General features: G+C 67.4%; 41 protein-coding genes, 2 tRNA genes, 3 rRNA genes, 1 pseudogene and 1 riboswitch (1 of these 48 running past the window's edge). Of the genes and pseudogenes, 23 read left to right on the forward strand and 24 right to left on the reverse strand.

The window, feature by feature from the left end:
* Nucleotides 1-163 precede the first annotated feature (163 nt).
* The 5 genes from rrf to ACFOM9_RS07985 form a co-directional block, all read right to left on the reverse strand.
* A 5S ribosomal RNA gene (rrf, locus tag ACFOM9_RS07965) occupies nt 164-277 on the reverse strand.
* A 178-nt stretch (nt 278-455) separates the two neighbouring features.
* A 23S ribosomal RNA gene (locus tag ACFOM9_RS07970) occupies nt 456-3,336 on the reverse strand.
* 208 nt (nt 3,337-3,544) lie between these two features.
* Nucleotides 3,545-3,621 (reverse strand) — tRNA-Ile (locus tag ACFOM9_RS07975).
* A 17-nt stretch (nt 3,622-3,638) separates the two neighbouring features.
* Nucleotides 3,639-3,714: transfer RNA gene (locus tag ACFOM9_RS07980), tRNA-Ala, on the reverse strand.
* Nucleotides 3,715-3,815: 101 nt separating this feature from the next.
* Nucleotides 3,816-5,360: ribosomal RNA gene (locus tag ACFOM9_RS07985) — 16S ribosomal RNA — on the reverse strand.
* Together the 16S, 23S and 5S rRNA genes with 2 tRNA genes alongside form the textbook arrangement of a ribosomal RNA operon.
* A 593-nt stretch (nt 5,361-5,953) precedes the next feature.
* On the opposite strand from ACFOM9_RS07985, the gene ACFOM9_RS07990 reads away from it, so the two are divergent.
* Both ACFOM9_RS07990 and ACFOM9_RS07995 read left to right on the forward strand, forming a co-directional pair.
* Complete coding sequence (locus ACFOM9_RS07990; RefSeq protein ID WP_386708679.1) at nt 5,954-6,412, forward strand: DUF192 domain-containing protein; 459 nt, start codon at nt 5,954-5,956, stop codon at nt 6,410-6,412.
* Nucleotides 6,413-6,461: 49 nt separating this feature from the next.
* Nucleotides 6,462-7,304, forward strand: coding sequence for a SirB1 family protein (locus ACFOM9_RS07995; protein WP_386708682.1), 843 nt, complete (start codon nt 6,462-6,464; stop codon nt 7,302-7,304).
* Nucleotides 7,305-7,325: 21 nt separating this feature from the next.
* On the opposite strand, the gene ACFOM9_RS08000 is transcribed toward ACFOM9_RS07995, so the two are convergent.
* Nucleotides 7,326-7,556, reverse strand: coding sequence for a rubredoxin (locus ACFOM9_RS08000; RefSeq protein ID WP_386708685.1), 231 nt, complete (start codon nt 7,554-7,556; stop codon nt 7,326-7,328).
* A gap of 35 nt (nt 7,557-7,591) precedes the next feature.
* Here ACFOM9_RS08000 and thiE point away from each other — a divergent pair.
* The 5 genes and pseudogenes from thiE to ACFOM9_RS08025 form a co-directional block, all read left to right on the forward strand.
* A pseudogene (gene thiE / locus ACFOM9_RS08005) lies at nt 7,592-8,236 on the forward strand (thiamine phosphate synthase); the annotation flags it as partial.
* A gap of 203 nt (nt 8,237-8,439) precedes the next feature.
* The gene (gene hemL / locus ACFOM9_RS08010; RefSeq protein WP_386708688.1) at nt 8,440-9,729 is read left to right on the forward strand and encodes a glutamate-1-semialdehyde 2,1-aminomutase; all 1,290 of its coding nucleotides are present in this window, start codon (nt 8,440-8,442) and stop codon (nt 9,727-9,729) included.
* 89 nt (nt 9,730-9,818) lie between these two features.
* Nucleotides 9,819-10,670: an ion transporter gene (locus ACFOM9_RS08015; RefSeq protein ID WP_386710939.1), complete on the forward strand. Its 852-nt coding sequence runs from the start codon at nt 9,819-9,821 to the stop codon at nt 10,668-10,670.
* Nucleotides 10,670-11,287: an HAD family hydrolase gene (locus ACFOM9_RS08020; RefSeq protein WP_386708691.1), complete on the forward strand. Its 618-nt coding sequence runs from the start codon at nt 10,670-10,672 to the stop codon at nt 11,285-11,287. Before ACFOM9_RS08015 ends, ACFOM9_RS08020 begins: the two co-directional genes overlap by 1 nt.
* Nucleotides 11,288-11,291: 4 nt before the next feature.
* Nucleotides 11,292-12,416 carry a trans-sulfuration enzyme family protein gene (locus tag ACFOM9_RS08025; RefSeq protein WP_386708694.1) on the forward strand — a complete coding sequence of 375 codons (1,125 nt, stop codon included), beginning with the start codon at nt 11,292-11,294 and terminating at the stop codon, nt 12,414-12,416.
* Nucleotides 12,417-12,508: 92 nt separating this feature from the next.
* Here ACFOM9_RS08025 and ACFOM9_RS08030 read toward each other — a convergent pair whose 3' ends face one another.
* Nucleotides 12,509-13,327 (reverse strand): SDR family oxidoreductase, encoded by an 819-nt coding sequence (locus ACFOM9_RS08030; RefSeq protein ID WP_386708697.1) that lies wholly within the window; start codon nt 13,325-13,327, stop codon nt 12,509-12,511.
* Nucleotides 13,328-13,451: 124 nt separating this feature from the next.
* Entirely contained in the window at nt 13,452-14,111 is a 660-nt protein-coding gene (locus tag ACFOM9_RS08035; RefSeq protein ID WP_386708700.1) for a serine/threonine protein kinase, read from the reverse strand.
* 248 nt (nt 14,112-14,359) lie between these two features.
* Here ACFOM9_RS08035 and ACFOM9_RS08040 point away from each other — a divergent pair, with 248 nt between their 5' ends.
* A complete protein-coding gene (locus ACFOM9_RS08040) occupies nt 14,360-16,381 on the forward strand; it encodes a VTT domain-containing protein (protein WP_386708702.1) in 2,022 nt (673 codons plus the stop codon).
* Here ACFOM9_RS08040 and ACFOM9_RS08045 read toward each other — a convergent pair.
* The 3 genes from ACFOM9_RS08045 to ACFOM9_RS08055 form a co-directional block, all read right to left on the reverse strand.
* The gene (locus ACFOM9_RS08045; RefSeq protein WP_386708705.1) at nt 16,357-16,932 is read right to left on the reverse strand and encodes an LON peptidase substrate-binding domain-containing protein; all 576 of its coding nucleotides are present in this window, start codon (nt 16,930-16,932) and stop codon (nt 16,357-16,359) included. The genes ACFOM9_RS08040 and ACFOM9_RS08045 overlap by 25 nt on opposite strands.
* An 84-nt stretch (nt 16,933-17,016) precedes the next feature.
* Nucleotides 17,017-18,522, reverse strand: coding sequence for a UDP-N-acetylmuramate:L-alanyl-gamma-D-glutamyl-meso-diaminopimelate ligase (gene mpl / locus ACFOM9_RS08050; RefSeq protein WP_386710942.1), 1,506 nt, complete (start codon nt 18,520-18,522; stop codon nt 17,017-17,019).
* Between the two features lie 251 nt (nt 18,523-18,773).
* Nucleotides 18,774-19,352: an adenylate kinase gene (locus ACFOM9_RS08055; protein WP_386708708.1), complete on the reverse strand. Its 579-nt coding sequence runs from the start codon at nt 19,350-19,352 to the stop codon at nt 18,774-18,776.
* Nucleotides 19,353-19,470: 118 nt separating this feature from the next.
* Between ACFOM9_RS08055 and ACFOM9_RS08060 the strand changes: the two genes are divergently transcribed.
* Both ACFOM9_RS08060 and ACFOM9_RS08065 read left to right on the forward strand, forming a co-directional pair.
* Entirely contained in the window at nt 19,471-20,727 is a 1,257-nt protein-coding gene (locus ACFOM9_RS08060) for a 6-phosphofructokinase (RefSeq protein WP_386708711.1), read from the forward strand.
* 221 nt (nt 20,728-20,948) lie between these two features.
* On the forward strand, nt 20,949-21,260 hold the full coding sequence (locus ACFOM9_RS08065) for a hypothetical protein (protein ID WP_386708714.1): 312 nt from the start codon (nt 20,949-20,951) through the stop codon (nt 21,258-21,260).
* Between the two features lie 313 nt (nt 21,261-21,573).
* On the opposite strand, the gene ACFOM9_RS08070 is transcribed toward ACFOM9_RS08065, so the two are convergent.
* Nucleotides 21,574-22,074: a hypothetical protein gene (locus tag ACFOM9_RS08070; RefSeq protein WP_386708717.1), complete on the reverse strand. Its 501-nt coding sequence runs from the start codon at nt 22,072-22,074 to the stop codon at nt 21,574-21,576.
* Between the two features lie 382 nt (nt 22,075-22,456).
* Here ACFOM9_RS08070 and ACFOM9_RS08075 point away from each other — a divergent pair, with 382 nt between their 5' ends.
* Both ACFOM9_RS08075 and ACFOM9_RS08080 read left to right on the forward strand, forming a co-directional pair.
* Complete coding sequence (locus tag ACFOM9_RS08075) at nt 22,457-24,505, forward strand: sodium-translocating pyrophosphatase (protein ID WP_386708720.1); 2,049 nt, start codon at nt 22,457-22,459, stop codon at nt 24,503-24,505.
* Nucleotides 24,506-24,684: 179 nt separating this feature from the next.
* Nucleotides 24,685-25,407, forward strand: coding sequence for a DUF3800 domain-containing protein (locus tag ACFOM9_RS08080; RefSeq protein ID WP_386708723.1), 723 nt, complete (start codon nt 24,685-24,687; stop codon nt 25,405-25,407).
* Between the two features lie 136 nt (nt 25,408-25,543).
* Here the strand turns inward: ACFOM9_RS08080 and ACFOM9_RS08085 are convergent, their stop codons facing one another.
* Nucleotides 25,544-27,103, reverse strand: coding sequence for a M91 family zinc metallopeptidase (locus ACFOM9_RS08085; RefSeq protein WP_386708726.1), 1,560 nt, complete (start codon nt 27,101-27,103; stop codon nt 25,544-25,546).
* A gap of 188 nt (nt 27,104-27,291) precedes the next feature.
* Here ACFOM9_RS08085 and ppa point away from each other — a divergent pair, with 188 nt between their 5' ends.
* From ppa to ACFOM9_RS08100, 3 genes are all read left to right on the forward strand, one after another.
* A complete protein-coding gene (gene ppa / locus ACFOM9_RS08090) occupies nt 27,292-27,840 on the forward strand; it encodes an inorganic diphosphatase (RefSeq protein WP_386708729.1) in 549 nt (182 codons plus the stop codon).
* Between the two features lie 204 nt (nt 27,841-28,044).
* Nucleotides 28,045-28,809: an RNase A-like domain-containing protein gene (locus ACFOM9_RS08095; RefSeq protein WP_386708732.1), complete on the forward strand. Its 765-nt coding sequence runs from the start codon at nt 28,045-28,047 to the stop codon at nt 28,807-28,809.
* A gap of 20 nt (nt 28,810-28,829) precedes the next feature.
* Nucleotides 28,830-29,114 (forward strand): contact-dependent growth inhibition system immunity protein, encoded by a 285-nt coding sequence (locus ACFOM9_RS08100; protein WP_386708735.1) that lies wholly within the window; start codon nt 28,830-28,832, stop codon nt 29,112-29,114.
* Between the two features lie 148 nt (nt 29,115-29,262).
* On the opposite strand, the gene ACFOM9_RS08105 is transcribed toward ACFOM9_RS08100, so the two are convergent.
* From ACFOM9_RS08105 to ACFOM9_RS08115, 3 genes are all read right to left on the reverse strand, one after another.
* Entirely contained in the window at nt 29,263-32,067 is a 2,805-nt protein-coding gene (locus ACFOM9_RS08105; protein ID WP_386708738.1) for a TonB-dependent receptor, read from the reverse strand.
* A 47-nt stretch (nt 32,068-32,114) separates the two neighbouring features.
* Nucleotides 32,115-33,050, reverse strand: coding sequence for a helix-turn-helix transcriptional regulator (locus ACFOM9_RS08110; RefSeq protein ID WP_386708741.1), 936 nt, complete (start codon nt 33,048-33,050; stop codon nt 32,115-32,117).
* Nucleotides 33,051-33,769: 719 nt separating this feature from the next.
* Nucleotides 33,770-36,169: a winged helix-turn-helix domain-containing protein gene (locus ACFOM9_RS08115; RefSeq protein WP_386708744.1), complete on the reverse strand. Its 2,400-nt coding sequence runs from the start codon at nt 36,167-36,169 to the stop codon at nt 33,770-33,772.
* 327 nt (nt 36,170-36,496) lie between these two features.
* Between ACFOM9_RS08115 and ACFOM9_RS08120 the strand changes: the two genes are divergently transcribed.
* Nucleotides 36,497-38,074, forward strand: a complete 1,578-nt coding sequence (locus ACFOM9_RS08120; protein ID WP_386708747.1) for a tetratricopeptide repeat-containing sulfotransferase family protein — start codon at nt 36,497-36,499, stop codon at nt 38,072-38,074.
* Between the two features lie 163 nt (nt 38,075-38,237).
* Here ACFOM9_RS08120 and ACFOM9_RS08125 read toward each other — a convergent pair whose 3' ends face one another.
* Entirely contained in the window at nt 38,238-40,892 is a 2,655-nt protein-coding gene (locus tag ACFOM9_RS08125) for a TonB-dependent receptor plug domain-containing protein (protein ID WP_386710944.1), read from the reverse strand.
* Between the two features lie 407 nt (nt 40,893-41,299).
* On the opposite strand from ACFOM9_RS08125, the gene ACFOM9_RS08130 reads away from it, so the two are divergent.
* Both ACFOM9_RS08130 and ACFOM9_RS08135 read left to right on the forward strand, forming a co-directional pair.
* The gene (locus ACFOM9_RS08130) at nt 41,300-42,154 is read left to right on the forward strand and encodes a DNA/RNA non-specific endonuclease (protein ID WP_386708750.1); all 855 of its coding nucleotides are present in this window, start codon (nt 41,300-41,302) and stop codon (nt 42,152-42,154) included.
* Between the two features lie 25 nt (nt 42,155-42,179).
* Nucleotides 42,180-42,551, forward strand: a complete 372-nt coding sequence (locus ACFOM9_RS08135) for a hypothetical protein (RefSeq protein ID WP_386708753.1) — start codon at nt 42,180-42,182, stop codon at nt 42,549-42,551.
* A gap of 262 nt (nt 42,552-42,813) precedes the next feature.
* Here ACFOM9_RS08135 and ACFOM9_RS08140 read toward each other — a convergent pair whose 3' ends face one another.
* From ACFOM9_RS08140 to thiC, 3 genes are all read right to left on the reverse strand, one after another.
* Nucleotides 42,814-43,503: an ion channel gene (locus ACFOM9_RS08140; RefSeq protein ID WP_386708756.1), complete on the reverse strand. Its 690-nt coding sequence runs from the start codon at nt 43,501-43,503 to the stop codon at nt 42,814-42,816.
* A gap of 7 nt (nt 43,504-43,510) precedes the next feature.
* Nucleotides 43,511-44,113 (reverse strand): DUF4136 domain-containing protein, encoded by a 603-nt coding sequence (locus tag ACFOM9_RS08145; protein WP_386708759.1) that lies wholly within the window; start codon nt 44,111-44,113, stop codon nt 43,511-43,513.
* A gap of 128 nt (nt 44,114-44,241) precedes the next feature.
* The gene (thiC, locus tag ACFOM9_RS08150; protein WP_386708762.1) at nt 44,242-46,119 is read right to left on the reverse strand and encodes a phosphomethylpyrimidine synthase ThiC; all 1,878 of its coding nucleotides are present in this window, start codon (nt 46,117-46,119) and stop codon (nt 44,242-44,244) included.
* A 98-nt stretch (nt 46,120-46,217) separates the two neighbouring features.
* Nucleotides 46,218-46,314, reverse strand: a riboswitch (TPP riboswitch).
* A gap of 259 nt (nt 46,315-46,573) precedes the next feature.
* Between thiC and ACFOM9_RS08155 the strand changes: the two genes are divergently transcribed.
* On the forward strand, nt 46,574-47,542 hold the full coding sequence (locus ACFOM9_RS08155) for a homoserine kinase (RefSeq protein ID WP_386708765.1): 969 nt from the start codon (nt 46,574-46,576) through the stop codon (nt 47,540-47,542).
* A gap of 100 nt (nt 47,543-47,642) precedes the next feature.
* On the opposite strand, the gene ACFOM9_RS08160 is transcribed toward ACFOM9_RS08155, so the two are convergent.
* The 3 genes from ACFOM9_RS08160 to ACFOM9_RS08170 form a co-directional block, all read right to left on the reverse strand.
* A complete protein-coding gene (locus ACFOM9_RS08160) occupies nt 47,643-48,698 on the reverse strand; it encodes a 2-oxoacid:ferredoxin oxidoreductase subunit beta (RefSeq protein WP_386708768.1) in 1,056 nt (351 codons plus the stop codon).
* Between the two features lie 97 nt (nt 48,699-48,795).
* On the reverse strand, nt 48,796-50,712 hold the full coding sequence (locus ACFOM9_RS08165) for a 2-oxoacid:acceptor oxidoreductase subunit alpha (protein ID WP_386708771.1): 1,917 nt from the start codon (nt 50,710-50,712) through the stop codon (nt 48,796-48,798).
* Between the two features lie 67 nt (nt 50,713-50,779).
* A complete protein-coding gene (locus ACFOM9_RS08170; protein WP_386708774.1) occupies nt 50,780-52,624 on the reverse strand; it encodes an FAD-dependent oxidoreductase in 1,845 nt (614 codons plus the stop codon).
* A gap of 176 nt (nt 52,625-52,800) precedes the next feature.
* Between ACFOM9_RS08170 and ACFOM9_RS08175 the strand changes: the two genes are divergently transcribed.
* The 3 genes from ACFOM9_RS08175 to ACFOM9_RS08185 all read left to right on the forward strand — a co-directional run bounded on the left by ACFOM9_RS08175 (nt 52,801) and on the right by ACFOM9_RS08185 (nt 55,704).
* Complete coding sequence (locus tag ACFOM9_RS08175) at nt 52,801-53,457, forward strand: TetR/AcrR family transcriptional regulator (protein WP_386708777.1); 657 nt, start codon at nt 52,801-52,803, stop codon at nt 53,455-53,457.
* Between the two features lie 142 nt (nt 53,458-53,599).
* A complete protein-coding gene (locus ACFOM9_RS08180; protein WP_386708780.1) occupies nt 53,600-54,256 on the forward strand; it encodes a protein-L-isoaspartate O-methyltransferase family protein in 657 nt (218 codons plus the stop codon).
* A gap of 56 nt (nt 54,257-54,312) precedes the next feature.
* Nucleotides 54,313-55,704 carry a TolC family outer membrane protein gene (locus ACFOM9_RS08185; protein WP_386708783.1) on the forward strand — a complete coding sequence of 464 codons (1,392 nt, stop codon included), beginning with the start codon at nt 54,313-54,315 and terminating at the stop codon, nt 55,702-55,704.
* 77 nt (nt 55,705-55,781) lie between these two features.
* Here the strand turns inward: ACFOM9_RS08185 and waaA are convergent, their stop codons facing one another.
* The gene (gene waaA, locus ACFOM9_RS08190) at nt 55,782-57,080 is read right to left on the reverse strand and encodes a lipid IV(A) 3-deoxy-D-manno-octulosonic acid transferase (protein ID WP_386708786.1); all 1,299 of its coding nucleotides are present in this window, start codon (nt 57,078-57,080) and stop codon (nt 55,782-55,784) included.
* A 141-nt stretch (nt 57,081-57,221) separates the two neighbouring features.
* Between waaA and lpxL the strand changes: the two genes are divergently transcribed.
* Nucleotides 57,222-57,671, forward strand: the beginning of a protein-coding gene (lpxL, locus tag ACFOM9_RS08195) for an LpxL/LpxP family Kdo(2)-lipid IV(A) lauroyl/palmitoleoyl acyltransferase (protein WP_386708789.1). Its footprint extends 465 nt past the window's final position; the window shows 450 of its 915 coding nt (coding positions 1-450); it begins with the start codon at nt 57,222-57,224; its stop codon lies off the right edge, out of view.

Here is a 57,671-nt window from a genome sequence, read left to right on the forward strand (position 1 = left end):
CTGGCATCCACTACCATCCACCCCGGACTCTAAATCGCCCCGCTACTAAAAGCGGGGGGACGTCGGCTCCTGGCCGAACGTAGCAGCAGAAATAGCTACACCGATTTCAGAAGAACAAAAAAGAAACCCCGCAGCCTTGGGCTACGGGGTTTCGGGGTAAAGACCCTGGCAATGACCTACTCTCGCATGCTAAATACACACTACCATCGGCGCGTGCGCGTTTCACTTCCGAGTTCGGGATGGGATCGGGTGGTTCCACGCAGCTATTGTCACCAGGGAGAGGGTGGAGGGTCGCGAAGCCGATCAATTGGCCTTAGTAATGCGCACACGCTCTCGTTGGTTGCCTCGGAACAAGCCCATGTAGCGGCTTGCCGTTGGCGAATAAGTTGGGACGTAGCGAAACTGTTTGGGTCGAACATCGACGTGTCGTCGAGTCCAAGGCCACTTGAGGTTATATGGTCAAGCCACACGGATCATTAGTACAGGTTAGCTCAACACATTGCTGTGCTTACACACCCTGCCTATCAACCACCTAGTCTTGATGGTTCCTTTAGGGGGCTTGTGCCCCGGGAGATCTCATCTTGAGGCGCGCTTCCCGCTTAGATGCTTTCAGCGGTTATCGCTTCCGAATATAGCTACCCGGCAATGCCACTGGCGTGACAACCGGAACACCAGAGATTCGTCCACTCCGGTCCTCTCGTACTAGGAGCAGCCCCTCTCAAATCTCCAACGCCCATGGCAGATAGGGACCGAACTGTCTCACGACGTTCTGAACCCAGCTCGCGTACCACTTTAAATGGCGAACAGCCATACCCTTGGGACCGACTACAGCCCCAGGATGTGATGAGCCGACATCGAGGTGCCAAACACCGCCGTCGATATGAACTCTTGGGCGGTATCAGCCTGTTATCCCCGGAGTACCTTTTATCCGTTGAGCGATGGCCCTTCCATACAGAACCACCGGATCACTAAGTCCTAGTTTCCTACCTGCTTGATCCGTCGATCTTGCAGTCAAGCACGCTTATGCCTTTGCACACAGTGCGCGATGTCCGACCGCGCTGAGCGTACCTTCGAGCTCCTCCGTTACTCTTTGGGAGGAGACCGCCCCAGTCAAACTACCCACCATACACGGTCCCCGACCCGGATTACGGGCCCAGGTTAGAACGTCAAGCACGACAGGGTGGTATTTCAAGGTTGGCTCCACCCCAGCTAGCGCCAGGGTTTCACAGCCTCCCACCTATCCTACACAGACGAACTCAACGTTCAGTGTAAAGCTATAGTAAAGGTTCACGGGGTCTTTCCGTCTTGCCACGGGAACGCTGCATCTTCACAGCGATTTCAATTTCACTGAGTCTCGGGTGGAGACAGCGCCGCTGTCGTTACGCCATTCGTGCAGGTCGGAACTTACCCGACAAGGAATTTCGCTACCTTAGGACCGTTATAGTTACGGCCGCCGTTTACTGGGGCTTCGATCAAGAGCTTCGCCTTGCGGCTGACCCCATCAATTAACCTTCCAGCACCGGGCAGGCGTCACACCCTATACGTCCACTTTCGTGTTTGCAGAGTGCTGTGTTTTTGATAAACAGTCGCAGCGGCCTGGTCACTGCGGCCCCTCTCAGCTCAGCTACGCATGTAGCCACCAAAAAGGGCGCACCTTCTCCCGAAGTTACGGTGCCATGTTGCCTAGTTCCTTCACCCGAGTTCTCTCAAGCGCCTGAGAATTCTCATCCTACCCACCTGTGTCGGTTTACGGTACGGTCTGCATAAGCTGAAGCTTAGGAGCTTTTCCTGGAAGCGTGGTATCAGTCACTTCGCTCTAATGAGCTCGTCTCGGTGCTCGGAATAAAGGATCCCGGATTTGCCAAAGATCCATCCCTACCTCCTTTCCCCAGGACAACCAACGCCTGGTAGACCTAACCTTCTCCGTCCCTCCATCGCACTTATGCGAGGTGCAGGAATATTAACCTGCTTCCCATCGACTACGCATTTCTGCCTCGCCTTAGGGGCCGACTCACCCTGCGTCGATTAACGTTGCGCAAGGAAACCTTGGGCTTTCGGCGTGCGGGCTTTTCACCCGCATTATCGTTACTCATGTCAGCATTCGCACTTCCGATACCTCCAGCAGACTTCTCAATCCACCTTCAACGGCTTACGGAACGCTCCTCTACCGCGCATCACAAAGTGATGCACCCCAAGCTTCGGTTTACCGCTTAGCCCCGTTAAATCTTCCGCGCAGACCGACTCGACCAGTGAGCTATTACGCTTTCTTTAAAGGATGGCTGCTTCTAAGCCAACCTCCTGGCTGTCTGTGCCTTTCCACATCGTTTTCCACTTAGCGGTAATTTGGGACCTTAGCTGTGGGTCTGGGTTGTTTCCCTTTTCACGACGAACGTTAGCACCCGCCGTGTGTCTCCCGGATAGTACGTGCTGGTATTCGGAGTTTGCCATGGTTTGGTAAGTCGCAATGACCCCCTAGCCATAACAGTGCTCTACCCCCAGCAGTATTCGTCCGAGGCGCTACCTAAATAGCTTTCGAGGAGAACCAGCTATCTCCGGGTTCGATTAGCTTTTCACTCCTAATCACAGCTCATCCCCGTCTTTTGCAACAGACGTGGGTTCGGGCCTCCAGTTGATGTTACTCAACCTTCACCCTGGCCATGACTAGATCACCCGGTTTCGGGTCTACTGCCCGCGACTATGCGCCCTTATCAGACTCGGTTTCCCTTCGCCTCCCCTATACGGTTAAGCTCGCCACGAACAGTAAGTCGCTGACCCATTATACAAAAGGTACGCAGTCACTCCTTGCGGAGCTCCTACTGCTTGTACGCACACGGTTTCAGGGTCTATTTCACTCCCTTCACCAGGGTTCTTTTCGCCTTTCCCTCACGGTACTGGTTCACTATCGGTCGGTCAGGAGTATTTAGCCTTGGAGGATGGTCCCCCCATGTTCAGACAGGGTTTCACGTGCCCCGCCCTACTCACTTTTCATCATTCCGGCCCTTTCGCATACAGGGCTGTCACCTTCTATGGCCAGTCTTTCCAGACTGTTTTGCTAGAACCGGAATAACTTTTGGGCTGCTCCCCGTTCGCTCGTCGCTACTGGGGGAATCTCGGTTGATTTCTTTTCCTCCGGTTACTTAGATATTTCAGTTCACCGGGTTCGCTTCCATGAGCTATGTATTCACTCATGGATACTCCTTGCGGAGTGGGTTTCCCCATTCGGACATTGCCGGATCAAAGCTTGTTGCCAGCTCCCCGACACTTTTCGCAGGCTGCCACGTCCTTCATCGCCTCTGACCGCCAAGGCATCCACCGTGTGCGCTTATTCGCTTGACCATATAACCCCAAGTCGCCTCAGGGTTATCGCTTGCGAATAGATACGACAACTTCAAATGTAGGGCCTCTAGGGCCCCGCCTTAGCCTCTACGACACGTATGGACATTCGTCTCAAACGCTCGCTACGTCCCATTTTTTCAAAGAACAGGATCCCGGCCACAATGCCGGAACCCAATCAGATCTTTGTGTGCGCTATTGACATCCAGGATGGTGGGTCTGGGAGGACTCGAACCACCGGCCTCACCCTTATCAGGGGTGCGCTCTAACCACCTGAGCTACAGACCCAATGCTTCATTGCCAGTTGGTGGAGCCAGTCGGGATCGAACCGACGACCCCCTGCTTGCAAAGCAGGTGCTCTCCCAGCTGAGCTATGGCCCCAAAAGGGGTCGGTCCCCCGGCGATTCGCCGTGGAACTCCTGGATGCAGGTCACTTGTGCGGACGTCTGACAAGCACATGCTGTGCCTTGTCTTACATCTCTAAAGGAGGTGATCCAGCCGCACCTTCCGATACGGCTACCTTGTTACGACTTCACCCCAGTCATCGGCCACACCGTGGCAAGCGCCCTCCCGAAGGTTAAGCTACCTGCTTCTGGTGCAACAAACTCCCATGGTGTGACGGGCGGTGTGTACAAGGCCCGGGAACGTATTCACCGCAGCAATGCTGATCTGCGATTACTAGCGATTCCGACTTCACGGAGTCGAGTTGCAGACTCCGATCCGGACTGAGAGAAGGTTTCTGGGATTGGCTTGCCCTCGCGGGTTCGCAGCCCTCTGTCCTTCCCATTGTAGTACGTGTGTAGCCCTGGCCGTAAGGGCCATGATGACTTGACGTCATCCCCACCTTCCTCCGGTTTGTCACCGGCGGTCTCCTTAGAGTTCCCACCATTACGTGCTGGCAACTAAGGACAAGGGTTGCGCTCGTTGCGGGACTTAACCCAACATCTCACGACACGAGCTGACGACAGCCATGCAGCACCTGTGTTCTGGTTCCCGAAGGCACCCCCCGATCTCTCAGGGGTTCCAGACATGTCAAGGCCAGGTAAGGTTCTTCGCGTTGCATCGAATTAAACCACATACTCCACCGCTTGTGCGGGCCCCCGTCAATTCCTTTGAGTTTCAGTCTTGCGACCGTACTCCCCAGGCGGCGAACTTAACGCGTTAGCTTCGATACTGAGAGCCAGATTGCTCCCAACATCCAGTTCGCATCGTTTAGGGCGTGGACTACCAGGGTATCTAATCCTGTTTGCTCCCCACGCTTTCGTGCCTCAGTGTCAGTGCTGGTCCAGGTAGTCGCCTTCGCCACAGATGTTCCTCCCGATCTCTACGCATTTCACTGCTACACCGGGAATTCCACTACCCTCTACCGCACTCTAGCCTGCCAGTATCCAATGCAATTCCCAGGTTGAGCCCAGGGCTTTCACATCAGACTTAACAAACCACCTACGCACGCTTTACGCCCAGTAATTCCGAGTAACGCTTGCACCCTTCGTATTACCGCGGCTGCTGGCACGAAGTTAGCCGGTGCTTATTCTTTGGGTACCGTCATCCCTACCGGGTATTAGCCGACAGGATTTCTTTCCCAACAAAAGAGCTTTACAACCCGAAGGCCTTCTTCACTCACGCGGTATGGCTGGATCAGGCTTGCGCCCATTGTCCAATATTCCCCACTGCTGCCTCCCGTAGGAGTCTGGACCGTGTCTCAGTTCCAGTGTGGCTGATCATCCTCTCAGACCAGCTACGGATCGTCGCCTTGGTGAGCCTTTACCTCACCAACAAGCTAATCCGACATCGGCTCATCCAATCGCGTAAGGTCTTGCGATCCCCTACTTTCACCCGAAGGTCGTATGCGGTATTAGTCCCGGTTTCCCGAGGTTATCCCCCACGACAGGGTAGATTCCGATGTATTCCTCACCCGTCCGCCACTCGCCACCCAGGGAGCAAGCTCCCCTGTGCTGCCGTTCGACTTGCATGTGTTAGGCCTACCGCCAGCGTTCACTCTGAGCCAGGATCAAACTCTTCACTTAAGTTTTGCGGCTTTCGGTCCCGAAGGACTTTGGCCAATTTCTTGAGTGCAGTCGTCGTCACCGAGCTCCAGAACCACTCGCTTGCAATTGCTTGCATTTGAATTGATTTGGAGACTCTGTTACGAACGCCCTGCAAATGGACAGTCATCCACCTGCCAGACGCCCGCACAAGTCACCTGCGCACACTGTCAAAGATCCTGGAAGCGGCCTCAGCGCCTGCTTCCGTTGTCGCCGCGACTTTCGTCGAGGTGAGCCGCCCATGATAGCGCGGTTTCTGCTTTCGTCAACACCCAATTTCGAGGTTGATTTCAGCGCCCTTTCAGTTTTGGCCCGAAGGCCTTCCCGTCTGGGGAGCCGCACATTCTAGCGCGGTTTCGGAGGACGTCAACACCTTGTGAAGCGTATTTTTCGTCCTCTCCGTCAGGTCCTGCCGGCTTGCGCCGACCGCTCCTTGGCGGGGCGCGCATTGTGCATGGGCCGTGAGGAATTTGGAAGGGGGACGACGACTTTTTTTGCGTTGCCGGCCTTGACGCCCGCTCCCGGCCTGCCCGAAGGTGCCGCAAGACCCTTTGCAAAGACGGCGGACCCGACCGATGCGATCCATCCACGTTCTCGCCCACCTGGCGCTCTGCGCTTCCAGCCTGCTGGCCACTGCCTGCGCGAGCGGCAGCTGGGTCGAACTCGACGGGCACCGCTACGAGGTGGAAATCGCCGACGACGACGCCGAGCGCGCCCGCGGCCTGATGTTCCGCGACGAACTTCCCGCGGATCGCGGGATGCTGTTCATCCACGATGCCCTGGAGCCACAGGCCTACTGGATGAAGAACACCCGGATCCCGCTCGACATCCTGTATTTCGACGATCAGCGCCGGCTGGTATCGCAGCAGCGTGACGTGCCGCCATGCTCCGCGGGCGACCGCTGCCCTCCTTATCCCAGCGATGCGCCGGCACGCTATGTCCTGGAACTCAATGCGGGCAACGCTGCGCGGATGGGCCTTGTGAACGGCGTGGAGCTGCGTTTCGGCCCCGGGATTCACGCTGGCGACGACTGAATGGGCGTTCGCACTTGCGACGTGCATGGGCGCGGCGCAGGCTTGCCGCATGCGTGACCGCATCGCACTTCCCGACTGGAACTCGCTCGCCAGGCTCGACGACGCATCGCTGCCGCTGCTTGGCACCGCGCTGCTGATCGCGCGCGACGAATACCCCGATCTCGATGCCGGCCAGTACGACGCCCTGTTGCAGGGCCACGCGGCCGGCATGCGCGACGAGATCGACGCGATCGGGCATTGGGCGCTGAAGATGCGGGCGATCAACCGACACCTGTTCGAGGAGCTCGGCTACGCCGGCGACCACGATCGCTACTACGACCCGCGCAACAGCTACCTCAACGAGGTGTTCGAGCGCAGGCGCGGCAATCCTCTCTCGCTGGCGCTGGTGCAGATGGAGGTTGCGCGCAGGCTCGGCGTACCGCTCGACGGCGTGTCGTTCCCCGGCCACTTCCTGGTGCGGTTGCCGGTGGACGACGGCGTGCTGGTGATGGATCCGTTCAACCGCGGACGCCCGCTCGATGTCGACGAATTGCGCCAGCGTGCGCGCCCGCACCTGGGCGGCGACGCGCCGGATGATGAAGCGCTGTCGCAGATCCTGAACCCGGCGTCGCACCGCGCCATCCTCATGCGCGTGCTGCGCAACCTGCACGGTGTCTACAGCGAAGGCGGCGACTGGGAGCGCGCCACACGCAGCGCGGATCGATTGCTGAAACTGTCGCCGAACGATGCCGACGCGCTGCGCGATCGCGGCCTGGGCTACCTGCATATGGGCCACAACAGCGGCGCACGCGCCGATCTCGCGCGCTACCTGCAGCTGCATCCGCGCGCCCGCGACGCGATGAAGGTGCGCGCGAAGCTGGTGGAACTCGGCGGCGCCGGACGCGTCAGCTGACCACGCCCGGGTCAGCGGGCTTCAAGCCAGCATCATCTCGAAGTCGTCCTTGGTCACGCCGCAGTCGGGGCATGTCCAGGTATCCGGGACGTCTTCCCAGCGCGTACCGGGGGCGATGCCTTCTTCGGGCAGCCCGACCGCTTCGTCGTAGATGAAGCCGCAAACGACGCACATCCAGGTGCGGTAGGCGACGGCGGTCTCGTTCATCGGATAATGGTGGCCCGGCGGGGCGTTCGGTGCGGAAAGGCGCATTGTCCCACCCCGCGCCCCCGCAGGAAACCGCGACGATGAATTCCCGCTGGCCGCGCCGCGGCGAAGCCGCAGCAGGTCCCGCCCCGCGCGGTCTGTACCTGATCACGCCCGACGACGACGACACCGCGCGTTTGGTGGCGCGGGTTGGCGAAGTCATCGGGCTCGCGACGCTGCTGCAGTACCGCAACAAGTCCGCCGGTCGCGCGCTGCGGCAGGAACAGGCCGGCGCGCTGCTGCAGCTGTGCAGGGAGGCCGGCGTGCCCCTGCTGATCAACGACGACTGGCAGCTGGCCGCACAGATCGGTGCAGACGGCGCGCATCTGGGCGAAGCCGACGGAGCCCTGCGCGAAGCACGGCAGGCCATGGGCGACGACGCCATCCTCGGCGCATCGTGTTACGACGACCTGGGCCTGGCCGAGGCCGCGGCCCGGGATGGTGCGAGCTACCTTGCCTTCGGCGCGTTCTTCGCCTCCCCGACCAAGCCCAAGGCGCGCCGCGCCACGCCGGGCCTGCTCGCGCAATCCGCGCGCTTCGGGCTGCCCCGGGTGGCGATCGGGGGCATCACCCCCGACAATGCAGGATCACTGGTCGATGCCGGCGCCGACCTGCTCGCGGTGATCAGCGGTGTGTTCGAGGCCCTCGATCCGGTGGCAGCGGCGCGAGCCTATCTGGCGTGCTTCAAGGGTGGCGAGCGTGTCCAGCCCACCGATCCCTTGCGCGCAGGAGAAGCCGGCCTCGCATCGCAAAGGGCATCGCTTCGGGAACAAGGCATCGCAGCTGAAACCCCTCCTGCAAGGAAGGAACTCCTGCAAGGACACGAAAGCCAACTGGCACAGGACGCCGCGCCCGCGCGCAGCGCCATGAAGGACGGAGAAGACCACACATGAATACAGATCGCTCCCAGGCCCTGTTCGCCCGCGCGCAGTCATTGATGCCCGGAGGCGTCAACTCGCCGGTGCGCGCGTTCAAGTCGGTCGGGGGCACGCCGTTCTTCGTGCAGCGCGCGGAGGGCGCGCACCTGTTCGACGTCGACGGCAACCGCTACATCGACTACGTCGGCTCTTGGGGCCCGATGATCGTAGGCCACAACCACCCCGCGGTACTCGACGCGGTCCTGCGCACCGCGCGAGACGGGCTGAGCTTCGGCACGCCCAATCCGCTGGAAGTGACGATGGCCGAAGCCATCGCGCGACTGGTGCCGGGCTGCGAGATGGTGCGGATGGTCAACTCAGGCACCGAGGCGACGCTGTCGGCGATCCGCCTGGCGCGCGGCGCCACCGGGCGCGCGCGCATCGTCAAGTTCGAGGGCTGCTACCACGGCCACGGCGACTCGTTCCTGGTCAAGGCCGGCAGCGGCGCGCTGACGTTCGGCGTACCGACTTCGCCCGGCGTGCCCAAGGCGCTGGCCGACCTCACGCTGACCCTGCCCTACAACGACTTCGACGCCGCGACCGCGCTGTTCGAAGAATGCGGCGACGACATCGCCGGGCTGATCGTCGAACCGGTGGTCGGCAATGCCAACTGCCTGCCGCCACGCGAGGGTTTCCTGCAGCATTTGCGCGAGCTGTGCACGCGGCACGGCGCGCTGCTGATCTTCGACGAGGTGATGACCGGCTTCCGGGTTGCGCTGGGCGGCGCGCAGGCGCGGTTCGGCGTCACGCCCGACCTGTCCACCTTCGGCAAGATCATCGGCGGCGGCATGCCGGTGGGCGCGTATGGCGGCCGTCGCGAACTGATGCAGCAGATTGCGCCATCCGGCCCGATCTACCAGGCCGGCACGCTCAGCGGCAATCCGGTGGCGATGGCGGCCGGGCTGGCGATGCTGGAGCTGATCCAGGCCCCCGGCTTCCACGCCGACCTAGAGCGCCGCACGAACGCGCTGTGCGACGGCCTCGAAGCCGCTGCCGGAGAAGCGGGCGTAGCCCTGACCACCAACCGGGTCGGCGGCATGTTCGGGCTGTTCTTCAGCGACGAGAAGGTCGACACCTACGCCCAGGCGATCGCCTGCGACAGCGCCGCCTTCAACCGCTTCTTCCACGCCATGCTCGAACGCGGCGTGTACCTGGCGCCGTCGGCGTTCGAAGCCGGCTTCATGTCCTCTGCGCACGACGACGCGACCATCGCGCAGACGCTCTTTGCGGCCTACGAGGCATTCGCGGTGATTGCACCTTGAAGACACCGCCGCTCGACGGGCGGGAACAGCGGCAGCGGGATGCCCCTGGCACCCCTCGGGCCACGGCCGGCCTCGACGAGCACGCGAGCCTGTTCGAACGCGATTTCCTGCCGGGCAGCGACCGCGGCTTCCGCAACAGGTTCTATCGCCTGGCGTTTCACCACGACAGTCCGGGCGAACGCAACTTCGATCTGTGGTTGATCGTCGCCATCCTGGCCAGCGTTGCGGTGGTGATCCTGGATAGCGTCCCGGGCGTGAAGTCGCGCTGGCACGAAGCGCTGTATGTCGCCGAGTGGGTATTCACGGTGCTGTTCACGATCGAATACGCGATGCGCCTCTGGGCCGTCCGGCGACCGCTGCGCTATGCCACCAGCTTCTTCGGCATCATCGACCTGCTTGCGTTTCTTCCCACGTACCTGTCGTTGTTGTTGATCGGCAGCAACTACCTGACGGTGGTCCGGGTGCTGCGCCTGCTACGCGTATTTCGCGTCCTGAAGCTGGTCGAATACTCAAGCGAAGCGGGACTGCTGGTGGACGCCCTGTTGCGCAGCCGCCGCAAGATCTTCGTCTTCATTTCCACGTTGATGACGATCGTGATCATATTCGGCGCGCTGATGTATGTGATCGAAGGGCCCGAGCACGGCTTCACCAGCATCCCCACCGCGATGTACTGGGCGGTGGTGACCATGGCCACGGTGGGCTTCGGGGACATCGCGCCAATAACCCCGCTGGGAAGGCTGATCACCTCGGTGCTGATCCTCATCGGGTACAGCATCATCGCCGTCCCCACCGGGATCTATACCGCCGAACTCGCCAGCTCGCTACGGCCGAGGCGGCGCAACGTTCGCTGTACCGAGTGCAGTCTGGCCGAGCACGAGGTCGACGCCTGGCACTGCCGCCGCTGCGGCCGCTGCCTTCCCGATGAGGCAGCCGGAAGCTGATGGCGCTGCCGTCGCTGGTGCTGTTCGACCTGGACGGCGTGCTGGCCCATTACGACCACGCCCCGCGCCTGGAAGTCCTGGCCCGGCGTAGCGGCGCCAGCGTCGAAGCGGTCTCTCGGGCGCTGTTCGAATCCGGGCTGGAGCGCGACGCCGACCTCGGCCTGCACGATGCGCAGGGTCAGGTCGACGCGTTCGCAAGCCTGCTGGGCCTGCCGGTCTCGCTGGACGACTGCGTCGCCGCGCGCTGCGCCGCGATGCGGGCCGACCCTGAGGTGCTCGCGATCGCCGAACGCCTTGCGCGGCATGCGCAGGTCGCGATCCTGACCAACAACAACCTGCTGCTGCGCGACCACCTGCCGACGATCTGTCCGCCGCTGTTTCCGCTGTTCGCCGGGCGCGTGTTCTGCTCGGCGCAGTTCCGGCTGGCGAAACCCGATCCGGCGATCTTCCAACGCTGCCTCGCCGACCTTGGCACGACGCCGGACCGGGCCTTGTTCATCGACGACAAGCGCGAGAACGCCGACGGCGCCCGCCGCGCGGGACTGCGCGCGCACCATTACCGCGACCTGCCGACGCTGCGCGCGGCCTTGTGCCAATTCGATTTCCCTGAGGATTGACCCCATGCGCCTCGAAACCCTCGCGATCCACGCCGGCGGCGAAGCCGACGGCGCCACCGGCGCCGTGGCGCCGCCGATTCACCTGTCGACCACCTTCGAGCACGGGCCGGCAGCCGAGCGCTTGGCCGGCTACGAATACCAGCGCGAGGGCAACCCCACCAACGACCGCCTGCGGCAGGCCATCGCCGCGCTCGAAGGCGGCGAAGTGGCGCTGACGTTCGCCTCGGGGATGGCGGCGGCCAGCAACCTGCTCGAATCGCTGCCGCCCGGCACCCGCATCGCCATCCCCGACGACTGCTACACCGGCGTGCGCCTGCTGGCATCCGAGTTCCTGCCCGCCCGCGGTATCGAGGCCACGACGCTCGACATGGCCGATTCCGAGGCCGTGCGTGCAGCCTGTGCCAAGGGACTCGACCTGCTGTGGCTCGAGACCCCGTCCAATCCGCTGATGAAGGTATGCGACATCGCCGCGCTGGCAGGCATCGCGCACGCGCAAGGGGCGCTGGTGGTGTGCGACAACACCTTCGCCTCGCCAGCGCTGCAGCGTCCGCTGGCGCTGGGCGCGGACATCGTCATGCATTCGACCACCAAATATTTCGGCGGCCATAGTGACGTGCTCGGCGGCGCGCTGGCGTTCGCGCGCGCGGACGAGACCTTCCAGCGCGTCGCGCACCGGCTGCACGTCACCGGCGCGGTGCTGGCACCGTTCAGCGCCTGGCTGACGCTGCGCGGCTGCCGCTCGCTGCCGGCGCGGATGGCGATGCACTGCGCCAACGCGCGCCGGGTCGCCGACTTCCTCGCCGCGCAGCCGCAGGTGCGACAGGTCAACTATCCCGGCCTGGCGACGCATCCGGGACATGCGGTCGCAGCGAGGCAGATGCGCGACTTCGGCGGCATGCTCAGCGTGCAACTGCACGGCGGCCGCGACGCGGTGCTGGCGATGGCCGGCGCGCTGCGCCTGTTCACCAATGCCACCTCACTGGGGGGCTGTGAATCGCTGGTGGAGCACCGCGCCTCGGTCGAAGGGAACCATCCGACCTCGCCTCAGGACCTGCTGCGCATCTCGGTGGGCCTGGAACACCCCGACGACTTGGTGTCGGATCTCGAACAGGCGCTGCGCGCGGCCTGAGTCGCCCGCCGAGCGGCTACGCCTGCTTGCGGACGTGAGGCGGCGCGTCGGACGACGACGCGAAAGACGCGTCCCCCCAGCGCTTCAGGGCTTCAGTCCAGGAACAGGTCCGGAAGCAAGGGCAGCGAAGGATCGGCGGCGTAGTGCGCCAGATCGGTGATGCCGGCCTCGCGCAGGACCTCGTCGTCGATCAGGAAGTGGCCGCTGAAGCCCGCGGCAGGCTTGACCAGGATCGCGTGCGCGGCGTCGGCGAGGATCTCCGGCTTGCGCCCGTTGCCGCTGCTGACGCCGGGAATCATGTTGAGCGCGTCGGTCGCAATCAGGGTACGCGGCCACAGCGCGTTGACCGCGACGCCCTGCGGGCCGAACTCGCCTGCCAGGCCCAGGGTGACGAAGCTCATCCCCATCTTGGCCAGCGTGTAGCCGGTATGCGGCGCCCACCACTTCGGGTGCAGGGACGGCGGCGGCGCGAGCGTGAGGATGTGCGGGTTGGGTGCCTGCAGCAGGTGCGGCAGGCAGGCCTGCGCGCACAGGAAGCTGCCGCGCGCATTGACCTGCTGCATCAGGTCGAAGCGCTTCATCGGCGTGTCCAGCGCGCCGCGCAGCCAGATCGCGCTGGCGTTGTTGACCAGGATGTCGACGCCGCCGAACGCATCGACCGTGGCCGCGACCGCCGCGCGTACCTGGTCTTCTTCGCGGATGTCGCATTTCAGCGCCAGGCCCTGCCCGCCGGCGGCGGTGACGGCCTCGGCCGCGGTGTGGATGGTGCCGGGCAGCTTCGGATTGGGCACGTCGGACTTCGCGGCGATCGCCACGTTGGCCCCATCGCGCGCCGCGCGCACGGCGATAGCCAGGCCGATGCCGCGCGAGGCGCCGGTGATGAAGAGAGTCTTGCCGGTGAGAGTGGGCATGGTGCTTCCCGCAGTGATGGGAGCGGCTTCAGCCGCGAGCGTTGGTGGCCATGATGGCAAATGCTGGCGGCTGGGGCCGCTTCCGCAAGCGCGGACCCTCGATCCCCACGCTCGGCTCCCGTCCCTAAGGCTTGGGCCCCTGCCCCTCGTTGTCCTCCCACTTCAGGATTCGTCGCGTCACGAAGCGGTAGACCGGCTTGCCGGTGGCGAACCAGGCTTCGCGCAGCCACGAAGTGCGCTTGAGGATGCGCTGCTCGACCGGGGTGATTGAACCGGGACAGTAGGTGCGCTTGTGCTTGAGCAGGTGGCGCAGGTCTTCGCGCGCAAGCAGGCGCATCCAGCGCGAGCGCGGATCGCCAAGCACGGCGAGCTGGAAGTCGATCAGGGCCGGGCGGCCGTCGGCGAGCACCAGCCAGTTGGCTTCCTTGGCCAGGTCGTTGTGCGCCACGCCGCGGCGATGCAGTTGCTGCAGCAGCCGGCGTGCGCCGCGGAAGTAGTCCAGGTCATCGCGCGGCGGACGCTGGTACATCGCCGCCCCGTCGAGGTAGCTGCGGTCGAGGATGCGCCCGTCCCACCCGAGCAGGCGGGGCATCGCATCGAGCCCATCGGCACGCCGCAGCCCGCGTGCCTCGCGCCGCGCCAGCCACCAGGCAGGCAGGCGCAACCACCACGGGACATGCCCCAGGTCGCGGCGCACGAACACGCCCCCGGCATCGCGCATCAGCGAAATGCGGCCGAAGCTGTCGGACTTGAGGGCCTGGATTTCAACGGCATCGCGGATCATGGGTGGATTGTAGGGACTGCGGGCGGGCTGCATGTTCGCGCATCACGCCGTGCTCGCCGGTGCGCTCACGTGGCACGTGCGTTTCCCTGGATTTCCATGCCCCGGACTTCGAGCCTTCGCGCTCCGTGCGTAGTAGCGGAGGCAGCGGCCAGACCCTGCGGGGACGCCATGCGGACGCGCAGCCGAAGCGCCTCCGCAGGCCACCCGCCGCCAATCACGATTCATTGCCCGCCCCGTACAATCCGCCGATGACGAATGGATGGTTCGAGCAACTCGTCGCATGGATCGGCGCGCATCCAGTCGCCGCGGGGCTGGTGATCTTCGCGATCGCCTTCTGCGACGCGGTGATCGTGCTTGGCGCGATCGTGCCGGCGCTGCCGCTGCTGTTCGCGATCGGCGTGCTGATCGGCCTCGGCGAACTGTATGGGCCGTATGCGGTGGCATGCGCGGCACTGGGCGCCTTCGTCGGCGACGGCTTGAGCTTCTGGATCGGCCGGCGCTGGGGATCGCGGCTGCGCGGCGGGTGGCCGTTCGTGCGCTATCCGCAGTTGCTGGAACGCGGCGAGGCGGTGTTCCGGCGTAACGCCCTCAAGGGCATCCTGATCGCGCGCTATGTCGGTCCGCTCCGGCCCTTCGTGCCGGCGGTCGCCGGCATGGCGCGGATGCCGCTCAAACGCTACCTGCCGGCGAGCGCGTTCGCCGCGCTGACCTGGGCACTGCTGTTCCTCATCCCTGGCTGGCTGCTCGGGCAGGCCTACGACGCGGTGGCCGCGGTCGCCAACCGCCTGGCGCTCGCCATCGGCGGGCTCGTGGTGGTCCTGGCACTGGCCTGGGCCGCGGTGCTGTACACCTACCGATGGTTCGCGCGGCACGCCGACTCGCTGCTCGCGCGCGCGTTGCGCTGGACCCGCATGCATCCGCGCCTGGGACGCTACGCCGCGGCGGCAATCGATCCCAACCGTCCCGAATCGGCTTCGCTGCTGGTGCTGGCGGCATGCCTGCTGGCGATCGGCGTGGCCTGGTTCGCGCTGCTGGGCACGGTACTGATGCGCAGCGAACCGCTGGCGCTCGACCGCGCCGTTTACGAGGCGATGCTGGCGCTGCGCAATCCGCTCGCGGACCGGCTGATGGCCGGCCTGGCTTCGATCGGCGACGCGGTGGTGCTGGGACCGGCAATCGCCCTGACCCTGGCGTGGCTGCTATGGCGCAAGCGCTGGATGGCCGCGGCGCACTGGCTGGCGGCGCTGGCATTCGGCCTGGTGCTGACCGCGGTGCTCGGCGCGGTGGTGGACATGCCCAATCCGCCCACCGCGCCGGCCGGGTTCGGATTCCCGTCCATCTCGGTGACGATGACCACCATCACCTTCGGCTTCTTCGCCGTGCTCATTGCGCGCGAGATGCCCGGCCGACAGCGGGTCTGGCCGTACCTGGTCAGCGGCGCGGTGGTGGCGGTGCTCGGGTTCGCGCGGCTGTACCTCGGGGCCCACTGGCTCAGCGACGTGGTCGGCGGCATGCTGTTCGGCATCGTCTGGCTGCTGGTGCTCGGCATCGCCTATCGCCGCCACGTGGCGCGCTCGTTCTGGATGCGTCCGCCGGCGCTTGTGTTCTACGTCAGCTTCCTGGCCGCCGCGCTGTGGCACGCGCCGCTCGCGGTGGACACGCTGCTGGCGCGATTCGCGATGCCACCGCCGGTCGTGGCGATGAGCGCCGGGCAGTGGTGGGAGGGCGGATGGGCGAGCCTGCCCGCGCAGCGCAAGGAACACGACGCCAGCCAGCGCTGGCCGCTGGACCTGCAGATCGAGGGCCCGCTCGAACCGCTGCAGCGCCGGCTGCAGGCCAACGGCTGGGGCGTGCAGCCCCAGGCGGACTGGCTGGCGACGCTGCAGCTGCTCAACGACAACATCCCGCCCGAGCGCCAGCCGGTCTTGCCGGCGACGCTGGATACGGAAGCCGAAACGATGCTCTTGCGCCGGCCCGGCGACAGCAGCGGCGAAATCAAGCTGCTGCGGCTGTGGCGCGCGCCGGTGCAGCTGGCCGACGGTGGGCCGCTGTGGGTCGGCACGACGCAGGTGCTGCACTACGCCGAACCGTTCGGCCTGTTCGGCCTGTGGCTGCCCGACCCCGACACCGGCGTGGCCCACGACGATGTGCGCGAGGCCATGGCCGGGTTTGCGATGGAGCAGGCGCCGCATCCGCACACCGGCGTGGAAGTGCTGCGGCTGCGCATCCCCGCCGACGCGGACGCTCAGGACATCATGCCGAGCAACTGATCCAGCCGGGCGTGCGGGTCGTCTTCCTGCAGCAGCGACTGCCGCTGGGCATCGGTCAGCGGCAAGAACTCGGCCAGCCGCCAGCAGATCCACGCGGCATCGTCGAAGCGGGCGGCGGAGGCCTGCGCGTGCTCGCCGCCGACCTGGTCGAGGATGCGCTCCAGCACCATCGCCAGCAGTCCGTGCTGCGGTCGCAGTTCGTCCACGTCGAGGTCGCCGTGCCAGCCGATGTCGGCCACCAGCAGTCCGTTGTCGCGCACCCGCGTACGCCGCACGCGGAAGCGCCGCGCGCCGCGGACCTGGAGCGTCAACAGGCCGTCTTCGCCGGTGCCGAAGTCCTCGATCAGCGCCTCGGTGCCGAACGCGGCCGGCGTCGCCGGGCCGCCGGCTTCCCCCCCGTCGAGGATCAGGCAGATGCCGAAGCCGCCGCCGCTGCGCCCGCATTCGCGCACCAGGTCGAGGTAGCGTGGTTCGAACACGCGTAGCCCCAGCGCCGCGCCTGGCAGCAGGACCGTGTGCAGGGGAAACAGCGGCAGGGAGTCGGCGGACATCGGGCGCAGGCTATCGCAGTGGATGTCGGGGCGACGCAAACAGGTGCTTGTCCCCGAGAAACGCTGCGGCACCGCGGGGGTGCTTCAGCCTTCCGCCAGCGTCGCCAGGAACCGCCGCGGCGCGCCATCGAAGCCGCCGTTGGACATGAATACCACGTGGTCGCCCTCGCGTGCCAGTCCGCGCAGCGTGGCGACCAGGGCATCGGCGTCGGGCACGTCATGGCCTTCGCCGCGCAGCGCGGCGACCACCTTGTCCGCATCCCACGCCAGCTCCGGCCGATGCAGGAACACCACCACGTCGGCGCCATCGAGCGATGGCGCCAGCGCGTCGGCGTGCGCGCCCAGCCGCATCGAATTGCTGCGCGGCTCCAGTGCCACCACGATCCGGGCATCCCCCACCCTCGCGCGCAGGCCGGCAAGCGTCGTGGCGATGGCCGTGGGGTGGTGGGCGAAGTCGTCGTACACGGTGATGCCGCGCGTACCGCCGAGGATTTCCATCCGTCGCTTGACGCTCTGGAACCCCGCCAGTGCAGGAATGACCGAAGCCACGTCCACGCCCACCGCGTTGCACGCCGCGAGCGCAGCCAGTGCGTTCATCACATTGTGGCGGCCGAGCAGTGGCCAGCGCACCAGTCCGATTTCGCGCCCCGCGTGCAGCACCGCGAACGCACTGCCGTCCTGCTCGACCAGGCGCGCCGTCCAGTCGAAGGGCTTGCCGCCCACGGCCGCAGCCGGATCCAGCCCGAAGGTCTCCACCGGCGTCCAGCAGCCCATTGCCAGCACCTCGGCCAGGCGCGCGTCCTCGCCGTTGACGAGCAGCCGCCCGCGGCCCGGCACCGTGCGCACGAAGTGGTGGAACTGGCGCTGGATCGCGGCCACGTCCGGGAAGATGTCGGCGTGGTCGAACTCCAGGTTGTTGAGGATCGCAACCCGCGGCCGGTAGTGGACGAACTTGCTGCGCTTGTCGAAGAACGCGGTGTCGTATTCGTCCGCCTCGACGACGAACAGCGGACGGCCCGAAGCTGTCGGCGTCCCGCTGCGCCCCCCTTCCGTGACGGCGCCGGCTTTCGGCCCGTCGGTTTGTGCTTGGTCGCGCGCATGCGGAACCGAAGCGCCGGGAACTTGCCCGCGCCCGCCACCCAAACGCGCGGACGCGCCGAAATCCTCCGCCACGCCTCCGATGAGGAAGCCCGGCTCGCGCCCCGCGGCCTGCAGCAAGAACGCCAGGATGGTGGTGGTCGTGGTCTTTCCGTGGGTCCCGGCGACGGCCAGCGTGTCGCGGCCCGGCAGCACGTTCTCGCGCAGCCACTCGGCGCCGGACGTGTACGCCAGGCCTGCATCGAGCACGTGTTCGACCGCCGCATTGCCGCGCGAGAGCGCGTTGCCGATCACCACCTGGTCGCAATCGGCGGCGATGTTGCCGGGCAGGTAGCCCTGCTTCAGCGCGATGCCGAGGGTTTCGAGCTGGGTCGACATCGGCGGGTAGATCGCCTGGTCGCTGCCTTCGACGACATGGCCAAGTTCGCGCGCGAGCGCGGCGACGCCGCCCATGAAGGTGCCGGCAATGCCAAGGATATGGAGCTTCAAGATTGCGCGCCTCTCAACGAATGCCGGCTAGTCTGTCGCAACGGCTGCGGCATCGCAGGGCGGTCCTCGCCTGCACCTCACGGGAAACGCCACGGGCTGTCGCACGGGAAGGTTCACCAACGGCCGCAACAGAAGATGTCGGCAGCATGCGGCCAGCGCGCGCTGCGGCTCGGACAGAACGCCTGCGGTCCGGGCGTCCGCCGCCGGAGCAGCGACCCCGCATCCGAGTCGTTGCCCGCAGACGGCCAGCCATGTCAGCCGACCGCTTTCTCCGGCGCGATCGCCTCGACGATGCGGGTGAACACCTCGTCCAGCGACCCCACGCCGTCGACCACGGTCAGCTGGCCGTGGCTGAGATAGAACTCGATCACCGGCGCGGTCTGGCTTTCGTAGACCTGCAGGCGCTTGCGCACCGCCTCGGGCGAATCGTCGGCCCGGCCTTCGGCGGCCGCCCGGCCTGCGATGCGATCGACCAGCAGTTCCACCGGCACTTCGAGCTGCACCGCGTAATCCATCGGCTGGCCGATGCGCGTCAGCAGCGCGTCCATCGCGTCGGCCTGGGCCAGGTTGCGCGGATAGCCGTCGAGGATGAAGCCGCCGCGGGTGTCGTCGCGCGAGAAGCGGTCCTCGAGCATGCCCAGCAGGATCTCGTCGGACACCAGGTCGCCGCGCGCCATCACTTCCTTGGCCTGCAGGCCGAGCGGGCTGCCGGCGGCCACTTCAGCACGCAGCAGGTCGCCGGTGGAGATGTGCGGCACCAGCAGGTGCTCCTGCAGGCGCGCGGCCTGCGTTCCCTTGCCCGAACCCGGCGCACCAAGAAGTACCAGTCGCATCGATTGCTCCGAACGCTGAAAAGACGGGGCGCCGCGCGGCGTAGACTGCCCTCTGGCGCGGTGCCAACCGCGCCACTTTACCGTATCCCGGCCTCGACCCTTCTCCCGGACACGCCAGATGCCCCAAGGAACCCTGCTGTACGCCCAAAGCGGCGGCGTCACCGCCGTCATCAACGCCACCGCCTCGGCGGTGATCAACGAGGCACGCGCCCGCAAGGTCAAGGTGCTGGCGGCGCGCAACGGCATCCTCGGCGCACTGCGCGAGGAACTGGTGGACACCTCGAAGGAATCCGCCGCCGCCATCCGCGCCCTGGCCCATACGCCCGGCGGCGCGTTCGGTTCGTGCCGGGTCAAGCTCAAGTCGCTGGACGAGGACCGCGCGCGATACGAGCGGCTGCTGGACGTGCTGCGCGCCCATGACGTGCGCTGGTTCCTCTACAACGGCGGCAACGATTCGGCCGACACCGCCAACAAGGTGTCGAAACTTGCAGCCGAGTTCGGCTATCCGCTCACCTGCGTCGGCGTGCCCAAGACGGTGGACAACGACCTGGCGGTCACCGACTGCTGCCCGGGCTTCGGTTCGGCGGCCAAATACACCGCGGTCTCCGTGCGCGAGGCGGCGCTGGACGTGGCCGCGATGGCCGAGACCTCCACGAAGGTCTTCGTCTACGAGGCGATGGGCCGCCACGCCGGCTGGCTGGCCGCGGCCGCGGGGCTGGCCGGCAAGGGGCCGGACGACGCTCCCCACCTGATCCTGTTCCCCGAGCGGCCGTACGACGAACAGGACTTCCTCGACCGCGTCGAGAAAATCGTGGCGAAGGTGGGGTACTGCGTCGTCGTTGCCAGCGAGGGCATCCGCACCGCGGACGGCGGCTTCGTCGCCGATGCCGGCGGCGGCAAGGATTCGTTCGGCCACACCCAGCTCGGCGGCGTCGCCTCCTTCCTCGCCGGGCGGGTCAAGAACGAACTGGGCCTGAAGGTCCACTGGACCCTGCCCGACTACCTGCAGCGCTCGGCCCGCCACATCGCCTCGAAGACCGACCTCGACCAGGCCCTGGCCGTCGGCAGGGCCGCCGTGCAGTACGCGCTCGCGGGCCGCAACGCGACCATGCCGGTGATCGTGCGCACATCCGATGCCCCGTATCGCTGGAAGATCGAACCCGCGCCGCTGGAAAAGGTCGCCAACCGCGAAAAGAAGATGCCGGCGAACTTCATCCGCAGGGATGGCTACGGCATCACGGCGGCGGCCCGCCGCTACCTCGAGCCGCTGATCCGCGGCGAGGCGCCGCCGCCGTATGGGACGGATGGAATCCCGGCGTATGTGAAATTGAAGAACGTGCTGGTGAAGAAAAAGCTGGGGGCATGGGAGGGGTGATGTCGCGGAGCAATTCGTCGGCCGTGCTGCTGCCGTGGCCGTTAGCCGACGGCATCGCGGGGTGGGCGCTTGCGGCCGCTTGGTGTCGATCCGTTTCTCGTGCCAAATCCGAGCTGTCCAGTGCATGAAGATTTGCCGCGTTGTGCCGAACATTCATCCAGGCCAGCGCGCTGATATCGCCGCTGGCCAGACGGGACTTCACTCAACAGGTCCACAGCCCCATGGAATACCAGCTCGTGATCAAGTTCTGGCGCAAGTCGCTGGAAGACGAATCCTTCCTTGCGACGATCGAGGGCGAGTTGAAGAAAGCGCTGGGCGAAACGGCCGTGCTGGAGGGTTACGACGTCAGCGCCAAGGAGATCAACCTGTTCATGCTGACGGCTGATCCGCGTCATTCATTTCGACGCGCGAAAGATGTTCTGGAAGGTATGGGCGTTTCTCAGGGCATCTCAGCGGCCTTCCGCCTGGTCGGGGGCGCAAGCTTCACCTCAATCTGGCCCATGCGCGCCACTCGCAAGTTCGTGATTCCATAGCGCGCGGCCGTCTGACAAGTAGGCGCGCGCAAGCCGTCATCCAACGCCCTGGCCCGGGTGGAGCGCAGCGCACCGGGGTACCGAATTGTCGTGCCCCCCGGTGCGACCTTTGGCCTGACCGGCGTTACAACAGCTTCCGGAGGGCGGTTTCGCACGCGTCGCGGCCATCGCGCCGAGCATCAGCGGCCTTTCGCCTTGCCGGGCTACGAAAACGACCGAAGGCTTATTCCGGGCCGGTGTCTCCGATCATCATCCCGATATAACCGCGGGAGCAGCGGATCGATACCCGCTTCTACCCATTGGTCACGCCTGCTCAGTTGCAGGCCTTGCCCTCGACACTCATCGCCGCGGCGTACATCGGGATCGCCGGGATCTTGCCGGCGGCGGCGGTCTTCTTCGCCTCCTCCAGATAGATCCGCGACTGGCCCTGGCCGTCGAGCTTCTGGCCGACGTCCACGGGCTTGCGCCAGACGCGGACGACGGCCTGCTGCGATGGGCAGGCGGCGCTGGGGACCCGGATCAGATCGTTGAACTTCCAGCCCGAGGCTTCGGACGGCTTGGCCTTGGCCGCATCGACGAAACGCGCGCGCGGCTGGCAATTCTGGCTGGTGCGGACCACGGCGAACTTGTAGGGCTCCGCGGCCTGGCCGGTGAATGCGCCCTCGATGCGTGCACAGGCCTCGGGAATCTGGCGCAGCGTGTGCACGGCACCATTGGCCTGCGGCGTGCCCGCTGGACGGGTGATCTCGGGCGTCGGATCTGCGCCGAACGCAGGCAGCGCGACAAAGAGCAGGAAGGGGGCAATCAGTCGCATCGGGACGACCTCGGTGGCGGGAAACAGGTGGCAAGGCTGTCACGGGGCGGCTGAATCGACGCTCACGAGGTGCGGATCGGCGCACCGATGCGGATCGGCGCGCGGGCGGCGCTCACTCGATACGCCCGCTGGCCATTACGTAGCGCCCCGCCGCGAGCCGGAACTCGCGGCTCTTGTGGGAGCGGCTTCAAGCGCGAGCTTTGCGGGATTGTTGCGGTCATCGAAAACCTCGCGGCTGAAGTCGCCCCGCCCCAAAGGATGGCCCGAGGTGAGGGCGTTAAGCGATACCCGCCGCGTACTTCCGCACTGCAACATCCAGTCTCCCGACCCTATGCGATAGTTCCGGCGTTGTTTCAACCGCAACACTTCCGGGGAGGAATTCATGCTCGAGCAGTATGGTTTGTGGCTGGCGCTTGCCTGCGCCGCCGTCGCGATTCTCTATGGGATCTTCTCGGCCGGTTGGATCAACCGGCAGCCGGCGGGCAACGCACGCATGCAGGAGATCGCGGGCGCGATCCAGGAGGGTGCCCGTGCCTACCTCAACCGCCAGTACACCACCATCGCCATCGCCGGCGTGGTGCTGCTGGTGCTGATCGGCTTCTTCCTCAGCTGGCCCACCGCGATCGGTTTTGCGATCGGCGCGGTGCTGTCCGGCGCGGCAGGCTACATCGGCATGAACGTTTCGGTGCGCGCCAACGTGCGCACCGCCGAGGCCGCCCGCAAGGGCATGAGCGCGGCGATGGACGTCGCGTTCCGCGGCGGCGCGATCACCGGCATGCTGGTGGTGGGCCTGGGCCTGCTGGGCGTGGCCGGCTACTGGATGGTCTTGGGCGAAATGGGCATCACCGGCGAGACCGCGCTGCACGCCCTGGTGGGCCTGGCCTTCGGCGCCTCGCTGATCTCGATCTTCGCGCGCCTGGGTGGCGGCATCTTCACCAAGGGCGCCGACGTGGGCGCGGACCTGGTGGGCAAGGTCGAGGCCGGCATCCCCGAGGACGACCCGCGCAACCCGGCGGTGATCGCCGACAACGTCGGCGACAACGTCGGCGACTGCGCCGGCATGGCCGCGGACCTGTTCGAGACCTACGCGGTGACCATCATCGCCACCATGCTGCTCGGCGGCCTGATGTTCGCCGAGGACTCGCACGCGGTGCTGTATCCGTTGCTGCTGGGCGGGGTGTCGATCATCGCCTCGATCATCGGCGCCTTCTTCGTCAAGGTGAAGGCCGGCGGCTCGATCATGGGCGCGCTGTACAAGGGCGTGATCGTGTCGGCGCTGCTGTCGGCGGTCGCGTTCTGGTTCGTCACCGCGGACCTGTTTCCGAACGGGCTGACCACGCTCGACGGCACGCTGATGGTCTCGTCGACCAACCTCTTCTACTGCGGCCTGATCGGCCTGGTGCTGACCGGGGTGATCGTCTGGATCACCGAGTACTACACCGGCACCCAATTCAAGCCCGTGCAGCACATCGCGGCGGCCTCGACCACCGGGCACGGCACCAACATCATCGCCGGCCTCGGCATCTCGATGAAGTCGACCGCGCTGCCGGTGATCGCGGTCTGCGCCGCGATCTGGGGCGCGCACGGACTCGGCGGCCTGTACGGCATCGCCATTGCCGCGACCGCGATGCTGTCGATGGCCGGCATGATCGTCGCGCTCGACGCGTATGGCCCGATCACCGACAACGCCGGCGGCATCGCCGAGATGGCGGAGCTGCCGTCGGAGATCCGCGACATCACCGACCCGCTCGACGCCGTGGGCAACACCACCAAGGCGGTGACCAAAGGCTATGCGATCGGTTCGGCCGCGCTTGCGGCGCTGGTGCTGTTCGCCGACTACACGCACAACCTGCAGGCGAACAATCCCGGCGAAGTGTTCACTTTCGACCTGTCCGACCACATGGTGATCATCGGCCTGCTCATCGGCGGCCTGATCCCGTACCTGTTCGGCGCGATGGCGATGGAAGCCGTGGGGCGCGCGGCCGGCGCAGTAGTGGAGGAAGTCCGTCGCCAGTTCCGCGACATCCCCGGAATCATGGAAGGCACCGGCAAGCCGCAGTACGACAAGGCCGTCGACATGCTGACCAAGTCGGCGATCAAGGAAATGATCGTGCCGTCGCTGCTGCCGGTCGCGGTGCCGATCGTGGTCGGCCTGCTGCTGGGGCCGAAGGCGCTGGGCGGCCTGCTGATCGGCACGATCGTCACCGGACTGTTCGTGGCGATCTCGATGACCACCGGTGGCGGTGCGTGGGACAACGCCAAGAAGTACATCGAGGACGGCAACCACGGCGGCAAGGGTTCCGAGGCGCACAAGGCCGCGGTGACCGGCGACACCGTCGGCGATCCCTACAAGGACACCGCGGGCCCGGCGATCAACCCACTCATCAAGATCATCAATATCGTGGCACTGCTGCTGGTGCCGCTGCTGTAACCGGCAGCGTCTACGCAACACCCGAAGGCCCCGCGAAAGCGGGGCCTTTTTCTTGACCATGTTCCCTTGGCGTGCCCAGAAGAGAGAGGGCTAAGGCCATGAGCGATGCTAAGCCTTAGCCGAAAACGGATTCTGCGAGAGTCTTGCTTGGGACCGGATCCAAGAACAGGACAGTCGCCATGCTAGTGGGCTACTTCGACGAAAGCGGGACTGAGCGAAATCACGAGATCGCGCTATACGCTGGCATGGTCGCTGACTCAGTCATGTGGTCCCGCATTGAGCAGCGTTGGCGGGCGAAACTAGATCAATACGGACTATCTCACTATCACGCTGTTGACTGTGAGAATGGTGAGGGCGAGTTTAGCGAAATGAGTCGGGGAATCAGGGACTCGTTAACCAACTATTTTTCTTCTCTCATTAGCGAAATTCCCGGCCAGATGATCGGCCAGGTCATCAATCACGATGATTGGGAACGACTAGTCCCAAACCACATGAAGTCTCATTTCGGGGACAACCCGCTTTATCTGTCAGCCGTTGTGAGCATGCAGATGACTTCCGTATGGTCACGGACCTGTGTAGATGGCGAGCCCGTGGCGCTGGCATTTGCGACTCACCAGAAGCATGACCAAGTATTAGCTGATATTCATGCCAACCTGTGGAGGCATCCCGACTGGCGTGGTCTAGGCTCGATCAGTTTCGTGAAGCCGCAAAGATCTATCCCATTACAGGCAGCCGACCTGATTTGCTATGAGATTAGAAGGCACTTGCTCAATCCCGACCCAACCAAGGACCGGCAAGCACGGATTAATTTTGAGAAGGGTGGACAAATCGCGGACGCTATCGGTCACTATCACCCGAAGACTTTGGAGCTCCTGATGCGTCATCTCGACGGCGATACTTAATCGGCAGGATCACCATATAGCCTTTCTTCAAAGCCGGATCTCATCGCCGGCATCACCTCATTAAAAAACGGCGACCATCGCTGGCCGCCGTTTGCCCCCTTCCTTGTGCGTCCTTTCCCTGTTCGTTGGCCTCGCGTCAGATCGCGTAGCTCGGCCGCAACTCCAGTCCCATTTCCGCGCGCAGGCCGTTCTCGGACAGCGCGGTCGGGTTGTGGGTGATCGGGCCGGAGCCGTCACCGAAATCGTACGGATCGGCCGTCGTCTCGAGTCCCACCGCCTGGCGCTCGGCGTTGGGGATTTCAAACCCCGCCGAGGGATTGGGGCTGTCCGGCCCCGGGCCGGTGTAGGTGCCCGGCAGGAAGGTGCCGTTGACGCCGTTGTAGGCGTGCGACATCTCGTGGAACAGGGTCACGGCCGGCACCGGCAGCTCGGGAATGGCGAAGGCCGGGTTGTAGGAGATGTCCACCGGGCCGGAGTTGCCGGGCTGGCCATTGCGGATGTCCGAACCGCCGACGCTCTGCGCATAGCCGTTGTCGACGTTCTGCAGCTCGCGGATGGTGACCACGTTGCCGTTGGCCGCGGCCTTGTCGAACTCGGCCAGCATCTGCTGCCCGTTGGGCGAGCTGCGCAGCATCTCGATGTCGGCCTCGACGCGCTGCACGAAGGCTTCCGAACCTTCCACCTTCACGCCCTTGAGGCCCGAGTCGCTGTTGAGCACCACGTTGATCACGTTCGGATCCGCGTTGGCCACGCCGGTCAGCTTGTCGCCGACGCCGGCGGCATACACCAGGCCATCGGCACCGATGTTGCCGACGGTGTTGGTGCCGCCGCCGGTGTAGATGCGATCGCCGTTGCCGCTGGCGGTGATGGCGTCGTCGCCCAGGCCGCCGGACAGCACGTTCTTGCCGGCGGTGGCGACGATGACGTCGTTGCCCTTGCCGCCTTCGATGTAGTCGTTGCCCTTGCCGCCGGTGAGGGTGTCGACGCCGTCGCCGCCGTACAGCGTGTTGTTTTCGTTGCCGCCCTGGATCGCGTCGTCGCCGGCACCGCCGAACACGTAGTTGAAGCCCTCCCCGGTCTCGATGCGGTCGTTGCCCGCGCCGCCGTCGATGCGATCGTTGCCGCCGCCGCCCTGGATGGTGTCTTCGCCGGCGCCCGCCTCGATGATGAAGTTCACTTTCACCGACGGATCGATCTCGATGTTGTCGTTGCCGTCGCCGGTGCGCACAGTGAGCTGCTGGCCCTGCGCGAGCTTGACGTCGTACTGCTCGCCGTTGACGTCGAAGCTCAGGTTGCCGTTCTCGCCCTGCGTGACCTTGACCTGGTCGTCGCTGTTGCCGGTCTTGAACACCAGCTGGTCGGCGAGCACGTAGTACTGGCCGGAGCGTTGGTCGAGTTCGCCGGTGCGCTCGCGGGTGATCTCGACCTGCGCGGTGTTGCCCAGCTTGTCGACGAACAGCGGCTGCCCGGTCTGGCTCTGGGTCTGTTCGCGGGTGCCGGCGTTGGTGGCATCGCCGTCGATCTGGGTGGCGTCGCCGCGGCGCTCGTTGGCGGCCACCTGCGCGCCTCCGATGGCGTCGATGTCGCGAGGACCTTCAGTCGCCGGATTGAACAGCGCGGTGCGGCCGGGCTGGTCCCAGACGCTGGCCTGCTGCTGGGCGGCGGCGTCGGGCAGGCGGGAGTCGATCTGGGTCATGGCGGTCTCGGGACTGGATACGGAGCCGTATGTGTACGCCCCGGTACGGAGGGGCCCAAGCTGGGGCGTACCCGAGGGGACAGATGCTGCATCGCAGCACCTGGCGGCGTAAAATCCGCATTCACGCGATTGTCCCCCTCCCCACGCAGCCGGCCCCGCCGTGCCGCCCTCCCAGGAAACCGTTCCCCATGGGCCTCGACCACGTCCCCACCGGTAGCAATGTCCCCGAAGAAATCAACGTCGTCATCGAGATCCCGAAGGACGCCGAGCCGGTCAAGTACGAGGTCGACAAGGACAGCGGGGCGATCTTCGTCGACCGCATCCTGTCCACCCCGATGCGCTACCCCTGCAACTACGGCTACATCCCGCGCACGATCTGCGGCGACGGAGACCCGGCCGACGTGCTGGTGATCCTGCCGCTGCCGCTGATCCCGGGCTCGGTGATCCGCTGCCGCCCGGTCGGCGTGCTGCGGATGAGCGACGAGGCCGGCAGCGACGAGAAGCTGCTGGCGGTGCCCGTCGACAAGGTCTTCGCCGGCTATACCCACATCGACGACATCGCCAAGGTCAGCCCGCACTGGCTCGAGCGCATCGGCCACTTCTTCGAGCACTACAAGGACCTGGAGAAGGGCAAGTGGGTGAAGCTTGACGGCTGGGGCGATGCCGCCGAGGCCAAGCAGGTGCTGATGGACGCGATCGAGCGCTACGCCGCGCTGCCGGGCAAGCAGAACTTCTGAGTCGCGGCAGTTCCCTCCCGATGTGCAGGAGCGAGGGAAGGCGCGTCGTGTAATTCCAGCCCGGGGTCAGGATCGCGGCCGAGGCCGCGAGTGGAAGGGCGCACGCCGGGCGGTTTCCGACCGCCCTAGGGCCGGCACCAGCTGTCCGTCCCCACGCCCCGCGCCTAGCCTTCGGCCATTCCCGGATGGCAGGAGGCAGGATCGATGGACGGCGTACGCGCGGATTCCGGCTTCAACGCAAGCTCATGGCCCGGTAGCACCGGCATCGGGCCGGCGCGTGCGAACGCAATGGCCGCGGCGGCATTCGGCGACGACCTGGGCGCGCATCTCCAGGACCTGGTGGACGACAGCAAGCTGCTGGATTTCCTCGACCAGACCGGCGACGCGATCGCGTTGGCGCAGGCCGACCCGACGTTCGCCGAACAGCTCGACCCGCTGCTCGGCAACATTCGCGATGCGCTGGCCGGGCTCTCCACCGATCGACTCTCGAGGATCGAGCGCGATGCGGTGGAATCCACGCAGCAGGCGCTGGACGCGCACCTGGGTCCGATCGAGGATCCGGGCGAGCCCGGCGGAACGGTGGAGGTCCCCGGCGGCGGCCTGGAGGCGCACGAGGATGCGGGCAGCCACCTGATCGATCGCCATGTCGGCAAGAGCGAACAGGACCTGGTCGATCGCCTGCAGCGCGAGAACATCAGCGCTTCGTCAAGCTTCCGCGACCTGCCGGCGGCCGAGCATTTCATCGCCCAGACCATCATCGGCAACCAGGGCAAGGTCGACGCCTGGCTCGACGGCAAGGGCGGCAAGCGACTGGTGCTCGACGCGCACTTCGACGCCAGCACCGGCATTTCGGTCAAGCGCGGCGAAGCGCACGCCGAGGATGTGTTCTCGGTGAAGCTGGTGCTCGAGCGTTCTGACGCGCTGGGCATCGGCTATAGAATCGTGACCGGCTACCCGACCACGCCCTGACCACGACGAGCACCCGCCGCATGAGCGATTTCCCCGCGCTGGAGAACTTCCTGTCCGCGTATTTCCACCAGGACTGGCGCGTCGAGCACGACACGCCCGCCGCGGTGGCGTCGTCCTTCATCGACGGAGAGGACGACGAGCAGGTGGGCGAAGTCCGCGCCGAACTCGCGCGCCTGGCCTCGCTGGACCTCGACGAGGCCGAGCTTGGCGACCGCCTGCGCGCGCTGGGCAGCGAGTACGACCCGACCCGCGACGGTGGCAGCTGGCGGGGCTGGCTGGCCTCGCTGCGCGAACGCTTCGGCTGATCGCATCCTGAGCCGGCCGGCTGCGGCGGCCGGGTCAGCGCAAGGCGTGGCGACCGGCTCCCACATCGCGCCAAAACCCATCGTGCGAAACGCGAACGCCGGCCCCGCGAGGGGCCGGCGTTGCGTACGTACCGGAAACGGCGCGCGGTTACTGGAAGCTGTAGCGGATCCCGATCGTGTAGTAGCGCCCGATCGCACCGGCCACGTCCAGCGGGTTGTAGTTCAACGCGCCATAGGTGGTCGGATCAAGTGGTGCGATGCGGTCGGTGAGGTTCTGCACCGAACCGAACACCTCGATCGCCTCGGCCGGCTTCCAGCTGCCTGACAGGTCGATGCTGTAGAACGACGCGATCTCGCAGCCGCCGGGGGCATCGTCGTCGTTGGCGAAGGTGGCCGCACAGCCGTTGCTGCCACTCTCCGGCAGGACGTTGTCGAAGCTGCCGCGATAGTTGGCCACCGCGCTCAGGCTCCAGTTCGACATTTCCCAGGTCGCGCCCAGGTTGATCCGGTCCTTCGGCGTGCCGATGCAGTTGGAGACGTTGCAGTTGCCGTGGGTGCCGGCGAAGTCGTACTCGGTGCCGCTGGTGTCGATCAGCACGTACTTGCGGATGTGGCTCCACTGCAGGTCGAGCGTCAGCTGGCCGGCGCCCACCGCGAAGCGCTGCCGCGCGTCGAGGTCCACGCCTTCCACGGTGGTGGAGTTCGAGTTGACGTAATCGCCGGTGACCGCCAGCAGCGTGCCGGTGCCCGGGATGCCGTTCACCAGGTCGTCGCCGCGGACGAAATCGCCCTGCGCGATCGCCACGGCCGGCGCTTCCTGGGTGATCTCGTTGGTGCGCTTGATCCGCCAGGCGTCGAGGGTGAGCGAAGTGCTGTCGGTGGGCTGCAGCACGATGCCGACGCTGTAACTCTTCGATTCCTCCGGCTTCAGGTCCGGGTTCGGCCGGCTGGCGAAGGCCACCGTGGACTGGCACGGGATGCCCGGCGCGATCGGTGTTTCGCCGTCGGGGCAGCGCACCAGGTCGGTCGCGGTCGCATAGCCGACCGACGAGCCCGCGGTTTCCGCCGGGTTGGGCGCGCGGAAGCCTTCGGCGTAGGTGCCGCGCACCGACAGCCACTGCGCCGGCGTCCACTTGATGCCCACCTTCGGCGTGGTCGCGGTGTCGCCGCCCTTGTAGCTGTCGATGCGCAGCGCGCCTGACAGCTCGAGGCTTTCCAGCACCGGCGCCGAGATTTCGGCGTAGGCCGCGGCGACGGTCTGGTCGCCGTCATAGGCCGAGTAGCCAAGCCCGATGATGTCGCCGACGTCGGTGTAGGTGACCGGATCCAGCCGCGCTTCCTGTCGCCGGTATTCGCCGCCGAGCGCCAGGCCCAGGTCGCCGCCGCGCAGTTCGGCGAGCGAGCGGCTGAAGTTGAAGTTCAGCGCGTCAAGACTGGTTTCGGCGTCCGCGCCGATCGTCGGCGACAGCGCGGCCAGCACCGAGGCCGGGGTCTGGCCCGCGTTCGCACCCAGTCGCAGCCAGCCGCCGTACGGATTGTCGGGATCGGTCAACACCGCCTGCAGCACGCTGTAGCGGAGGTAACCGTTGCGGGTGCTGGACAGGTCGGTTTCCGAGTGCAGGTAACCGACGTCGTAGCTCCACTCGCCCATCGTGCCCTTGGCGCCGACCAGCGCGCGCATGAACTGGTTGTCGACGTGCGTGCGGCGGGTGCCGACGCTGGCGAACGGCGAATAGCGCAGGCGCCCGTCGATGCCGAAGGGATTGTCCGGATGCAGCGCGCCGAGGATGGTCGCGTTGGCGCCGGAGCTGCTGTTGATCACACCACCCGGGTAACCCGACACGCCGGACACGCCCGTGGGCGTGGTGCTCCAGTCGCTGTTCTTGTCGGTGTATCCGAATTCGACGTAGAGCTCGCTGGTGTCGTTGATGGCGAACGTGCCGCGCGTGAACAGGTTGATGTAGCTCTGGCTCGGGGTCATCGCCGACAGCTGGCTCGGATCGTACAGGCAGCCGCCGCCTGCCGAGGTCTGGTCGGCCACGTTGGACAGCGCGGCGCAGCTATCGGGGTCGAGCGAGGCCCACGTGCCGTCGGCGCGCTGGAAGTTGCCGACCGGCGAGTTGCCGGCCGAGCGGCCGCCGTTGGTGATCGCGCCGGCGAGCCCGCCGTAGCTGATGATGTCGTAACCCCACGGCCGGATGTCGCCGGTGCCGATCCATTTGCGGCCGTGGCGGTCGCGCACGTTGATGCCGTCGGTCTTGCCGCCTTCAACATTGAGGAAGGCGTTGAAGCCGCCATCGGCCAGGTCGCCGGTGCCGATGGTCAGCGAACCCTTGCGGTCGTTGCCGTCGCCCTCGGCGGAGGTGCCGTAGCTGCCCTTGACGATCGCGCCGGTGAAATCCTTGCGCAGGATGATGTTGACCACGCCGGCGATCGCGTCGGAGCCGTAGATCGACGACGCGCCGTCCTTGAGCACTTCGACCCGCTCCACCGCTTCCATCGGGATCACGCTCAGGTCGGTGAAGACCTTCTGGCCGTCGTCGGCCAGGCCGTAGGGCGCGAGCCGGCGGCCGTTGAGCAGGACCAGCGTCGCGCCGGCGCCGAGGCCGCGCAGCGACACGCCCGCCGAACCGCTGGCGAAGCCACTGCCGAAGCTCTTGGGAATCGAGCCGGCGCCGTCGACGGTGAGCGTCTGCAGGAAATCGCCGATGGTGGTGCGTCCGGTGCGCTCGATTTCCTGGCGGCTGATCACCTGCACCGGGGATGCGGTTTCGGTGCTGGTGCGCGGGATGTTGGAGCCGGTCACCACGATCCGGTCGAGCGTGGTGGCGTCTTCCTGCGCCGGCGCATCGGCGGGGGATTCCTGCGCGGCGGCGAACGTGGGCACGAGGGCAAGGGCGACGGCGGCCGGCAGCAAACCGTGGCGCAGGCGCATGGAACGGGGGTATTTCATGAGGTCTCCAGGGGATTCGTTATCGTCGTGTTAACGCCACATACAAATTACGAGTAGGCGAGCGCCGCCGCTTTGCCGCGCACCGCTGGCGGCTTTGCCGGGCTTGGCAGCCCGGCGCGCGCGCGGGCGCGGTATTCGGACGCGGTCATGCCGACGTAGCCGCGGAACGCGCGCGAGAAGCTGCAGGCGTTCTCGAAGCCGCAGGCCACGCCCACCTCGCCGATCACCAGCGAAGTGGTGGCGAGCAGTTCGCAGGCGTGCTGCAGGCGCACGCGCTGCGAGGCGGCCTGAGGGCATTCGTCGTAGATGCTGTGGAAGGTCTTGGACAGGTACCAGTTGGAGAAGCTGGTCAGCTCCGCCAGCTCGGTGAGCGTGACCACGCGATGGCGATGTCCTTCCAGGAACAGTCGCGCGCGCTGCAGGCGGCCAAACACCTGGCGCTTGCGCGTGTGCGAGCGCCCCGGGCAGCGGCCCAGGCGCGCGGCCAGCTCGCCTTGCAGCAGGCTCAGCTGCATCAGCAGCGGCTGCATGCGCCGGATGTGCTCGCCGATGCCCGGCGTTGCGGCGCCCGGACCGTCGTTGCCGCGCATCGCCTGCCGCCACAGCCGCAGGGTCAGCGCGCGCTCGCCGCGCGGGATGCTGCCGCGCCCGGCGAACAGGCCGCAGCCGCGGGACTGCACGAGGGTGCGCAGCACGTCCTGCGACAGCAGCAGGCCGAGGGTGAGTCCGGTGCGGCCGGCCTGCAGTTCCGGCAGCGAATCGCGTTCGAACGCGATCCAGTCGCCGGCGTCGAGCCGGAAGCTGCCTTCGCGCGCCTCGAACGTGGCGCTGCCGCGCACCTGCAGCCAAACCGAAAACAGCGGCGCGCGCAGCCTGAAATTCGCCAGCCGCGACACGCCCAGCCATTGGGTGCCGTGGAGGCCCGCTTCGTCGTCGAACGCGAGCGATTGCCCGCGATCGGCCCAGAGCAGTGGTGCTTGCATGATCGAACTCCGTCTTTGCCAGGGTATGGCGAAGATTTGACGCAGTTGGTCGATGCGGTCAGGAAATAAAGCCGATTTCTTGCCGAAATCGGTCCGTTGCCGGAGAGGTTCTTCCGAAAGTCACGGTGGCGTGTGGCAGGTCACCGCGTGGTGGCGCGGACAGCGGACACCGTCCGCGCCGCGGACGCGGACGTTCGACGGACAACAACGCGGCCGTGCATGGAACGATCGGGCCGTAAACGCGTCCGCGACGCGCATGCATGCGTGCCAGGCCGTGCCCTGCGCCGCTAAAGCTGGAGATGTGTCGTGGATCAGAGGTTTGCGCGCTTGCGCAGCCCTGCATCGCGGCATTGCGACAGCGCCTGAACCGCAGGCCTCTTCTCGGCCAGGGGTGGCGATGTGGGCGCGACCGTGGTCGGCATGGCGTGGTGGCGACAAGTCATCGGTCGTCGTTCGCGGGGCGATGCGCGGCGTTGTTCGAACGTGCTCACGCGCGCAGTGATCCCAGACCGCGCAATCGCGCCTGCGAAGCCCGGCGTTCGCGCATCAGGGACGCAACCGGCAATAGCGCAGTCCGCCGATCCTTTCGGAGCGCGGCCTGCCTCCCGCCTCGTGGCGCGCGCCAGGATCAGCCAGGCGCCGAAGTCTCCGCCGCGCCCGGACCGCAGAGCCCTGGCGACTTCGATCCCGTCGTTGCCGCCGCGTCGCAACCCCTCCGCTCAGCGGCGCGCTAACCGCATCCAGCCGATGTCCGATTTCTCGGCTTCAGAGGTGGAGAAATACAGCCGCTCGTGCGCGGCGTCGTAGCTGACGCTGTCGGCGGCCAGTTCGCCGGGGTGCAGGCACGGACCGGGCTGGACGGTGGGCTCCAGCGCGACGCGACGCAGGCCGCAGTCGGGACCGGAAGCGGCCAGCCAGGCGCCGCCGGCCTCCAGCACCAACCGCCGGCTGTTGGGCGCCCCGCCGCCCGGGTGCGGCGCGACCAGCCGAGCGCCGGCGAGGTCCATCCCGGCCTGCCACAGGCCCTCGCGCGCCGGCCGGGTGAAGAGTACCCGCCGGCGTGCCGGATCTGGCTTCGCGAACACCACGTCCTCGAGCGTGGCCAGTGCGCGCCAGGGACGCACGCTGCGGTCGTACAGGGTGAGCGCCAGCCGCCCGCCGCCGGCGTCGGCCACCACCAGCAGCCGGGTGGGATCGGGCAGGTAGTCGGCGCGGATCGGGTTGTCGGCCGGCACCGGCAGGCGGTTCACCTGGGCCGAAGCCGGGTCGATCTCGAAGATGGCCTGCCGCTCGTCGCCCGGCGCACGCCCGGCCACCAGCAGGCGCCGGCTGTCGGCCGACCAGACCGGCGCGTAGCGGGCCATCGGCACCAGCCCCTCGAGCAGGCGCAGCGACTCGGGCCGGCCGAGTTCACCCCACCACAGCGCGTCGCGCTGCGAGCGATCGGACAGGAAGGCGATCTGGCGCCCGTCCGGCGACACCGACGGCAGCAGGTCCTGACCGCTGGAGGGGAACACCGGCTCCGGCTTCGCCACTGCCGTTCGGGTCGAACCCATCTGCAGCGAATACATGCGCGATTGCGGATCGCTGAGCACGAAGGCCAGCGACTGCGCGGCGGTGGAGGTGCTCGGCGAGCCGGCGTGCCCTGCAACGTTGCCCAGTTCCTCGATGCGGCGGCTGTCCAGGTCCAGCCGCATCAGCTTGACCAGGTGGTCGCGGTAGCCGCCGAACACGATGGCCTTCGCATCCGGGGTCCACGCCAGGCCGTGGATGTTGACCCGCAGCCGCGTCAGCCGCTCCGGCGTGCCGCCCGTGGCCGGCATGCGCCACAGGTCCGACAGCGAGATGTTGCGCTGGAAGGCGATCCAGCGCCCGTCGGGCGAATACACCGGCGACATGTCGACGTCGGTGTCGGCCTTCTCGTAGGGCAGCGGCGTCCACCGACCGGTCGCCAGGTCCAGCACCTGGAAGCCGGTGGCCTCGGCGTGGCTGGCGCCGACGCCAGCGGCGATGAGGTGGCCGCTGTCGGGGTGCCAACCCAGCGCCGGCATCAGGTCGACGTGGCACTTGCCGATGGTACGCGGCGACCCGCCGGACGAAGGGATCAGCAACACCGAGCAGCCGGCCTTGCCCTCGTCGCGGACGAAGGCGATCTGGCGGCCGTCGGGCGACCACACCGCCATCATGTCGATGCGGCCGTCGACCGCCGGCGTGAGTTCGCGCGGCGGCACCGGCGCCGTCGCCTGCACCATCAGCCGCACCGATCCCGGCTGCGCGCCGGCGCTATAGACCACCTGGCCGCCGTCGGGCGACAGGCTGGGCCAGCCTTCGCCGCCGGGCGAGGAGGTGATGCGCTGGAAGTCGAGCGGGGCCGTGGCGTCTTCCACCCGGTCCGCCGGCGGGGCCCCGCGCGCTTGGCGCGCGGCCGGTGCCGGCGCTGCCGGGTCGGGCGCCGGCCGCTGATCGCGCCAGGCGAGCAAGCCCGCCAGCAGCAGCGCGGCCGCGGCGATGCCCGCCGCGATCCATGCGAGGCGGGGTGCCTGGCCGCTCGGGGAAGGTGTCGCGACGGGCGCCGGCACGACTGCGGCATCGGACGCGGGCAACACGGCTGCCACAGTCGTCGTAACCGTCTGCTCGCTGGGTGAAACGATGACCTGCGGCGCCGCGGCGGCCCCGATGGTGCCGACCGTGGCCGCGGCCGCGCCGAAGGTGTCCGCCGGTGCCTCGGCAAGCCACTCGATGTCCGCCAGTAGCCGGTAGCCGCCTTTGGCGATGGTTTCCACGTAGCGCGGCGCATCGCGATCGTCGCAGAACGCCTTGCGCAGCTGGGCGATGGCTTGGGTCAGCACGTCATCGGTGGGCAGCGTGTCGGGCCAGACCCATTCGATCAGCGCCTCGCGGCTGAGCACGCGCCCGTGGTGCGCCACCAGCACCATCAGCACCTGCTGCGACTTGGGCGTGATCCGCATCGGCTGCGCCCGGCACGGGCCATCCACCTCGCGCCGCGGCAGGTCGAGCACGCACTCCCCGACCCGGAGGAAGTCGGACTGGGGAACGCTCAGGTTGCGATGCTGGTCGAGCATTTCGGGGGCGGTCGTCCATGGATCGGGGAAGGACACGTTCACAGCTGCTTGCGCATCGTCGCGTGCCGCGACCGGCGCGACGGTCACGTCGCAGGCCGCGGCGATCGCCCCCCCGATGGCGACACCGCCGCCAGGCCAGGCCCGGCGCTTGGGCCAAGCATCCCCTGAATTGCCGCGTCGCGCATATGACATTCGTCTTGGTCCGCCCTTGTATGCCAGTTGGCGACAGTGCCTGCCATCCGCCACGCCGGCTGTGCCGCGCTTGGCGGCTGCAGCCCATCGCGCCCTTGGCGGCGCGCGCGTGGGCGAACATGCAGCCGGGCGCGGCACATGCCGCCGCGCCGGCCCATCCAGGAAGCCCGGATGCCGTCATCCCCGCAGGCAGTCGCCGATCGCGCGCTCTGGCAGCAGGCGCAGCTGCACCTGCGCGACGGCCGCTACTTGCAGGCGCAGCGCGCGTTCGATCGCCTGCTCGAGCGCAACCCCGCGCTGGTTCCGGCGCGGCTGATGTGCGCCGCCACCCTGCTCGCCCAGGGCCGCCTGCGCGCGGCGTGCGAGCAGATGCGGCGCGCGGCGGGCGCGCCGGGCAGTGACGCCGCGCTGGTCTGCCGGGTCGCGCAGGCGCTGTCGGCGATCGGCGAAACCACCGCCGCGCGTGCCTGCCTGGCGCACCCGGCCGTGGCCAGCACCCGCTCGGGCGCCGCGCTGGTCGCGCTGGCCCACGTCCACCAGGGGCTGGGGGAACATCCGCAAGCGCTGGCGCTGATGGATCGCGCGCGCGCGCTCGGCCATGCCGATGCGGATTTTCGCTACTACCGCGCCCTGCAGCTGCAGTTCAACGGCCGCCTGCACGAAGCCGAGGCCGAGATGGAGGCGTGCCTGCGCGATGGCTCGACCATCGGCCGCGCGTCGCTGAGCCTGACGCGGATCCGTCGCCAGCGCCCCGATGCCCATCATGTCGATGCGCTGCGCGCGCGCCTGCGGCAGGCGTCGCCTGGCTCCGAGGACCTGGCCGCGATCGCCTTCGCCCTGCACAAGGAACTCGACGACCTTGACGACCGAGCGCCCGCCTGGGAGGCGCTGCGGCTGGCCAACGCCACGATGGCCGCGCGCCTGCCGCGCTACGACTGCGTCGCCGAAGCGAACCTGTTCGACGCCCTGATCGCACGCAGTGGTGCCGCCGCGCTGGCGAACGTCGCGACGCCCTCGCCAGGGCCGACGCCGATCTTCATCGTCGGCCTGCCGCGCTCGGGCACCACGCTCCTGGAGCGCGTACTCGGCAACCACTCGCGCGTGGCCGCGGCCGGCGAACTCGACGACTTCCCCCGGCAGCTGCGCTGGTGCGCCGACACCCACGGCCATGCGTTGCTCGACCATGACCTGCTGCAGGCCAGCGCGCGCATCGACTTCGCCGAGCTCGGCCAGCGCTACCTCGCGCAGACGCGCTGGCGCGCGGGCGGTCGCGACTTCTACATCGACAAGCTGCCGCCCAATTTCATGCTGCTGGGCTTCATCCGCCGCGCCCTGCCGCAGGCGCGCGTGGTACATGTGTCGCGCGCGTCGATGGACGTGTGCTTCTCCAATTACCGCGCCATGTTCGGCACCGCCTACGGCTACAGCTACGGATTCGAATCGCTTGCGCACTACCACGGCCAGTACCGGCGACTGATGGCGCACTGGCACGCGGCCATGCCGGGCTTCGTCCTCGACCTGCCGTACGAACTGCTGGTGCACGACAGCGAGGCCGCGACCGCGCGCCTGTTCGACTTCTGCGGCCTGCCGTTCGAACCCGGCTGCGGCGACACCACCCGCAACACCGGCGCGGTCGCGACGCTCAGCGCCGCGCAGGTGCGCCAGCCGATCCACGCCCGCGGTCTCGGCGAGTGGCGGCGCTACGAACACCAGCTGGAGCCGCTGCGGGCCCTGATCGAGCCCGCCTGAGGCAGTGCTGCCGCTCGTGCGCCGGAATCCGACGCATTCGTAGGAGCGGCCAAAGCCGCGAGCTCCTCGCCGCATACTCCTTTGGCACCAGATTTCGGGGCGGTCGCGGCTTCCGTCGCTCCTGCATCGCCTCGGCACCCCCGTCGCCGGCTTGTGTCGCCCTTCAATCACCCGCGCCGAAATCGATCCGGTACTCCAGCCACAGCGATCGCCCGTAACCGTTGTAGGCGAAGATGTTGTAGTACGGCGGCGCGAATCCCTGCGAGCCGTCGTAGCTAGGATCCTTCGGCGGGCGCGAGTTGCGCACGTTGTTGACGATCAGGCTCAGCGTGCTGTTGTCGGTGAGGTCGTAGTCCACGCTCAGGTTGTAGAGCATCCAGGGCCGGATCGTGCCCGGGCCGACGCCATTGGACGTCACGTACGGATCGGCCGGATCGCTGGTGAACTGCCTGGCGTAGTTGGGCAGCGAGCCGTAGCGCACGCCGTGCACGTTGGCCGACCAGCGGCCGAGCTCCCAGCCGACGTCGCCGGTGACGATGCTCTTGAACTCGGCCGACAGCAGCTGCCCGCTGCTGAACAGGTCCAGCGCCGGGCTGTCGGGCGAACTCCGGGTCTCGTGCTCCAGGGTCAGGTTGTATTCGAGACCGAGATTGAAGTGGCCCGCGCGACCGGCGTCGAATCGCCAATTGCCGCCGGCGGTGATGCCCGACACGTTTTCCTCGGCGATGTTAATGCCCTTGACGATGATCAGGTCGACGTTCTCGCTCAGCTGCGGGTTGCCGGGATTGACCGCCGTGCGGACCACGCGCGCCAGTGCGTCCTGGCAGCGCGCGGAATTGATGTCCAGCCGCCCCTGCCGGCATTCGTTCTCGTCGAACAACGTCTGCGTGGTCGACTGCGGCACCACCTCGTCGTCGATGCCGACGTTGTAGTAGTCGGCGTGCAGGTCGAAGTCCGGACTGGGCGCCCAGACGATGCCGAGGCCGTAGGAGTCGGCGGTGATCGACTTCAGGTCCGGGTTGCCGACCTGGTTGGCCTCGGCGGAGATGCCGGTGTAGAGCGTGCAGTTGTCCGGGTCGACCTCGCACTTGTAGAAGTCGGTCTCGTTGGAGAAGAAGCCGTTGCCGCCGGTGAAGATGTAGCCCATGTCCGGCGCCCGGAACGCGGTGGCCACGTTGCCGCGCAGCAGCAGGGTGTCGGTGGGCCGGAACTCCAGCCCGACCTTGTAGGTCGGCGCCGAATCGGAGCCGGCGTCGACGTTGCGGTAGCGGTCGTAGCGCAGCGCCACGTCCGCGGTCAGCATCTGGAACAGCGGCACGGTGAACTCCAGCCCCAACGCCTGGCTCTCGCGCTTGCCGCGGCCACTGGTGCCGTTGATGCCGAAGAAGTCGCCGCCCTGCACGCGCGGGTCGATCGGGTTGTCCCAGAACTGGTTGCCGGCCTGCAGCACCGCCGCCATGCCGACGTCGCCGGCGGGCAGTTCGAACAGGTTGGAATTGACCACCTGCACGTTGAGGTTCTGGGTCCAGGTCCGCGAGACGTTGTGGATGTTGCCGGAGAAGGCGCGGAACTGCTCGGGCGTCAGTGCCTGGTACATCGCGTCCTTGTCCGGCGCATAGACGGGATAGCCGTAGTAGGTGCCCAGCTGCGGGCCCATGAACTGGCTGCGGAAGAATTCCTCCATCGGCTCCACCAGCGGCCACAGCTGGTCGGACGTGACCTCATAGCCCGAGCGGCTGTAATAGGCGTCGTAGTCCCAGCCGGACTCGCCCAGCGCGCCCTTGATGCCGAACGCGGCGCTGTACGAATCCGAATCCGCCTCGTAGAAGCGCGCCTCCTCGGGCATTTCCTCGGGCGCGAAGATGCGCTGGTAGGTTTCCAGCGTCTGCTCGGTGTCGTTCCAGACGTAGTTCTGGTGGCTGCCGTTGTAGTCGGGCACCCAGAAGCGCGAACCGCTGTCGTTCTTCGCCTTGTTCCGGCCGACCAGCACGGTGGCATAGAGGTCCGTGGTCGCGTTGAGCGCGAAGCTGCCGTTGAAGTAGCCCGAGAGCCCCTTCTCCTCGTTGAGCAACGTCGCGTAGCCGGGCTGGGCGCGGCTGCCGCAAAAATCGCCGCGCCCGGGGCGGAAGTCCTTGAACGTGGTGCCGCCAAACAGGTGCGCAACGTCATCGCAGCGGTCGCCCGGATCGTCGTAGAGGCCGGTGATCCCGTTGAGGATGATGAAGGTGCGGCTGCCGTAGCGCAGGTCCGGGTTGGGGTTGTCGTCGGTGGTGTCGGTGTAGTCGCGCTCGTGCATGTAGATGGGATCCTGATGGCTGTACTGCAGCCCCCAGGTGATGCCCAACTGGTCCCACTGCTTGCCGCCGGTGAGCTGCAGGCGCTCGTTGTCGCCGCCGCCGTCGCTGTAGCCGCCGACGCGGGCGTTGAGCTGGATCCCGTCGATGCGCTTCTTGAGGATGATGTTGACCACGCCGGCGATCGCCGCCGAGCCGTAGATGGACGACTGGTTGCCGGGCAGGATGTCGATCCGGTCGACCATCGCGGTCGGGATGCTGGTCAGGTCGGTGAAGTTGCTCTGGCCGTTGTAGAGCAGCGGGTAGTCGGCCAGCGGCCTGCCGTCGAGCAGGATCAGGGTGAAGCTCGGAGACAGCCCGAGCAGGCTGATGGTGGTCGCGGTCGCGGTGAATCCGGCGAACTGGTTGTCCTGCACCGCGCCGGTCGACAGCGGCTGCGCGCGCAGCACGTCGGACACGTTGCGGAAGCCCTGGCGCTGGATGTCCTCGGAGGTGATGGTCACCACCGGCGAGGCGGTCTCCATCTGCGCGCGCGGGATGCGCGAACCGGTGACGACGACGGCGTCCAGATCGGTGGCCGCGTCGGCCGTGTCGGCTGGCGCGTCCTGTTGCGCGGACGTCGCCTGCGCAGGCGCCGCCTCCTGCGCGTGGGCACCGCCGCTGGCCGCGAAGGCGAGCGCGGCGCAGATGGCGGTGGCCAGCAGCTTGCGTTCCATGATGTGTTCCCCGTCGATCGCGCGATACGGCGCCCTGCCACGATGACATCGGAGCCAGGCGTGCCAGGTGGCGCGGCTTGCCGCCGATGTGTGCCGCGTCTGGCGGCAGTCGCGGCCGGCGGCGCGCCGCGGCGATGCATCTAGGGTCAGCCCCGGATATCGCGCGTGGGCCGGAGCGTCCACACTGGCCGGCATCGTTCGCCCGAGGCCTGCGCATGTTCGATCCGGTTCGCGACTGCACGCCGCATGCGGCGCCTTGCGCCCGCTCGTCGATCGCCCTGCAGGCGGATCCCGCCGTCACGGATGGCCCTGGCATCTCGCGCCTGCTGCGCGAATCGCCCTGCGTCGAACGGCCGGCGCTCGCGCGCAGTCTGGTCGACGCGCTGGACGACGACGCGCTGGCGGCGCTCGCCGCGCCCGCGCAGCGCGACGTCCTGCAGGCGCTGGACGAGGCACTGGCGGAAGCCCCGGTGATGCTGGAGGTCGCGCCGCAGCGCGAGCGCCTGGCCGACGCGCTCCGCGCAACGGACGACAACGACGACCCGGCGCCGCAGGGCCATGCCGGCGCGGACGGTATCTCCACCACCACCGCCCGGATCGGTGAGAACACCGTCACCTGGACCAACGACGCCGAGGGCCGGCCGATCCGCGCCGAAGCCGACCTGAGCGAGGTCTTCTCCGGCATCGACCGCGGTTCCGCCGAAACCCGCGCACAGCGCGAATCGGCCGACCGCGGCATCGACGGCGACCAGGGCGGCCACCTGATCGGCCACCGCTTCGTCAAGGACCAGGGCCTGAAGAACCTGTTCCCGCAGAACGGCAACTTCAACGTCAGCGCCTACAAGAAGCTCGAGAACGAATGGGCCGACTGGATCGACAGCGGCAAGGACGTGCACATCACCGTGCAGCTGACGCCGGTCAACCAGGATCGTCCGGAGCGCGTGCGCGTGTCGTACGAAGTGACCGATCCGGCCGACGGACGCGTCGTGTACGATCAGCGCGTCACGTTCCGCAACGAGGCCGGCCAGCAGTTCGACCGCGTCCCGCGCGCGGACATGGCCGACGCCTGATCCAGCCCGAGGTTCCACAGCGCAGATGGACAAGGACGCACTGGTCATCGAGATCGGCCGCCTGATCGCTGGCGATGCCAAGGTCGGCGCGCGCCCGTGGGACAGGTACTCGCTGGTGGCCTGGTACGGCGATGGCATGTCGACGCTCAACGGCTTCCGCTACGTCGGCGACGCCCCCGGCGAGCCGGCAACGCCGGAAGCATTCGAACTCGAGGACCGGATCGATGCGCTCCGCGACGCGACACGCGTGGACGGTCGGGATCCCTGGCGCGCCTGCGTGGTGAAGCTCGACAAGGCCAGCGGCAAGGCCACGATCGAATTCGCGTATGAAGACGGCGACAGCTGGCGGGTGACGCCGCAGACCGCCGCCGACGTCGCGCGCCGCGCGCGGCCCTGAGCGGCTTTCGGTCCTGGCCGAACGACTCCGGGGCGCGCCGGATCTCGATTCAAATCGGACCTTCGAGCTGCACCGCCTTCGTGGGAGCGGCTTCAGCCGCGAGCGTTTTTCGTGCCTTCCCGCGAGAAGAAATGGCAAGCGACTTCATCCGCCCGGTCCGCTCCTTGCAGAGGAAGGACGCGGCAAAGCCCGCGGCTGAAGCCGCTCCCACGAAGTCAGGCAGTGCGAGGCGATGCGTGGCGCAGCCGGGCTTGCACACGTCCTAGTGGCGTTGCTGCCGGATTACCGTCAGCGCGATCAGCCGCGACACGACGATGGCGATGTACATCACGCCGGCGAACATCGCCAGCATCGTCAGCGCGCGCGCCAGCGGGCTGAGCGGCACGATGTCGCTCAGGCCCACGCCCGACAGGGTGCTGAAGCTCAGGAACAGCAGCTCCATCCAGGTACGCGGCTGGGGCGGCACCGAGACAGCGCTGAAGCTCCCCGGCAGCCACGCCTGGCAGGCGGAAAAAGCGTAGGCGAACGCCCACGCCAGCAAGGTGAACGTGGTCGCGGCGGCGACCAGTTCATCGGTGGTCACGCGCATGTCGCTCAGCATGTAGCGGATCAGCCCGGCGACGGCGTAGAAGTACAGCACCGCCTCGAGCGCGTGCGCCCACGGCAGCAGCGCCGGCATGCCGGCGAAATTGGCCAGCAGGGACATCGTCACCGATGGCACCGCCAGCAGCCATGCGACCCAGTGCGCGGACGCGCGGTTCACCACCCACAGCACCAGCGACAGCACCGCGATGCTCATCGCACCGAACAGCGCGCGACCGATGCCGGTGTTCTCCATCAGCGGATAGGACAGGATCCCGAGCAGCTGCACGCCCAGCAGGATGGCCGACGGATGCTTGCGCAGGCCATGGGTCAGCCGCCAGGGCGCCAGGATCGGTGGCGCCCAGTTCATCGCGGCCTCATTGCGAAGGCAGGGCGCCAGCGCTGCTGCCAGCGCGGAACGGATAGCGCAGGAAGATCTCGGCGATGGCGCGGTCCACGTCGGCGGCACGCTCCTGCGGCGCCTTGCGCGTCACCCGCCCGATCGCCGACCCGGTCCAGACCAGGCGGTTGCGCGCGGCGTCGACCACGTCGATGGTCAGGGTGCCTTCGCGATACTGGTTCACCTGCGCCTCGTCGTACCAGAACGGCACGGCGTAGTAGGCGCGGTGGCGATAGCTGTAGAAATACTGGAAGTCGGTCCGCGGCACGGTATAGACGTTGGTCTTCTCCTGGACGATGCCCTGGAAGTTGACCCGCAGGTCCGGCGACGCCTCGTCGTACGCGTAACCCCGCGCCTCCATCTCGCGGCGCACGCCGTCGCGGATGCGCTGGGTGAGGAAGCTGGAATAGCCCGACTGCTCCATCGCGATCGGCTGGTAGAAAGCCCAGGTGCGGTAACGCGAGAAATCGGCTTCGGGATCGGCGTCGGTGCTGATCCTCGGACCGGTGGCACAGCCGGCGAGCAGTGCAAGGGCGCAGGCCGCCAGCAGCCATGCGCCGATACGATGCGAAGCTTTCATGACGACACCTCGTCGGGAAGGGAAACAGACGCTATCACGCTCTCCCCGCATCCCGGCGTGAGCGTTTGGCGGTCCCGGTGAATGTTCGCTGACGCCACCGTCGACCTCCCGCACCCCTCGTGAATGATTCAGCCCTGGCGGTAGACTTCGGCCCCCTGGGCAAGGAATTCCGCCGACTTCTCGGCCATCCCCGCACCGAGCGCTGCCGCTTCATCCACGCCGTGTTCGGCGGCGTAGTCGCGCACGTCCTGGGTGATCCTCATCGAGCAGAAGTGCGGCCCGCACATCGAGCAGAAGTGGGCCAGCTTGTGCGCGTCCTTGGGCAGGGTTTCGTCGTGGAATTCCTTCGCCTTTTCCGGATCCAGGCCCAGGTGGAACTGGTCCTCCCAGCGGAACTCGAAGCGCGCCTTGCTCAGCGCGTTGTCGCGCACCTGCGCGCCCGGATGGCCCTTGGCGAGGTCCGCGGCGTGGGCGGCGATCTTGTAGGCCATGATGCCGTCGCGTACGTCCTCGCGGTTGGGCAGGCCGAGGTGCTCCTTGGGCGTCACGTAGCAGAGCATCGCGGTGCCGTACCAGCCGATCATGGCCGCGCCGATGGCGCTGGTGATGTGGTCGTAGCCTGGGGCGATGTCGGTGGTCAGCGGCCCCAGGGTATAGAACGGCGCCTCGCCGCATTCGGCCAGCTGCTTGTCCATGTTCTCCTTGATCATCTGCATCGGCACGTGGCCGGGGCCTTCGATCATGGTCTGCACGTCGTGCTTCCAGGCGATCTTCGTCAGCTCGCCCAAGGTCTCCAGCTCGCCGAACTGGGCGGCGTCGTTGGCGTCGGCGATGCAGCCGGGGCGCAGGCCATCGCCCAGCGAGAAGGCCACGTCGTAGGCCTTCATGATCTCGCAGATGTCCTCGAAGTGTTTGTAGAGGAAGCTCTCGCGATGGTGCGCCAAGCACCACTTGGCCATGATCGATCCGCCGCGCGAGACGATGCCGGTCACCCGCTTCGCGGTCAGCGGCACGTAGCGCAGCAGCACCCCGGCGTGGATGGTGAAGTAGTCCACGCCCTGTTCGGCCTGCTCGATGAGCGTGTCGCGGAAGATCTCCCAAGTGAGCTCCTCGGCGCGGCCGTCCACCTTCTCCAGCGCCTGGTAGATCGGCACCGTGCCGATCGGCACCGGCGAGTTGCGGATGATCCACTCGCGGGTTTCGTGGATGTGCTTGCCGGTGGACAAGTCCATCACCGTGTCGCCGCCCCAGCGGATCGCCCACACCAGCTTCTCGACCTCCTCGGCGATGCCGGACGAGACCGCCGAGTTGCCGATGTTGGCGTTGATCTTGGTCAGGAAGTTGCGGCCGATGATCATCGGCTCGCTTTCGGGATGGTTGATGTTGTTGGGCAGGATCGCGCGGCCGCGGGCGATCTCGTCGCGGACGAACTCGGGCGTGATGCGCTGCTGGATGCTGGCGCCGAAGGATTCCCCCGGATGCTGCTTGAGCAGCATCGCGTCATGCACCGCGTCCAGCCGCTGGTTCTCGCGGATCGCGACGTATTCCATCTCCGGGGTGACGATGCCGCGGCGCGCGTAGTGCATCTGGCTGACGTTGGCGCCGGCCTTGGCGATCCTCGGCAGCCTGCGGTTGGGGAAGCGCACCGCGTCCAGCCGCGCGTTGCCATCACGACCGCGGCCAAACTCGGAACTCAGCTGCGACAGCAGTTCGGTGTCGCCCCGCTCCTCGATCCAGCGCGAGCGCAGCGGCGCCAGGCCGGTGGCGAGGTCGATGCGTGCGTCCGGATCGGTGTACGGCCCGGACGGGTCGTAGACGGTCACCGCCGGGTTGTCCTCGCCGCCGAACAGGGTCGGTGTTTGCGACAGCGTGATCTCGCGCATCGCCACGCGGATGTCCGGCCGCGACCCTTCGACGTGGATCTTGCGCGAACCGGGGATCGCCCGGGTCACGGATTCGGACAGCTGTTCGGTCTGCTGCAACAGGGAGGCAGGCACTGCGTTCATGGCATTCGTCCTCGAGTGGGTCTGGACGAAGCGGCGGCGCAGGCATCACGGAAAAGAACAGTCCCGGGCAGTCGAACTGTCGGGGCTGAGCCCTTCCCACGTGGTTCTGCGAAGCTTCCCTACGCCGGCATCACCCGGATCAGGTTCGAAGGGACTGTCTCAACCGGACCATGCCCGGTACCCCCGCTTCAAGCGGCATTGGACCACGTCACGCCGCCGCCGGCCAGCAGCGCGGCTGCGTGTTCCGGCGGATCGCGGGCGAAGGCGGTCACCGGAACCGCTGGGCTGCGGTGGCAGCAGCCATGGCCGCGATGAATGGCCAGGGATCATCGCAACGATGGCCGCTCCCACCGCGAACCGGGTCCCTTCAGTCCGCCCGGGCTGACGCGACCCCGGCAATCGCGTGAGAATGCGCACCAGCGGACGCAGCCGCCTTGCGGCCGAAGGAGAAACGATGCCGGTGATCCGACCATCCAATTGCGGAAAGCCCGGCAGTGTCCGCGCCTTCGCGCCCGCGGGAGTGGGCAATATCGGCGTCGGCTTCGATCTGCTCGGGCACAGCTTCGACGGCCCGCGCGATGTCGCGAGCGTGCGACGCATCGAACAGCCGGTCGTCCGCATCGCGGCCATCACCGGCGAGGCGGCGGGCAAGGATTCGATTCCGCTGCTGACAGAACGCAACACCGCGGGGGGAGCGCTGGCCTCGTTTGTCGACGGGCTTGGCCTGGATTTCGGCTTCGAGCTGGCGCTGGAGAAAGGCATCCCGGTCGGCGCCGGCCTTGGCGGCTCGGCGGCTTCGTGCGTGGCCGCGCTGGTCGCGGCGAATGCGCTGCTCGACAACCCGCTGTCGCGCGAGGCGCTGTACCCGTTCGCGATCGATGGCGAAGCGATCTCCAGCCACAGCCGGCAGGGCGACAACGTCGCCCCGATGCTGCTCGGCGGCGTGGTGCTGGCCACGGCCGAACGGATGATCACGCTGGAGGTGCCGGACTGGCTGCACTGCGTCGTCGTCCATCCGGACCAGGTGCTCGAGACGCGCCTTGCCCGCGAAGTGCTGGGCGCGCCCTACCCGCTCGCCACCGTGGTCCGCCATGGCGCGCACCTCGCGCTGTTCCTGATCGGCCTGCAGCGCGGCGATCCGCAGCTGATCCGCGAGGGGCTGCACGACGTGCTGGCCGAGCCGCGGCGGGCGCCGCTGGTGCCCGGCTTCGCGCAGGCCAAGGCCGCGGCGCTGGACCATGGGGCGCTCGGTTCGAGCCTGTCGGGCGCCGGGCCGAGCGTGTTCGCATGGTTCGCATCGAAGGCCGAGGCCGAGGCCGCCGCGCCGGCGATGCGCGCGGCCTTCGCCGCCGCCGGCTTCGACTCGCGGGCATTCGTCTCCCCGGTCGCGGGACCGCGCGCGGATCTCCTCGAATCCCTGTGACTGCGGACGCGACGCGCGCTGTTATCCGGGAGCGCCATGGGTGCGATGCTGGTCCGGGAACGCGATCGCCGATGGACGCCGCCGCCGTTGAATCCAGGGCTCAGCGCAACGCAGTGTTGATCTTCTCCAGCGCTTCGGCGCCCGGGTTCAATTCGGCCGCACCCAGCGAATTCAGCGGTGCCGCAACGGTGCCGAGGTGGCCGTGCAGGTCGACGGCTTCGGCGTCGACGTACAGCAGGCCGGTGACCAGCTCCCCGCGCGCCTGGCGCTGCTGGATCAGGCTCATCGCCGCAAGCCGGTCGCGCGGATCGTAGCCGGCGTCGAGCTTGCGCAGGCGCAGCACCGAGCCGTCGTGCTGCTCGACGTCGATGGTCTGGCCCGCCTCGTAGTCGACCACCAGCTCGGCCCGCGGCAGGATCACGTCGAGCTGGTTGACCGCCTCGTTGTGTTCGCGCACATAGTCGTAGCTGCGGGTGCTGCCGGCGTGGTTGTTGAAGGCCACGCAGGGGCTGATCACATCGAGGAACGCCGCGCCTCGATGCGACAGCGCACCCTTGATCAGTGGCACCAGCTGCTGCTTGTCGCCAGAAAACCCTCGCGCGACGTAGCTGGCGCCCAGCTGCAGCGCCATGGTCACCATGTCGAGCGGGCTGTCGGTATTGGCCACGCCCTTCTTCGACACCGAGCCCTGGTCGGCGGTGGCCGAGAACTGGCCCTTGGTCAGCCCGTACACGCCGTTGTTCTCGACGATGTAGACCATGTTGACCCCGCGGCGGATCGCGTGCACGAACTGGCCGATGCCGATCGACGCCGAATCGCCGTCGCCCGACACGCCGAGATAGAGCAGTTCGCGATTGGCGAGGCTGGCGCCGGTCAGCACCGACGGCATGCGTCCGTGCACGGTGTTGAAACCGTGCGACTGGCCGAGGAAGTAGTCCGGCGTCTTCGAACTGCAGCCGATGCCCGAGAGCTTGGCGACGCGGTGCGGCTGGATGTCGAGTTCCCAGCAGGCCTGGATGATCGCCGCGGAGATCGAATCGTGTCCGCAACCCGCGCACAGGGTGCTGATCTTGCCCTCGTAGTCGCGACGGGTGAAGCCGATGGCGTTGCAGCCAAGCGAGGGGTGGTGGAGCTTGGGTTTGGCGAGGTAGGTCATGGACGGCGCTCGTGTTGCCTTCTCCCTTCGGGAGAAGCGGCCCGAAGGGCGACAGGGAGAACGGGCATCCCGCTCGCGGCGAAGGACGGTTGGCGATTCATTGCCGCCCTGACCCGGCGCCTTGCGCCATCTTCTCCCGACGGGAGAAGGCGGCCCCGATGCGGCCCGCGATCGCACCCGCGATGAACCGCGCGGTGATCGGCGTGCCGTCGTAGTGCAGCACCGCGACCAGCCGCGCCGGGTCGATGCCGAATTCGTTGACCAGCAGCGTGCGCAATTGGCCGTCGCGGTTCTGCTCGACCACGAACACCGATTCGTGCGCCTCGATGAACCCGCGCACCGACTCGGGGAACGGAAACGCGCGCACCCGCAGCGTGTGCAGCACGATGCCATCGACCTGCAGCTGCTCGATCGCCTCGGCCATCGCCGGGCTGGTGGAACCATAGAAGATCGCGCCATGCCGCGCCGGCATTTGCGACTGTTGCGCGACCGGCTGCGGCACCAGCGATTTCGCGGTTTCGAACTTCTGCAGCAGCCGCTGCATGTTGTAGACGTAGTCCGCGCCGCGCTCGGAATACAGCGCCTGCGGATTGCGCGAGGTGCCGCGGGTGAAGTACGCGCCCTTGTCGGGATGGGTGCCGGGCCAGGTGCGCCAGGGAATGCCGTCGCCGTCGACGTCCTTGTAGCGGGCGAACTCGGCGTCAGCCTCCAGCTGCTGCGCCGTCATGACCTTGCCGCGATCGTAGGCGTGCGCGTCGTCCCACGCGAGCGGCGCGCACAGGCGCTGGTTCATGCCGATGTCCAGGTCGCTCATCACGAACACCGGCGTCTGCAGCCGGTCGGCGAGGTCGAGCGCGGCGGCGGCGAACTCGAAGCACTCGCGCGGGTCCTCGGGGAACAGCAGCACGTGCTTGGTGTCGCCGTGCGAGGCGTAGGCGCAGGCCAGCACGTCGGATTGCTGGGTGCGCGTGGGCATGCCGGTGGACGGGCCACCGCGCTGCACGTTCAGGATCGTCACCGGGATTTCGGCGAAGTAGGCCAGGCCGATGAATTCATTCATCAGCGAGATGCCCGGGCCGGACGTCGTGGTGAACGCGCGCGCGCCGTTCCAGCCGGCACCGACCACCATGCCGATCGAGGCGATCTCGTCCTCGGCCTGGATAACCGCGAAGCGCGCGCGACCTTCCGCGTCGACGCGGTACTTCTGGCAGTACTTCTGGAATGCTTCGGCCAGCGACGACGACGGCGTGATCGGATACCACGCGCACACCGTCGCGCCGCCATACACGCAGCCCAGCGCCGCGGCGGCGTTGCCTTCGACGAAGATCCGGTCGCCGACGGCGTCGGCCCGTTGCACCCGTAGCCCGATGCCGGTGCCGGCAAGCCCGTCCACGGAAGATCCGCCTTCGACGGCGGGATTGGCGTCCAACAGGTGTTCGCGCACCCAGCTGCGCCCAAGGCGCAGCGCCTCGACGTTCGGCGCCAGCAGCTTCGGCTTGCTCCGGTACTGCTCGCCGACCAGGGTTTCGATCACCGCCGGATCGATGTCCAGCAGCGCGCTGAGGGCACCGACGTACATGATGTTCTTGAACAGCTGCCGCTGGCGCGGATCGTCGTAGGTCGCATTGCAGATGTGCGTCAACGGCACGCCGATGACGGTGATGTCGTCGCGGAACTTCGACCGCGGCATCGGCCTGCTGTTGTCGTGGAACAGGTAGCCGCCGGGCTCGATCTCGGCCACGTCGACGTCCCAGGTCTGCGGGTTCATCGCCACCATCAGGTCGACGCCGCCGCGCCGGCCGAGCCAGCCGCGCTCGCACACGCGCACTTCGTACCAGGTCGGCAGGCCCTGGATGTTGGACGGGAAGATGTTGCGCGGGCTCACCGGCACGCCCATGCGCAGGATCGATTTTGCGAACAGCTCGTTGGCCGAGGCCGAGCCGGAGCCGTTGACGTTGGCGAACTTGACGACGAAGTCGTTGACGGACGCGATGGGGGCCTGGGCTGGCGTCATGCCTCGCCTCCGGCGCCGTCGTCTGCGCGCTCGCCGGAAGCCGGCGCCCCCTCCCGCATGGCGTGCTTCATGCCACCTCCGCCTCCCTGCGCTTCGCATCGCGACACCGCGGCCCGGCCTGCGTCTCCAGCAGCAGGAATTTCTGCATGTCCCACGCCCCGGTCGGGCAGCGCTCGGCGCACAGGCTGCAGTGCAGGCAGACATCCTCGTCCTTGACCATCACCCGCATCGTCTTCAGCGGCTCGGACACGTACAGGTCCTGCGCCAGGTTCAGCGCCGGCGCGGTCAGCCGCGTGCGCAGCTCGGCTTCGTCCCCGTTGCGGGTGAACGTGATGCAATCGGTCGGGCAGATGTCCACGCAGGCATCGCATTCGATGCACTTGTCCCGCGTGAACACGGTCTGCACATCGCAGTTGAGGCAGCGCTGGGTTTCCTTCCAGGCGGTGGCCGCATCGAAGCCCAGCTCGACCTCGGTGCCGAGGCTGTCGAGTTTCCTCGCCGCCTCCGACCACGGCACCGCGTAGCGTTCGTCCGGCGAGACGGCGTTGTCGTAGCTCCACTCGTGGATGCCCATCTTCTGCGACTCGAGCCGCGCCAGCGGGTCCGGACGCGCGCGCGGGTCCTCGCCGTGCAGCAGCCTGTCGATGGAGATCGCGGCGGCATGGCCATGCGCGACCGCCCAGATGATGTTCTTCGGCCCGAACGCGGCGTCCCCGCCGAACAGCACGTGCGGCAGGGACGACTGGTGCGTGGCGTTGTCCACCACCGGCATGCCCCATTCGTCGAACACGATGCCGGCGTCGCGTTCGATCCACGGGAAGGCGTTTTCCTGGCCGACGGCGATCAGCACGTCGTCGCACGCATGGAATTCGTCGGGTTCGCCGGTGGGCACCAGCCTGCGGCGACCGCGGTCGTCGTATTCGGCGCGCACGCGCTCGAACACCATGCCCGTGAGCCGCCCGCTGGCGTGGCAGAACGCCTTGGGCACGCGGCAGTCGAGGATCGGGATGCCCTCGTGCATCGCGTCCTCCTTCTCCCACGGGCTGGCCTTCATCTCGTCGAAGCCCGAGCGCACCAGCACCTTGACGTCATTGCCGCCGAGGCGCCGCGCCGAGCGGCAGCAGTCCATCGCGGTGTTGCCCCCGCCAAGCACCAGCACCCGGCGGCCGATGCCGGTGACGTGGCCGAAATAGACGTTCGCCAGCCAGTCGAGGCCCACGTGGATGTTGGCGGCGCCTTCCTGGCGCCCGGGCAGGTCCAGGTCGCGCCCGCGCGGCGCGCCGCTGCCGACGAAGACCGCGTCGAACCCCTGCGCCAGCAGTGCCTGTATCGAATCGATGTGCCGGTTGCCGACGAACTCCACGCCGAGGTCGAGGATGTAGCCGCACTCCTCGTCGATGACTTCCTCGGGCAGGCGGAAGCGCGGCACCTGGGTGCGCATGAAGCCGCCGGGCCGGGGATCGGCCTCGAACACGGTGACGTGGTAGCCCAGCGGCGCGAGGTCGCGGGCGACCGTCAGCGACGAAGGCCCGGCGCCGACGCAGGCGATGCGCTTGCCGTTCGGCTGCGGGGCAGGCTTGGGCATGCGCGCGCGCACGTCGCCCTTGTGGTCGGCGGCCACGCGCTTGAGCCGGCAGATCGCCACCGGCTCGGGCTTCTCCCGCATCGAGTCGGGACCGTTGTTCTCCTCCACCCGGCCGCGCCGGCAGGCGGGCTCGCAGGGGCGGTCGCAGGTGCGGCCGAGGATCCCGGGGAAGACGTTCGAATGCCAGTTCACCATGTAGGCATCGGCATGGCGGCCGGCGGCGATCAGGCGGATGTATTCGGGGACCGGCGTGTGCGCCGGACAGGCCCACTGGCAATCGACGACCTTGTGGAAGGTGCCCGGATCGCGGATATCGGTTGGCTCCAAAGCGCACCCCGACTGCTGGCTGACCGGACGCGCCGGCCCCGCTCGCGGGCCGAGTCTAGCGCCGAATGGCGCGGCGGGTGGAAGCCCGCGCGCATGGGTCCGGGAAACCCGAATGCCCGGCAACGGCGCACGCCCGCGAACCCCAAATACAAAACCGATTGGTATAGTATTGCGTCATGTCGAATTTCCCAGCCCGCAAGCCTGCTTCTACCAGGCAAGCCAGCCCGGGCCGCCCGAAGGACCTCGCCAAGGGCGCGGCGATCCTGGAAGCGGCCAAGCGCATGTTCACCCTGCACGGCTTCGACCGCACCAGCATGGACCAGATCGCCAGCGAAGCCGGGGTCTCCAAGCTCACCGTCTACAGCCATTTCGGCGACAAGGACGCGTTGTTCGCGGCCGCGGTCAAGTCGCACTGCGAGACCCAGCTGCCCGACGCCCTGTTCGAGCCGTCGCCCGATACTCCGCTGCGCGAACGCCTGCTCGAGATCGCGCGGGCGTTCTTCAGCATGGTCAGCTCGCCCGAAGCGGTCGCCGGCCATCGCATCATGTGTTCGCCCCAGGTCACCGCTTCGCCCCTGCCCGAGATCTTCTGGAAGGCCGGACCGGAACGCACCACCATCATGTTCGCGAAGCTGCTGCAGGGGCGCGTCGACGCCGGCCAGCTCGAGATCCCGGACGTGGCGATGGCGTCCTCGCAGTTCTTCACCCTGATCAAGGGCGAGGCCCATGCCCGGATGGTGTTCGGCTGCTGCGCCGGCACGCGGCCGGTGGAGGAGCACCTGGAGGCCTGCGTCGACATGTTCCTGCGCGCCTACGGCACGCGCAGCGCATGAGTTGCGCGCCGTGACCACCGGCACGGTGCCGGGGGTTGCGGTGACTTCCGGCACTGCGTGCTGCTGTGCTGCAACAGCGATCCTGCAGGGGCAGGGGCGCAAACACCGTAAAATAGCGGGCTGCCCGCACGAGACCTGGAATATGTCGACCATGGATTACACCAAGGCCCGCGAAACGATGGTGGAACAGCAGGTGCGTCCCTGGGACGTGCTCGACGTGCGCGTCCTCGACGTGCTCGTGCGGCTGCCGCGCGAGGCCTTCGTCTCCGAGACCCATCGCGCTCTCGCGTACGCCGACATCGAGCTGCCGCTGGGCCACGGCGAACGCATGATGAAGCCGGTCGTCGAAGGCCGTGCGCTGCAGGCGTTGGAACTCCAGGCCGGCGACGAGGTGCTGGAGATCGGCACCGGCAGCGGCTTCATGGCCGCGTGCCTGGGCATGCTGGCGCGCGACGTCGTCAGCATCGAGCGCCATCCCGACTTCGTCGACCTCGCGCGCGGGCGCCTGCAGGCGCAGGGCATCACCAACGCCGCGGTCGAACTCGCCGATGCGATGACCTGGGACACCGAACGCCGCTTCGACGCGATCTGCGTGTCCGGCGCGGTCGCCGCGGTGCCATCGCGCTTCCTGCAGTGGCTGCGTCCGGGTGGGCGCATGTTCGTGGTGCGCGGCAACCCGCCGGTGCTCGACGCCGCGCTGCTGCGCCAGGACGTCAACGGCATCCGTGCCGAATCGTTGTTCGAGACCGAACTTCCCTACCTCGTCGGCGCGGCTCCCGTGCCCGCCTTCGTGTTCTGAAACCACACCCCGACACCGCGTCACGATCCGGTGCCCCCGATCCAAAGGAACCCCGCATGAGCCGCCGCCCCCTCGCCCTCGCGCTCGCCCTGGCCGCCTTGCTGCCGGCCTCGGCGTTCGCCGAAGACCTGCTGCAGACGTACGAGCTCGCCCGCACCGGTGACCCGCAGCTTGCCGCGGCCGAATCCGGGCGCCTCGCGCAGAAGGAAGGCGCCGTGCAGGCCCGCGCCCAGCTGCTGCCGCAGATCAACGGCAGCGCGTCGTTGTCGCGCTCGCACTTCGCCGGCCAGGACTATGACGACCCGACCACGCGCAGCTACAGCGCCAGCCTCGACCAGACCGTCTTCAATTGGAGCAATTTCGCCAACCTGCGTGGACAGCGGGCCTTGAGCGAAGCGGCCGACTACGACCTGGAAGCCGCCGGCGACTCGCTGGTCACGCGCACGTCGGCCGCCTACTTCAACGTGCTGGTGGCGATCGAGACGCTGGCGGCCGCTGAAGCGGCCGAAACCGCGCTCAAGCGCCAGTTCGACTACGCCGACAAGCGCCTGGAAGTGGGCCTGGCGCCGATCACGGACGTGCACGAGGCCCGCGCCCAGTACGACAGCGCGCGCGCCAACACCATCGCCCAGCGCAACGCCCTGGCCGATGCCTACCAGGCGCTCACCGAGATCACCGGCACACCGATCCGGAATCTCAAAGGCCTGCCGGACGACTTCCGCCCCGAGCTGCCGGCGGGCGGCGATGCCGACACCTGGGTGGCCTCGGCGATCGACAACAACCCCGCGCTCAAGTCGCTCGAATACCAGGTCAAGTCCGCCGAACAGGGCGTCTCGTCCGCACGCGGCGGGCACTACCCGTCGCTGAGTTTCGGTGCCAGCTACGGCAACCGCGACAGCTGGGGCGGTCCTGCCTTTGTCCCCGATCCCACCGACCCCACCGCGTCGACGCGCGCGGGCGAAGACCGGTCGATCGGCCTGACCCTGACCGTGCCGATCTTCTCCGGCGGCGCCACCCAGTCGCGCGTGCGCGAGGCGATCGCCAACCGCGACGTCCGCCAGGACCAGCTCGAGCAGCAGAAGCGCGCGGTCGAGCGCAACACCCGCAACTCGTACCAGACCCTGGTCGCCGGCATCAGCGAGATCGAGGCGCGGCGACTGGCCGTGGTCTCCGCCGACGCAGCCTACGATGCCTCGCAGGTTGGCCTGGAAGTGGGCACGCGCACCGTGCTGGACGTGCTGATCAACCAGCAGAACCTGTTCAACGCGCGCCAGGCCTACGCGATCGCCAAGTACAACTATCTGCAGAACCGGCTGCTGCTCGAGCAGTCCGCGGGCTCGCTGGAATACAACGACGTGCAGGACGTCAACCGCCTGCTCACCGTGGATGCCAACGCGCAGCTGTCGACCGAACCGGCAACGCCGTCGGGCGAGCCGCAGGTGCAGTAACTCCGTTCGTCATCGCTTCCGCGGCCCGGCACATGCCGGGCCGTTGTTTTTCCGGAGTCCGTGTCGCCCCGGCGCCTTCAGCCCGGCCTGCGCGGCAGGTCCCTGCCCACCAGCTCCAGCGTGCGCGCCAGTGCACCGCGCCCCTGCTCCACCAGCGCCAGCCCGGCCGCGCCCATCGCGGCGCGGCGCTCGTCGTCGGCAAGCAGGGCTTCGATCGCATCGCCCACCGCGTCGGCGTCGTCACACACGGCCAGCGCATCGGCCGCGCCCATCTGCCGGGCGATGTCGGCGAAGTTGTGCAGGTGCGGCCCGGTGACGACGGCGGTGGCCACCGCCGCCGGTTCGAGCATGTTGTGGCCGCCGATGTCCTGCAGGCTGCCGCCCACGAACGCCACCTGCGCGCAGGCATAGAAGTCCATCAGTTCGCCGAGGGTGTCGACCACGAATACCGCATCGTCCCCGTCGGGCCAGCGGGTGAGCCGGCGCGTGGCTACGCGCCAGCCGGCGTCGATGGCCGCCTGCGAGACCGGCCGGAAGCGTTCCGGATGGCGCGGCGCCCACAGCAGCAGCAGGTCGGGCCAGCGCTCGCGCAGCCGCTGGTGGATCGCGATCACCGCCGCCTCTTCTTCGGGATGGGTGCTGGCGGCGATCCATGCCGGGCGCGTGCCGGCGTGCTGCCGGAACGTGGCGGCCGAGGCCTGCCAGCGCGGGTCCACCGCGATGTCGAATTTCAGGTTGCCGGTCACCACCACCGCGTCGCGGTCGGCGCCCAGCCGCACGAAACGCTCGCCGTCGCGCCGCGACTGCGCCGCGATCCTGCGCAGCGTGCGCAACGCGCGTCCGACCAGGGCGCGCAGCACCCGGTAGCCGCGCAGCGATCGCTCCGAGAGCCGCGCGTTGACGATGTAGACCGGGATGCCGTGGTCGCGGCAGCAGAACAGCAGGTTCGGCCACAGCTCGGTTTCCACGATCAGTCCCAGCCGCGGCCGATAGTGGCCGAGGAAGCGGCGCACCGCGCCGGACAGGTCGTAGGGCAGGTAGACGTGCTCGACCCGGTCGCCCCACAGCGCGCGCGCGCGCGACGAGCCGGTAGGCGTGATCGTGCTCACCAGCAGGCGCAGGTCCGGCCGCTCGCGCAGCAGCGCGTTGACCAGCGGCGCGGCCGCGCCCACCTCGCCCACCGACACCGCATGGATCCACACGGTCTCGGCGTGCGCCTGCGCGCCGTAGGCGGCATAGCGCTCGTTCCAGCGCTGGAAATATTCGGGCTGGCGGAAACCACGCCAGATCAGGTGGTACACCGTGACCGGCACCAGCAGGTACAGCGCGGCCGAATACAGGGCGCGCAGCAGGTGTTCGATCGGGTCGTTCCGCATCGGGGAAGGATAGCGGAGAGGTCGTATCGGTGACCGCGCGACCGCAGGCCCGTTCCAGGCGGAGCAGCCGTGGCCGCGCCCACCGGTCGCACTTTTCCGCTGCTGGCAGTCCGGTTCGGTTGCCGCCGGTAGAATCGCCGCATGAGCGCAACTTCCGACATCGGCCCGCCGCCGCTGGCTCCACGCCACTGGCCGGCGTGGCTGGGCATCGGCGCGATGGCGCTGCTCGCGCGCCTGCCCTGGTCGTGGCAGCGCGCGCTCGGCCGGCCGCTCGGCGCGCTGCTGCGCGCGCTGCTGCGCGAGCGCCGCGGCATCGCGCTGCGCAACCTGGAGCTTTGCTTTCCAGAGCTCGATGCTCCCGCGCGCGACGCGCTGCTGCGCGAGCATTTCCGGGCGCTGGCAATCGGCGTGTTCGAATTCGCGCGCGCGTGGTGGGGCTCGGTCGAGCCGCTGCGCAGCGGGATCGACGTCGAGGGACTCGAACACATGGCAGCGGCGCGCGCCGGCGGCCGCGGCGTGATCGTCGTCTCCGGCCACTTCACGACGCTGGAAGTCTGCGGCCGGCTGATGTGCGACCACGTGCCGCTGGCC

The organism is Luteimonas notoginsengisoli, from assembly GCF_042648885.1.
GTDB classification, from domain to species: Bacteria; Pseudomonadota; Gammaproteobacteria; order Xanthomonadales; family Xanthomonadaceae; genus Luteimonas; species Luteimonas notoginsengisoli.

Coding starts and splice junctions, on each gene's coding strand:
- ACFOM9_RS07995 (WP_386708682.1), top strand. CDS start 6,462: ATGCGTGACCGCATCGCACTTCCCGACTGGAACTCGCTCGCCAGGCTC.
- ACFOM9_RS08085 (WP_386708726.1), bottom strand. CDS start 27,103: ATGACCCAGATCGACTCCCGCCTGCCCGACGCCGCCGCCCAGCAGCAG.
- ACFOM9_RS08135 (WP_386708753.1), top strand. CDS start 42,180: ATGGACAAGGACGCACTGGTCATCGAGATCGGCCGCCTGATCGCTGGC.
- ACFOM9_RS08025 (WP_386708694.1), top strand. CDS start 11,292: ATGCGCCTCGAAACCCTCGCGATCCACGCCGGCGGCGAAGCCGACGGC.
- ACFOM9_RS08130 (WP_386708750.1), top strand. CDS start 41,300: ATGTTCGATCCGGTTCGCGACTGCACGCCGCATGCGGCGCCTTGCGCC.
- ACFOM9_RS08040 (WP_386708702.1), top strand. CDS start 14,360: ATGACGAATGGATGGTTCGAGCAACTCGTCGCATGGATCGGCGCGCAT.
- hemL (WP_386708688.1), top strand. CDS start 8,440: ATGAATACAGATCGCTCCCAGGCCCTGTTCGCCCGCGCGCAGTCATTG.
- ACFOM9_RS08045 (WP_386708705.1), bottom strand. CDS start 16,932: ATGTCCGCCGACTCCCTGCCGCTGTTTCCCCTGCACACGGTCCTGCTG.
- ACFOM9_RS08095 (WP_386708732.1), top strand. CDS start 28,045: ATGGACGGCGTACGCGCGGATTCCGGCTTCAACGCAAGCTCATGGCCC.
- ACFOM9_RS08080 (WP_386708723.1), top strand. CDS start 24,685: ATGCTAGTGGGCTACTTCGACGAAAGCGGGACTGAGCGAAATCACGAG.
- thiC (WP_386708762.1), bottom strand. CDS start 46,119: ATGAACGCAGTGCCTGCCTCCCTGTTGCAGCAGACCGAACAGCTGTCC.
- ACFOM9_RS08070 (WP_386708717.1), bottom strand. CDS start 22,074: ATGCGACTGATTGCCCCCTTCCTGCTCTTTGTCGCGCTGCCTGCGTTC.
- ACFOM9_RS08055 (WP_386708708.1), bottom strand. CDS start 19,352: ATGCGACTGGTACTTCTTGGTGCGCCGGGTTCGGGCAAGGGAACGCAG.
- ACFOM9_RS08105 (WP_386708738.1), bottom strand. CDS start 32,067: ATGAAATACCCCCGTTCCATGCGCCTGCGCCACGGTTTGCTGCCGGCC.
- ACFOM9_RS08165 (WP_386708771.1), bottom strand. CDS start 50,712: ATGACGCCAGCCCAGGCCCCCATCGCGTCCGTCAACGACTTCGTCGTC.
- ppa (WP_386708729.1), top strand. CDS start 27,292: ATGGGCCTCGACCACGTCCCCACCGGTAGCAATGTCCCCGAAGAAATC.
- ACFOM9_RS08065 (WP_386708714.1), top strand. CDS start 20,949: ATGGAATACCAGCTCGTGATCAAGTTCTGGCGCAAGTCGCTGGAAGAC.
- ACFOM9_RS08120 (WP_386708747.1), top strand. CDS start 36,497: ATGCCGTCATCCCCGCAGGCAGTCGCCGATCGCGCGCTCTGGCAGCAG.
- waaA (WP_386708786.1), bottom strand. CDS start 57,080: ATGCGGAACGACCCGATCGAACACCTGCTGCGCGCCCTGTATTCGGCC.
- ACFOM9_RS08180 (WP_386708780.1), top strand. CDS start 53,600: ATGTCGACCATGGATTACACCAAGGCCCGCGAAACGATGGTGGAACAG.
- ACFOM9_RS08110 (WP_386708741.1), bottom strand. CDS start 33,050: ATGCAAGCACCACTGCTCTGGGCCGATCGCGGGCAATCGCTCGCGTTC.
- ACFOM9_RS08175 (WP_386708777.1), top strand. CDS start 52,801: ATGTCGAATTTCCCAGCCCGCAAGCCTGCTTCTACCAGGCAAGCCAGC.
- ACFOM9_RS08000 (WP_386708685.1), bottom strand. CDS start 7,556: ATGCGCCTTTCCGCACCGAACGCCCCGCCGGGCCACCATTATCCGATG.
- ACFOM9_RS08100 (WP_386708735.1), top strand. CDS start 28,830: ATGAGCGATTTCCCCGCGCTGGAGAACTTCCTGTCCGCGTATTTCCAC.
- ACFOM9_RS08140 (WP_386708756.1), bottom strand. CDS start 43,503: ATGAACTGGGCGCCACCGATCCTGGCGCCCTGGCGGCTGACCCATGGC.
- ACFOM9_RS08155 (WP_386708765.1), top strand. CDS start 46,574: ATGCCGGTGATCCGACCATCCAATTGCGGAAAGCCCGGCAGTGTCCGC.
- ACFOM9_RS07990 (WP_386708679.1), top strand. CDS start 5,954: ATGCGATCCATCCACGTTCTCGCCCACCTGGCGCTCTGCGCTTCCAGC.
- ACFOM9_RS08145 (WP_386708759.1), bottom strand. CDS start 44,113: ATGAAAGCTTCGCATCGTATCGGCGCATGGCTGCTGGCGGCCTGCGCC.
- ACFOM9_RS08035 (WP_386708700.1), bottom strand. CDS start 14,111: ATGATCCGCGATGCCGTTGAAATCCAGGCCCTCAAGTCCGACAGCTTC.
- ACFOM9_RS08030 (WP_386708697.1), bottom strand. CDS start 13,327: ATGCCCACTCTCACCGGCAAGACTCTCTTCATCACCGGCGCCTCGCGC.
- ACFOM9_RS08125 (WP_386710944.1), bottom strand. CDS start 40,892: ATGGAGACCGCCTCGCCGGTGGTGACCATCACCTCCGAGGACATCCAG.
- ACFOM9_RS08185 (WP_386708783.1), top strand. CDS start 54,313: ATGAGCCGCCGCCCCCTCGCCCTCGCGCTCGCCCTGGCCGCCTTGCTG.
- ACFOM9_RS08160 (WP_386708768.1), bottom strand. CDS start 48,698: ATGACCTACCTCGCCAAACCCAAGCTCCACCACCCCTCGCTTGGCTGC.
- ACFOM9_RS08020 (WP_386708691.1), top strand. CDS start 10,670: ATGGCGCTGCCGTCGCTGGTGCTGTTCGACCTGGACGGCGTGCTGGCC.
- ACFOM9_RS08060 (WP_386708711.1), top strand. CDS start 19,471: ATGCCCCAAGGAACCCTGCTGTACGCCCAAAGCGGCGGCGTCACCGCC.
- ACFOM9_RS08075 (WP_386708720.1), top strand. CDS start 22,457: ATGCTCGAGCAGTATGGTTTGTGGCTGGCGCTTGCCTGCGCCGCCGTC.